The following is a 57,671-nucleotide window of genomic DNA, read 5'->3' as shown; positions in this document are numbered from 1 at the left end:
CACCAATATCGCCGATAAGAACAGGAAATTCCAGATTTTGATTTTGCATAAAGGCCATTCCTCGGTTTGGTGGTTGATTTGCAAAGATCCGCTTTATTCAAGCTATTCATATATCCGCTTTGCTCAAGCAGTTAAATATATTCGCTTTGCTCAAGCAATTAAATATATTCGTTCTCCCAAGCAGTTAAATATATTCGCTTCTCTCAAGCTGTTAATATTTGCACAGTCATTTCTATTTAGCCGGTTTTTCCGGTGCATTCAAAACCGCACGACATTCCTTCGGCAAATCCGAAACCATCATCACACGCGGTTTCGGGGGTGGTGTTGTAACGGGCTTTTTGGGTTTTTTGTCGGCCCATGGTTCATCGGTAAACCACCAGGCAAGCGATTTGTCGCAACCGTCACCGGCTGTCACTTTTGGTTGCGGTTTGCAATTGTCCGAACCCGGCTGGCATTTCAACCGCACATGGAAGTGCCAGAAATGCCCCCAATAGGGGCGCACTTTCTGGAGCCATGAACGGTCACCGGTGACTGTGTCGCACAACTGTTTCTTTATTCCCGGATGCACAAAAATGCGTTCGACTGCGGGGTTTTCTGCGGCATCGCGAATAAGGGCTGTGCGTTCGGGAGTCCATTTTTTCGGGTCGGCATAAAGCGAATCTTTTTTAAGCATAGACACGCCTTGCATATTTTCTCTTTCTTCCGCGCTTAAACGGTGGTCCGGCATAGGGGTGAGCCAGATATCCGCATCAAGCCCGATTTGATGGGAGGCGTGCCCGTTCAGCATCGGCCCGCCGCGCGGTTGCGAAATGTCACCGATGAGGAGGCCTGACCAGCCATCTTTGGCTGCCTGCCGCGACAATTGCTCGATAAAGCGTATAGTGGCCGGATGCCCCCAATTGCGGTTACGCGAAAGGCGCATGACTTGCCAGTTAGGCCCGTCGATCGGCAGGGCTTCCGCGCCATTGAGACAACCTTTGGAATAAAAACCGATGGATTGCGCTTGACCGGACGAGGGCAATCTGACAGCACCAAAAGCCTGTTTTGCCGGTGCGTCGGAAGTTTGTTCGGTCGGCTCTTCACCATGCGCCAGCGCCATTGGCAAAAAAACTGCGGCCAATGTTGTTGCCAAAATCCGGTTGAGTGACTTGAACCGTGAAGACATCCCTAACGCCTTTCAAATGCGCAAACTTTTTTTAAAAGCACAACAATGTTCAATATTTGCAACTTTTTTCAAGCCTCCGCCTGCTTTTCGGTTTTGCGTGCGATTGCTAGAACTTTTTACCCCGAAGATGATCTGCCCACATGGCTTCCAATGCGGTTCGATAATCGGGATATTCGAGATTATATCCTGTTTTTAAAAGTTTATGGTTCAATATTCTTTTATTATCACCATAAAAAGAACGTGCCATGGGTGACATATCGGCTTTTTCAAAGGGCACTTCTTCAAGATCGGCCACACCCATCAATTTTGCGGCATAATGCATGACATCTTCAGGCGCTGCCGGTTCATTATCGACAATATTGAAAATGCCTTCACGTTTTGCCGAAGAAAAAGCCTTGATGACACCGGCAATATCATCAACATGAATGCGGTTGAAAAATTGCCCCTTTTTGATAATGAGCGTTTTGTTACCCTGACTTAATTTTATAAAAGGATTGCGCGACGGGCCATAAATGCCGCCAAGGCGCAAAACGGCAACGGGAATATTGCGTTTTTCCCCGAAAGCCTGCCATTTTTTTTCCACTTCAAGGCGGGCAATGTTGCGTTTGAGCGAGGGGCGACAGGGGGCAGACTCGTCAATCCAACGGCCGTTATGATTGCCATAAACGCCAATGGTGGAAAGATAGCCTATCCATTTTAACGCCGGCATAGAGCCAAGAATGTCGTGCCGGTTCAAAACCGCGTCGGTCATTGTGTCATCGGGTGAAACCGAAATAACAAGATGTGTTGTTGTTTCAAGCCTTTCAAAAAAGGACGGGTTCGGCTTGTCGAAAAGAAAGGGTTCAATATTGGAATTTTCGAGAGAGGCGAATTTTTCTTTTGTGCGTGTTGTGCCGCAAATCCGGCTTTTTCGGGCGGCGGAAGTGGTGTCTGATGTGTCGGGTTCGAGGGACAAGTTTTCACCATAAAGCGAACCGAAGGCGCGAGCCGAATAACCGGCTCCGAGCATCATGAATTGTTCTGGCGCTTTTGCGTTTTCCGTTATCCGTTTCAATCTTCCCATTCCTTTAACACATCGGGGTCTGAAGAGAATGTTATAGAACGCTTTGCCAATTCATCAAATTCGGCTTTTGTGAGGAGTTGTTTCAAGGCCCAGACGGCCATACCGGCAACAAGCGGATCGGGATCCTTTAAATGCGGCTTGACCACATTGACAAGCGAGCGGTCGGCGCTGTTTCCCGCAGCAATCAGACAATTGCGGATAAAGCGGTTGCGCCCGATACGCTTGACCGGAGAGGCGGTAAAAAATGAACGGAAAGCCGCATCATCAAGTTTCAAAAGAAAATCGAGTTTCGGTGCAATCAGATTTTCTCGTGCTTTGAGTTTGATTTCACGTGTGTTTCTGGCAAATTTGTTCCACGGGCAGGCGGAAAGGCAATCATCACAGCCATAAATGCGGTTGCCGATGGCTTTACGGAATGAAAGCGGGATTTGCTCTTTGAGTTCGATGGTCAGATAGGAGATGCAGCGGCGTGCATCAAGCTGATAAGGGGCGGGAAAAGCATGGGTAGGGCAGGCGGAAAGACAGGCGTGGCAAGAACCGCAATGGTCGATTTCCGGTTGATCGAAAGGAAGTTCCACATCGGTAAAAATGGAACCGAGAAAAAGCCACGAACCGAATTCACGGCTTACAAGATTTGTGTGCTTTCCCTGCCAGCCAAGTCCGGCAAGTTGGGCAAGCGGTTTTTCCATAACGGGTGCGGTATCGACAAAGACTTTGACATCGCCGCCGAAACGCGAAACAAAGCGCGAGGCTATCTGCTTGAGACGCCCCTTTATCAATTCATGATAATCACGATGGCGGGCATAATAGGAAATATTGCCGGAACTTTTGTCGGGTTTAACGTGGAATTCATGCGCTTCCGGCCCGTAATTCATAGCAAGCATAATGACCGATTTGACTTCCGGCCATAAATTGGCAGGAGCCATGCGCCGTTTAGCGGTTTCAACCATCCATTCCATGGTACCGTGATAGCCGTGGTTCAATGCCTCGAAAAGGTGAATACCGGCTTTTTGATTGTTGGAACCGGTGATCGCAATGGCATCGAAACCGAGGGCTGCGGCTTCTTCGAGGAGAAAATCCTTGAGTTTTGCTTTGTCGCTAGAAGTCGAGATCGGCATAATGCGTGCTCGGTGCAATGCCCCTTATGCGGTCATTCAGAAGCGGCCGGAAGGACGGCCTCGATTTGATACGCATATACCAGTCGCGCGAGGCAGGAAAAGACTTCCAGTCCAATTCGCCCATGAAATCGAGAACCGAAAGTGAAGCGGCGGCTGCAAGATCGGCATAAGAGATAGAGTTTCCGGCGAGCCAGTCACGCGAGGCGCAAAGCCATTCGAGATATTTCATATGCGGGCGAATATTGGCACGGGCATTGCGCAAGGTTTGTGAATCGGGTGCACCACCTCCCTGCGCCAGCGGAATTTCGCGTTTATAAATACGTTCGCGCACAATGTGACGGGTTACTTCGCTTTCAAACTTCGTTAAAAACCATTCGGTCAGGCGGCGCACTTCTGCGCGTTCAAGCGGGTTTTCGGGAAAGAAGCGCTGGTCGCGGCGCAAGCCGCCGCGCGTTTCATCAAGATATTCGTAAATGACATAGGCGCCGCAAAGCGGCACTTCGCGTTCTGCCAGAAGTACCGGTACACTGCCGGCCGGATTGAGCACAAGAAACTCGCGCCGACGTGCCCATTCATACTCTTCGATCAGGTTGGTGGCCACATCATATTCATTGAGGATGAGCCGCACAAAACGGGAAGAAGAGGACATCGGATGATGAAAAAGCGTTAGCATGACTACTCTGGTTTTTTAAAAACTTCAAAAGACCTTATAGAACCCATTCGCCCGAAGAACAAGAAAGGGAACCACAATGCTCCCCCTGTTGCAACACTCATGCTTAACCAATTGTAAAACACGGCAAAAAATTGTTTCTCAACGTTAATAATTTGAAAACGGAATGAACAAACCGGTCAAGTTGAAAAGACATAGTCATGAAGTGACGTAATCATGATTTGTCTTGACGTGCCGGATGTTTTGTCTTGCCCTCTCAAAATTTCTGCAAGAGTTCAAGTGTAAGCAGGTGGCTTTTCCATGAGAACTGTTTTTCGGACAAGGATCAGAGCCGGTTTTTTATAAAAGGGGTTTGGCTGGTGAGGCTTTGCGCGCAAATAGTTTCAGAAAAAGGGGGAATTTTTTAAAATGAAGGCAGGATTTTTTAAAAAGCAGGAAGTGATTTCCAATAGCCGGCCTTTACCAACCGGGTTTCAATGATGAGGCAATGACTGCAAATAATTTCACGCTTGCCAAAAAGGTTTTGTTTATTGTGGCGCGCATTTTCAAGCCGCCACTTTTGAAAACGAAATCGGTCAAAACTTGGAAGGGGCGTAACTTGGAAGGGTCGAAACTTGAAAGGGACAAAACTTGAAAGGGGCGAAACTTGAAAGGGGCGAAACTTGAAAGGGGCGAAACTTGGAAGGGGCGAAACTTGAACGGGTCAAAACTTGGAAGGGTCAAAACTTGGAAGGGTCAAAACGTGAAAGGGTCAAAACTTGATAGGGGCGAAACTTGGACGGGGCGAAACTTGAAAGGGACAAAACTTGAACGGGGCAAAACTTGGAAGGGGCGAAACTTCAACCGCGTAAAATTTGAACCACGTAAAATTTAACGGGGCAAAAATTGAACCACGTAAAATTTGAACCACGTAAAATTTGAACCGCGCGAAATTTGACGGGGCAAAATTCAATGAACAAAAACTTGATCGGGCAAAAACTTATCGGGCAAGCGGATTGGCAGCCTCTAAAATCGTTTCCCGCAAATCGTCAAGGCCTATTCCTTTTTCCGAAGAGGTGGCAATGATGTGCGGAAAAGCGGCAGGGCGTTTGGCAATGGTCAGATGGGTTTTTTCGATCAATTTTTGAAGTTCGGCCGGTTTGATCTTGTCGATCTTGGTCAACACAATCTGATAGGAAACGGCTGCTTTATCAAGAAGGCTGAGCACATCCCCGTCATTCTTTTTGATACCGTGGCGGGAATCAATCAGCACATAAACGCGTTTTAAAGTTGTGCGACCACGCAGATAATCGAAAATCAGCTTTGTCCATTGGTCGACCTGCGCTTTCGGGGCTTCGGCAAAGCCATAGCCCGGCATATCGACAAGTGCAAGCGGCGGCAAATCATCAACAGTGCCGGCAAAGCCGTCAGGCACAAAATAGTTGAGCTCCTGTGTGCGGCCGGGTGTGTTGGACGTGCGGGCGAGACCTTTATGGCCAACCAGCGCATTGATGAGCGAGGATTTGCCGACATTGGAGCGACCGGCAAAGGCAATTTCGGCTGGCCCTTCGGGCGGCAGAAACTTCATTGCCGGTACACCGCGGATAAAAATCCAGTTACGGGCAAAAAGTCCCGCCAATGCAGGACTGTCTGTCACTTATTTGGTCTCTTTCTTCGGTTTCTTTTTGAAGATGGCTTTGAGATTGTCCCAAAGTTCGATCTTTGCACCCTGACTTTTCATGATGATTGCCTGCTGGCAGATCGACAGCGTGTTGTTCCATGCCCAGTAAATAACGAGACCGGCAGGAAACGAGGCAAGCATGAATGTAAAGACAATCGGCATCCATGTGAAAATCATGGCCTGTGTCGGGTCGGGGGGTGTCGGGTTCATGCGCATTTGCAAGAACATGGTGATACCCATAATGACAGGCCATGCACCGATCATCAAAAATGCCGGAACATTATAGGGAAGCCAACCGAACAGATTAAAGAGCGATGTCGGGTCGGGGGCGGCAAGGTCCTGAATCCAGCCAAAGAACGGCGCATGGCGCATTTCAATGGTGATATAGAGCACTTTATAAAGGGCAAAGAAAATCGGGAATTGCACCAGAAGCGGCCAGCAACCGGCAAGCGGGTTGATTTTCTCGGTTCTATAAAGCTCCATAATGGCTTGTTGTTGCTTGACCTTGTCATCGGCATATTTGGAGCGGATTTCCATCATTGCCGGTTGCACAACTTTCATGCGTGCCATGGATTTATAAGACTTGTTGGCAAGCGGGAACAGAACCGCTTTCAAAATGACAGTAACAAGCAGAATGGCTACACCGAAATTGTTGGTGAGCTTATAGAGAATGTCGATCAGAGCAAACATCGGCTTGGTGATGATCGAGAACCAGCCCCAGTCGATCAACAATTCAAATTTTAAAATCTTCAGATTGTCCTGATAGGCATTGATGGCTTCAACGCGTTTGGCTCCGGCAAACAAATGATTGGTAATGGTTTCGGTTGCACCCGAAGCGACGGTGATGGCCTTGCCGGTCAAATCCGACTGGTAATGGGTGGAAAGACGATCGAAATAGACAAAACGGCTGGTATATTCCTCGTCCTGCGGAGGAATAGCGGCAACTGCCCAATATTTGTCGGTAATGCCGATAAAGCCGCCTTTGACCTTATCGAAAACCATTTTCTTTTCGTTTGACGCATCCGGCTTCAAATCCTTGAGCGCGGCATATTTCTCTTCCTTGAGGCCGTCATCACCGGCAACGCCGATCATGCCTTCATGGAGAAGATAGGTGGCACTTGCGTGTTCGGGAGGAGCAGCGCGTGCAACGCGCGCATAAGGCAGAAGGCTTACAACCGAAGAAGCATTATTGGTGACACTGTCCGAAATGGTGAACATATAATTTTCGTCAACCGAGATCACACGGTGGAAGACTTGTCCCTGACCGTTATCATAGACAAGATGAACGGGTGTCTTGGGTGTCAAGGTTGCGTTTTCACCATCAACCTTCCATTCGGTGTTGAATTGCGGCAGGCTTCCGGCGGGCAAACCCTTGCCGGTAAAACCGAATTCGGCGATATAGGTTGTGTTGAAACCATTGGGATTGAGAAGGGCAATTTCCGGCGAGTTCTTGTCAACCGTCAAGCGGTAATTTTTCAAAAACAGATCATCGAACTGGGCGCCGACAAGGTTGATCGACCCTTGCAGTTCAGGTGTGTCGATCAAAACGCGTTTGGACTTGTTCAACGCCGCATTGCGGGCGTCCGGTGTCATTTCAAGACCGGCGGGGTTTGTTTCGTCTTTGTTTTGCGGCGGTGTTACAGTGCCATTTTCGGCAGTCGGAACGGCCTGATTTTGTGCCTGTTGATCTTGCTCGATCTGGCGGGCAATTTCTTGTGCCTTTTGCTGGTCGGCATTTTTCGGTGCAACGTAAAAAAACTGCCAGACAAGAATGATAAGCAGAGACAATCCAATAGCAATGAAAAAATTACGATTATATTCCATGAGCGATTGTCCTGTTATCGTTTCGAGTTTTGCATTTTTGTCCGAACCGGCGCTTCATTTCTCCGGTCAGACTGGCGAATGATGCGTCAAGTGCATCGGGACGCGCAATGATGACATAATCTGTCCCGTTGACAAGGTCACAATTTGCGCCGGCGGTGATGTCACGAACGGTGATGTCACAATTTGTGCCGGCGGTGATGTCACAATTTGTGGCGGCGGCCTTGTCATGAGCGGTGATGTCACGAGCGGCGATGTTACGAGCGGCTTTGTCACGCGTCAATGAAAGCCGGAATGCCTCGCGTAGTCGCCGCTTGATGCGGTTGCGCCTGACCGCATTACCATTTTTACGTGTTACGGTAAAGCCGACGCGCGGCAAGGTTTTTTCCTTGATTTCTTCCGGTAAATCGCGACTTTTCGATTCCAGAAGAAAAAACGGGCCACGTCGTTTTTCACCGTTTCTTAATGCCAAAAAATCCGCCCTTTTGCGAAGGCGGAGGTAGGATTTCTCACGCATCGGAAAAACCTTTAACAAAACTCTGCCATAAGGAAGCGGGTTCCAACGGGTGTTTCAATGCCGGACCATTTGCAGCGAAGAAGGGAAAAAGCTGTAGCCGAAACAAACTTTCCCCCATATCGTTGTAAAATCCTTGAACCAGTCAGCAATAAAGTCGAAATCAGGCTGAAAGGCGTTTGCGACCACGTGTGCGGCGGGCTGCAATCACTTTGCGGCCACCAAGGGTTGCCATGCGCGCACGGAAACCGTGGCGGCGTTTACGAACGAGTTTGGACGGTTGATATGTACGTTTCATTTATTTAACATACCGCGGCGTGCGGCCCTTCTTGGTTCTATGTGCGGTTTCCCGCCGGTTGAACAGTTTTTGTGCCCTTTCGCCTGCTTCAAGTTCAAGTTGCAGTTCAGGGGCAATTTTTGCGCTTATACGGTTTAGTTTTCGCCGAGTCAATTGCCGTTCGTGTTTCGCGCCCGTCTTATATCAACAGAATATTGGTCGCGACGGCCATTTATCTGGGGCACGATACGGGCTTCGTCAACAAGTGTGGCCAATGATTTTTTCGTATCCACCACCTTGAGATCATAAAGATAGGAGGGAAGTTGTCCTGAAAAGAGAATGCGCCAGTCAAGCGGTATGCCGGGGTCGAGAATGCGCGCCATGTCAAACACCACCGTTGTGCAATTGGCCGTCACAGTATTATAGAAGCGTGCTTTACGGGCAAGCTTGTTGGCTGTTTCAAGATAATTCAGAAAGAGCTCTTCGATCTTTTCCCGGTCTACATTGATCGGGTAGCGGTAAACATGTTCACCCCTTATATCCGTGCGCAATTTTATAATGTCTTCTTCAGGTGCGGCAATCATTATCAATTCAAATTCTTTGAAAAAACCGCCTATGGCCGAAAAACTCTGGTCTTTTGTGCGCCGGATTTCTGCCGAAAAAACCAGATGACGCCCGTCTTTGAAGGTAAAGCCTACAAGCGTGTGGGCAATATAGGGCCCCATCCAATAGGATAGATACACGTCAAGTCCGACAATGTCTTTGATATTATAAGTGCCATTTTCCCATCGTTCTTTTCCCTCGTAAGCCGAAATCCAGTCAAAATCGCGGATATTTTCAAGATGGACAATGTCGGGATTGATCGGGTCGAATTCCGCCTCGACACTTTTTGATAATTCCGGCGCCCAATCGCGGTGCAATGTCGGCTTTATCGTTGCCCACCAGCTTGTAACGGCAATAAACATAATCGCCAATATAATCCGCGATTTCCACGGCGTTCTGAATTCAAGCGCCAATGCATAAATGCCGATGACAAGCCACAAAACCGCAATGGTAACAAAAACCGGCATGTTGAACGGCAATTGATAGAAAAACGCAAACAGGCTCCACAGCAGCATGAAACAGGCAAAAACAAACCAGATCGCACGTGCAACTTGTGTCACTATACGGGCGATGATACGGGTGAATTTTGTCCGGTTTACGGAAAGACTTTGCTGCATAAAACGACTCGGATGCCAATAAACTTCCAGTCTGCAATATTACGTTACAAAGTGGCGATATTATTGCCGAAGAATAAAGTTGTATTCAAACAAAAAACAACTTATGATTGCTATTTGTTATATAGAGTATATCGGGTATCGGGATGAATGAACAGTGCACAGATATGCAACGGCTGATCTCTACGATTCGTCAATATCTTTCATCGGAAAATAAATCATTTGAATTTCCGGTCAATGGCGTTTTCGAGGTCGAAAGGTCGGTCGAGAATTTTCATTCATACAATGACAGCTTCGATTTGGATGATGGAATCTTGCGCGATTTATTGTGTATTGAAGCGTTGCGAATTGGTCTGGTTCTGCATTTCGGCAAAGAAAAATAAACCCGCCCGTATAGAATTTTTATCGCAATGATGAACCGAAAAAGTGCTGTGGCGTAAGGGCAAAGTGCCCGCTGGTTACTTTTATTAAAGCGCCACTATTTTTTCTTATTTTAAAACCGGCAATCGTCATCAAAGATAATGAAAGACAATTGAAGGCGGGCAAAGACAGGCAAAGACAGGCAAAAGCGGACAAAGGCAGGCAAAGACAGGCATAGCATTGTCAGGAATGGTATTGTCGGGGCCGGAATTGGCGGAAATGGAATTGTCGGAAATGGTATTGTCGGAAACGGCCTTGTGAAGGGGATAAAACCCTCAAATAACCGGAACAGTGAAGCCCGATAGAACAAGCATAATAGAACAGGCATAATAGAACAGGCGGGCGGCGCTTTAAAAAACAGGCGGCGGCGTTTTTTGCCGGAGGCGGGTAGGCAAGCCCGTGTTCAGCAAAACCGGTGAAGTTGAACAGGTGAATAGGGTGGCTATGGGGCGGGTAGGCAGGCACATTTTCATCAAAACCGGTGAAGACGAGCAGGCGAATAGGGTGGCTATGGCAAAGCAGCTTGATATGAGCCGGTTTTGCCCCCGTTGCAAACTTGCAAAGCTTGGCCTGAAAGGTGCGGGAAAACGACCTTATCACCCCTAATTGTTTTGCCGGAAGGCCTTCCATTCCTTATATTGATAAATTGTTAAAGGGTTTTTTTCATAATCGTGTTCATGACAAAAGGGTTCGGTTTTATTGTTGCTTTTTTTCTTCTGGCATTGGCAAATTTCATTTGCGATGCAATGGCGTCCTCATGGGGGGAGGGGGCGGAAAAATTGGCGCTTCCGGTCAATAATGATCCGGTCAATAATGAAACGAAAACCGGAAATGATACGAAAAATGAAAATGCAATAATCTCGGCAATCGGGCGTGAGCGGATAAAATCCGAGCAAATAAAGACAGAGACAGCCCGCATGATAAAGTCTGCTCGAAGAGTTGTGCCTGTTGAAGGCGGGAAAGCTCGTCAAGTGGCAAAATCGGGCGAAATTAAACAATCTTCGGACGTTATAAAAGTCAATGCGCTTATGCAAAAAGCGGAAAACGGGAAGGTCGCCTTGTCGCTCCAAAACGGGCGCGACACAGAGACGGAAGCCGGAAAACCGCTTCAAAGAGCGACATTGAACGGGAATGACCGGACGTTTACCGGAAATATAAAAGCGTTTAACGGAAATAACGCCAACAACGCCAATAACGCCAATAACGCCAATAATGCCAATAATGCGCGAAATAGAGGAATTTTTATGCAGCAGAATAATGCGACCGAAACCGGATTGAAGCGTTTAGAGAATTTTCATATGCGCATTGACCGTGCCGATCATCCATCCGGCGAGGTGGTTATATTGCTTCACGGGTCGGGCGGCGATGAAAATTCGTTATTGTCCTTTGCCCGCCCGATATGGCCACGGGCAACACTTGTCGGCATTCGCGGGCGCATTGTGCAAAATGGTGAAACGCGCTGGTTCAGAAAAATTACACCGACAAAGTTCGACCAGCAGGATGCTGTTCACGAAGCCGATGCTTTGGTAAAATTTCTCGTCGGGCTTGCCGATGATGAAAATTATGATTTGTCGCGGGTGACTTTTGTCGGCTATTCCAATGGCGCGAATTTGCTGGCCGTTATTATGATGCGCCATCCCGATCTTGTGCGCCGTGCCATTCTTATGCGTTCAATGCCTATTCTCGATAATACGGCGCGCGAGGATTTGTCGAAAACACAAGTCCTGATTATTTCGGGCAAAAAGGACGCGCTTTATTCACCGTTTGAACCGGCTTTATCGGCCCTGTTCCATAAAAATTCTGCCAAGGTTGATAATGTGATGGTCGATAGTGACCATATGATAGGCGAGCGTGACCGCGACATTATTGTCAAATGGTTGGCCGACAAGAATTCGAGCCATATTTCGGCCAATACAAAAACCGTCAAAACTGCCCATTAGCCGGTTGACCGAAGGCTTGTCACCGCGATAGGAAAGAGAAAAATCCAGCAATTTTGCAGGAAGGAAAAGTTCGTGTCCAATATCACAAGCGATGATGTTGTTGATGAGTTGCGAAAGGTCAAAGGGCCTGATTTTGAAAGCGATATTGTTTCGCTCGGCCTTGTTTCGGAAATTTTCATCTCCGATGGCAAAGTGTTTTTTTCGATAACTGTGCCGGATGAACGTGCGCAGGAACTGGAGCCGATGCGACAGGCTGCGCAGAAAGTGGTCGAGGCGCTTGATGGTGTCAAAGCGGCTATTGTTACTTTGACAGCCGAGAAAAAAGGCGGAACCGGTCAGGAGACAAGCCGGAATGGCAGCGAAAGCCACGCCGGAAGTGCTAAAAAAGTTGTTGCGCAGTCGGGGCATGCGCATGTTGGTCGCGGTGTTGGTGAAAAACAGCCGATTGAAGGTGTCAAACATATTATTGCTGTCGCATCCGGCAAGGGTGGCGTTGGCAAATCGACAACTGCTATCAATCTGGCTTTGGCACTGGCCGATAAAGGCTTTAAAACGGGGCTTTTGGATGCCGATATTTATGGGCCGTCACTGCCGAGACTGACCGGCCTTATCAACCAGCGCCCGCGTGCTGTTGAAGGCAACAAGCTGGAAACGCTTGAAAAATTCGGCTTGAAATTGATGTCGATGGGTTTTCTTGTTGACGAAGACCGCCCGATGGTATGGCGCGGGCCGATGGTGATGTCGGCGGTCACACAATTTTTGCGGGATGTTTTATGGGGGCCACTCGATGTTTTGGTGGTCGACATGCCACCCGGCACCGGCGACGCGCAATTGACACTCGCCCAGCAAGTGCCGTTAACCGGTGCGGTTATCGTTTCCACCCCGCAAGATCTCGCATTGGTTGACGCGCGCAAGGGAATCGAAATGTTTACCAAGGTCGGTGTGCCGATTCTGGGTGTCATAGAAAATATGAGTTATTTTATCGCCCCCGATACCGGCAAACGCTATGACATTTTCGGTCACGGCGGGGCGCGCAATGAAGCCCACCACCGGCAAGTGCCGTTTCTGGGTGAAATCCCGCTTGATCCGGATGTTCGAGCTTTGTCGGATGCGGGCACACCTGTCTATATTGCAAAACCACAAAGCACTTTTTCCAAACTCTATCGGGAAATTGCCGAAAAGCTCGCAAGTAACCTATCGTAAACCATGTTTTGCCAAGTCGAACAAGTTGTGCTAGGTTGACTTTGCAACTGATGTGCCTAGATGTCATTTTGAAACGCATTTTACGTTTCAAAGTGTCGTTCATATCGGAATTATTCCTTGTAAAACCACAGGTTTTCAAGGACTTTCGGTATGATTGACCAGAAAATGACAATTTGGTCACAGGATTGCCATGAAATTGGCTAATACACGCCGGAACGCATTTTGTGTACAGAGTATGTGCGTTTTTGACAGCCGTGATTTTGTGGCTTTCTTGAAAAAAGTTTGCATAAGTTTGAATAAAAACGGGTGGTGCATGACTAAACGACGTTTGATTGTCAGCGGCAGTATTATTGTACTAACAGGGTTTTTGGGCGCCTGTACCAATGAGAACAAGCCAAAAGCCGAACTTACCGATGCGACCAAGTCGATAGCACGGGTCGGAACAATGACAACGCCGTTATCTTACGGCTATCTGATTGACAAGAAAATTCCCGTTCCCGTGTTCAAGGAACTCTCTTTTAACGGCAAACAAGCAAATCCCGCAGCTCCTGCCAAAGAGGCGGCAGCCAATCCTGCGGCACTTTCCGCGCCTTCCGGTCCTGTCGAACTTGCCCATGCAAGTCCGCAAGTGGAAGAGCTGATTTCCAAATATTCGTTGGCCTATAATGTGCCTGAAAGGCTTGTGAGGCAGGTTGTCAAACGTGAAAGCAACGGCAATCCCAATATTCGTAACGGCCCCTATCTCGGTCTGATGCAAATCAGCCATCCGACAGCGAAGGGCATGGGCTATCAGGGCGACCCGAAGGGGCTTCTCGATGCCGAGACGAATTTGCGCTTTGCCGTGAAATATCTGGCCGGTGCCTACAAGGTTGCCGAAGGGGATGAAGCGCAGGCTGTGCGCCTTTACGCCCGCGGCTATTATTATGATGCCAAGGCAAAAGGGCTTCTGGGCGCAACCGGACTTGGCGACAATTCGGGTATTTCCGATGATGCCAAAGCTGCTGTCGAATCTGTCACAAGGCAGAAAACCGATGTCAGCACGGGAAACGGCACTGTCAATATTCCGATACCGCAACTGAAGAACAGCGGAACGTGATTTCCAAAACGGGAGGAAATAATTTATCTATATGCCTGCTATGCCGGTATATAAACGCGTAATTGCGTTAGATAATAGAAAGTCGGAAGTTGTACTTTCAGCTTATGCCTGATAAGGAGCTTCCGGATGGAACCTATCCGGAATAAAACTGTTGTTGCAGTTGGTTGCGGATGTTCCGGACTTTCTGAATGTAATGGGAATGGAGTTTAATTGATGGCAAGTGTTATGCGAGATCGGTTGATCGTCGGATTGGACGTGGCCGATATTCGGCAGGCAGAAAAGCTGGTTAATCAATTGGGTGATACCATCAGCTTTTATAAAATAGGCTATCAATTATTGTTTGCAGGCGGGCTTGAATTTGCCCGTGAACTCAAAGCGGCAAACAAAAAAGTCTTCCTTGATATGAAACTTCTGGATATCGACAATACGATTGCGAGTGCGGTTGAAAATATCGTCAAACTCGGTGTCGATATGTTGACAATCCACGCTTATCCGAAGGCGATGCGCGCGGCAGTCGCCGCAGCAGGACAAAGCAATCTTTGTCTTCTCGGTGTGACCGTGCTCACCTCCATGGATGACGCTGATCTGAAAGCTGCCGGTTACTCCGACAATGCCGAAACATTGGTGCTGAAGCGGGCAAAAGACGCGCGTTTGGCAGGAATGGGCGGTATTGTTGCTTCGGCTGCCGAAGCCCGCAAGTTACGCGCTATTATCGGTCCTGATATGGCTCTGGTCACCCCCGGTATCCGCCCGAAAGGGGCAGATAAAGGCGATCAGAAACGTGTTATGAGCCCGATGGAAGCTATTCGAGCCGGTGCAAGTCATCTCGTGGTTGCCCGTCCGATTATCAAAGCTGATAATCCTCTGGAAGCGGCAAGGAATATTTTGAAAGAAATGGAAGAGGCTTGATAGCATAAAGTTTGGAAAATTTTACTTGAGCCACAAAAAGTCGAGCGGAGCGGGGCTCGTTTTGTTGTTGTGGAGAAATGGGAGAATAGAATGTTTGAAGACCGGATCCAAAGTGCGGAATTGAGACAAAAAATCGTCTCGGCAGAAGAGGCGGCAAGCCTTGTCAAAGATGGTATGGTCGTTGGCATGAGCGGTTTTACCCGCGCCGGAGATGCCAAGCTTGTTCCACACGCAATGGCCAAACGGGCAAAAAAACACCCCTTTAAAATTACCCTGCTGACAGGGGCTTCACTGGGCTATGACACCGACAAGCTGTTATGCGAGGCAGGTGTACTTTCCCGTCGTATGCCATTTCAGGTCGACACAACTTTGAGAGCGGCGATCAATCGCGGCGAGGTCATGTTTATTGATGAACATTTGTCCGAAACGGTTGAACAATTGCGCGCCCACCAGTTACCACCGGTCAATATCGCCATTATCGAAGCGGCGATCATACATGAAGATGGCTCGATTGTGCCAACCACCTCGGTGGGCAATTCGGCAAGTTTTGCTTTGGGTGCCGATCAGGTTATCATCGAGCTTAATACCAGCGTTAATCCGGCAATAGAAGGTATTCACGATATTTATATTCCATCCCCGCGCCCCAATCGCAAACCGGTGGAAGTTCTGGAGCCGGATACACGTATCGGTACGACGTCGATCAAAGTTGACAAAAACAAGATCGCGGCGATTGTTATTTCCGATGTGCAGGATAGCCCGTCATTGATCCTGCCGGCCGATGATGCGACCAATGCCATTGCCCGCCATTTGACCGAATTCTTCCTGAAAGAAGTCGATCAGGGGCGCATGGATATGACATTAAGCCCCATTCAGGCGGGCATTGGCACGATTGCCAATGCGGTTCTGACCGGTTTTGTGGATAGTCCGTTCCATAATCTACGGATGTATAGCGAAGTCTTGCAGGATTCGACATTCGAGCTTTTCGATGCCGGTAAACTCGATTTTGCATCCGCTTCGTCGATTACATTGAGCGATAAATGTGCAGCGCGTGTTTTCCCCAATATCGAACACTATAAGGACCGGCTGATCTTGCGGCCGCAAGAAATATCCAATTTGCCGGAAATTATTCGCAGACTCGGTATTATCGCTATCAATACCGCTCTTGAATTCGACATTTACGGCAATGTCAATTCGACCCATGTCGGCGGCACCCATATGATGAACGGTATTGGCGGGTCGGGCGATTTTGCGAGAAATGCCTATATTTCGGTTTTTGTGACAAAATCGGTTGCCAAAGGTGGCAAGATTTCTTCGGTTGTGCCAATGGTTGCCCATGTCGATCATACAGAACATGATGTCGATGTTCTGGTGACAGAATTGGGTTATGCCGATTTGCGCGGTCTTGCACCACGTGAACGTGCGCCGCTTATTATCGAAAAATGTGCCCATCCCGACTATCGCGATGTATTGCGCGATTATTTTGATCGTGCTTGCAAAACGGTTGGCGGCCAGACTCCGCATATTCTTGATGAAGCCTTTGGACTTCACCGCAAACTCAAGACAACAGGTTCAATGTTGTAGGACAATTTTTTGACAGACAGGAAATATATCATCGGGGCGAATGCTTATGAAGCACCCGCCCTTGAACCGGCGCTCTACCTTGTGGCAACACCGATAGGAAATCTCGGTGATATAACATTGCGGGCAATAGAAACAATTGCCGCTGCCGATGTGCTTGCCTGCGAAGACACCAGAGTGACACGCATCTTGCTTGACCGTTATGGTATCCACCAGAAGCCGATCGTTTATCAGGAACATAATGTCGAGGAAGCAGGTAAAAAACTTCTCGGCGCTCTCGAAGATAACCAATCGGTCGCACTGGTGAGCGATGCCGGTATGCCGCTTATTTCCGACCCCGGTTTCCGGCTGGTTGCCGAGGCGCGCGAAAAAAATATCAAAATTGTGCCCGTTCCGGGTGCTTCTGCCGCTTTGACAGCATTGATTGCAACAGGTCTCCCAACCGACAGTTTTTTCTTTTCCGGCTTTCTTCCAACAAAGTCCATGCAAAGAAAAGCCCGTCTTGAAGAACTCGCGTCCATTCCCGCTTCATTGATTTTTTACGAATCCCCGCACCGTGTTTCAACAACTCTCGCTGATATGGTTGATGTTTTCGGGAAAGATCGCCGCGGCGCAATTTGTCGCGAAATGACCAAAAAATTCGAGACAGTCGATGTCGCTCCACTTTCCGAGCTTCATGAACGCTATAATGATAGCGAAAAAATACGTGGCGAAATTGTTATAATTGTCGAACCGCCATCAAAACAGCAGGAAAAATTCGACACGGAAGAAATCGACAAGCTTCTGGTCGAACTTGCGAAAGATTTTTCCGCAGCAAAAGCCGCCGCTGAAGCAGCCAAAATGACCGGACACAAAAAAACGGAACTTTACAAACGCCTGTTATCGCTAAAAGCCGGTTAATATTAAAAGCAGGCTCTTTATATTCTGATAGTCGGAAGCTCTACTCGTTTGTTTGTTGAACAAAGGGGAGGAACTTTATATGGCACGATTTATTATCAAAGATCCCTTTATTAAATCCTCATTTTAAATCTGTATAAATCGTCATTTTAAAGAAGATAACATGGAAAAAAGCATGTATCTTTCTTCTGTGATGATGCTCGGAACAAGAAGACGCAAGAAAAACATATATTGGTATGGCATTTATGCTGAAAGAGTTGCAGCCTTATGGTTGCAACTGAAAGGCTATCACATTGCCGAACGCCGGTTTGAAACCTATTTCGGTGAAATTGATATTATAGCACGGCGTGGCAATGTTATTGCCATTGTCGAAGTAAAAGCGCGTCCCACCATTGAAGAGGCGATGGAAGCAGTCAAACAACCAAGTAGAAAGCGCATTGACAAGGCGGCAAATGTTTTTCTCGCACGCCAGTCCGACGCTAAAAAATTGCGGCTGCGCTATGATTTGATTGCAGTCAGCCCGTGGAAATTGCCCCGCCATATAGAGTCGTTTTTTCAACCGGAAAATTGAAAAGCATGAGAAGGGGAGAGCTAACGAGCAATTCCGGTTTGGCAATTCCGGCTTGGCAATTCCGGTTTGGCAATTCCGGTTTGTTCAAGATAAGCGGTGTTGCTCATAATAGCTTCTGCGATAAATAGGGTATAATAGCTTTAACGACGAAGAGCTTGGGAGAGGAAAAACGGTTCCATGAAAAAAACTTCGTCGTTAGGCGCATCGCTGAAGCGGCATGAACGAAAAAAACATTTTGTTTTTGTCTTTCATGCGTTAGAAGGAAAAGTAACATTGAGTAGCCGGACTTCGATTTCTGGATAATTGCAAGCCCGCTTGAAGAGGATTGATTATGGACGATTATGAGAAGTTCGCAACCGGTCTTATAATAGTTTTTGGTGCGTTGATTATTGGCGGTCTGATGGCTGCCCATCTTGTTACCATGAACCGCGCCGGTTTTATGTTTGCTTTAAGTGCCGGTGTCATGGGCTGGTTTTCTGCTTTTGCAATTCTGTTCGACAAGAAAAAAGCCTATCTTATTTTGATAATTCTGTCAGTTTTGTGTGTCGCTTGCTCTATCGGTATTTTTGTCCGGTGACGATCACAAAAAGTTTTATTAAAAAGGCGCCGGTTTATACCGGCGTTTTTTATTTCTATTCTTGGAATTCATTGACATAAAGATTTCTTTATGTCACTCATGACCGGCTGATATGAAAGGTTCCCCCGCTATGTCTCATATTGTCGAAAAGTCATCTTCCGGTGAAGAGAAAGCCTCTGGCAAAACATCAAATCCTGTAGAACAATTGTTCGGTCAAACAGAAAAGCCGAAAAACCGTTCGGAAGAATTGCGCCGATTGGCGCGCGAGCGCATTCTTATTCTTGACGGCGCGATGGGAACGCAAATCCAGTCTTTCCATTTTGATGAAGAACATTTTCGTGGTGAACGGTTTGTGGCTTGTAGCTGTGCTCTTCAAGGCAATAACGACCTTTTGACATTGACCCAGCCGAAAGCCATTGAAGACATCCATTTGCGCTATGCTCTGGCGGGTGCAGACATTCTGGAAACCAACACATTTTCTTCAACCACCATTGCGCAGGCCGATTATGGCATGGAAAATATGGTCTACGAGCTTAATCGTGACGGCGCCCGTCTTGCGCGCCGCGCAGCCTTGCAGGCCGAAGAAAAAGACGGCAAGCCGCGCTTTGTTGCCGGTTCCATTGGCCCCACCAATAAGACCGCGTCGATTTCGCCCGATGTCAACAATCCCGGTTTTCGTGCCATTACCTTTGATGAATTGCGTATTGCCTATGGCGAGCAGATCAATGCATTGATTGATGGCGGTGTTGACCTGCTTCTCATTGAAACCATCTTTGATACGCTCAATGCCAAAGCGGCTATTTTCGCCGCAAAAGAAGTTTTTGCCAAAAAAAATATCGAATTGCCGATTATGATTTCCGGCACAATTACCGATATGTCGGGGCGCACACTTTCAGGGCAGACGCCAACAGCCTTTCTTTATTCGGTTGCCCATGCCAAGCCGTTTTCTGTCGGGCTTAATTGTGCGTTAGGCGCAAAGGCCATGCTTCCGCTTGTGAAGGAAATTGCTGCCAATACCGAAGAACTGGTTTGTGTTTATCCGAATGCCGGTTTGCCCAATGCCTTTGGCGGTTATGATGAAACGCCCGAAATTATGGCAAAAGAGCTTGAGGAATATGCGCGTGAAGGTGTCATCAATATCGTCGGCGGTTGCTGCGGGACCACGCCCGACCATATTCGCGCTATTGCCGAGGCGGTCAAACCGTTCAAACCGAGGAAGCCCAAGCCGCAGGAAAAGCTTTTGCATTTGTCGGGTCTTGAACCGTTTACACTCACCCACGACATTCCTTTCGTCAATATTGGCGAACGCACCAATGTCACGGGTTCGGCAAGGTTTCGCAAACTCATAACCAATAATGATTATACCGCCGCTCTCGATGTTGCGCGCAATCAGGTGGAAAACGGTGCACAGGTTATCGACATCAATATGGATGAAGGCTTGATTGATTCCGTTGCGGCCATGCGCAAATTTTTAAATCTCCTTGCCGCCGAGCCTGATATTTCCCGTGTTCCCATCATGATTGATTCATCGAAATGGGAAGTTATTGAAGCCGGTCTTCAATGTGTGCAGGGAAAATCCATCGTCAACTCGATTTCCTTGAAAGAGGGTGAGGAAAAGTTTATCGAACACGCAAAACTTGCTTCCCGTTACGGGGCGGCGGTTGTGGTGATGGCTTTTGACGAAAAAGGTCAGGCCGACACCGAGCAACGCAAGGTTTCAATCTGCGAACGGGCTTATAGAATTCTGGTCGACAAGGTCGGTTTCCCGCCTGAAGATATTATTTTCGACCCCAATATTTTCGCCATTGCAACCGGTATCGACGAACATAATAATTACGCCGTCGATTTTATCGAAGCGACCAAAGAAATTCGCAAAAAATTGCCTTATTGCCATATTTCCGGCGGGGTCTCCAATCTCTCATTCTCGTTCCGTGGCAATGAACCGGTTCGCGAGGCGATGCATTCGGTCTTCCTTTATCGGGCAATTGCCGCCGGTATGGATATGGGCATTGTCAATGCCGGACAATTGGCCGTTTACGATACAATCGAACCCAAGCTTAAAAAAGCCTGTGAAGATGTGATCCTCAATAAAGACGCTGGCGCAACCGAGCGCCTGCTTGCTCTTGCGGAAGAATATCGCGGTAAGGCCGGTGGCGGTGTCAAAAAGGAAAAAGACTTGAGCTGGCGACAATTGCCGGTGGAAAAGCGCCTTGAACATGCTCTTGTGAACGGCATTACCGAATTTATCGACGCTGATACGGAAGAAGCACGCCAAAAAGCCGAACGCCCGCTTGATGTCATTGAAGGGCCGCTCATGGCCGGTATGAATGTAGTGGGCGACCTTTTCGGTTCGGGCAAAATGTTTTTGCCGCAGGTGGTGAAATCCGCCCGCGTGATGAAACAGGCTGTGGCCATTCTTCTTCCCTATATGGAAGAGGAAAAGCGTAAAAACGGTGGTGAAGGCCACCAGAGTGCGGGCAAAATTATTCTCGCAACTGTCAAAGGTGATGTTCACGACATCGGCAAAAACATTGTCGGCGTTGTGCTTGCCTGCAATAATTACGAGATTATCGACCTTGGGGTAATGGTTCCGGCACAAACCATTCTCGACGCGGCACGGCGTGAAAAGGCCGATGCAATCGGTCTTTCCGGCCTCATTACACCTTCGCTTGATGAAATGGTCAATGTTGCCCATGAAATGGAAAGTCAGGGCTTCGATATTCCCTTGTTGATCGGCGGAGCAACAACAAGCCGCGTTCACACGGCCGTCAAGATCAATCCGCAATATCACCGCGGGCAGAGTGTCTATGTGCTTGATGCAAGTCGGGCCGTGGGGGTTGTTTCATCGCTTCTTTCCCCGCAAACAAAAACGGCGACAATCGAAAAAATCCGTGAGGAATATGCCAAGCTTGCCGCCGCCCATGAAAAGGGCGAACAACAAAAGACCCGCGTTTCATTAGATGAGGCGCGCGCCAATGCACTGAAACTCGATTTCAAGAATTATAAACCGGTCAAGCCGACATTTCTCGGTGTCAAAAAATTCGACGATTGGGATCTTGCCGAACTTTCGACCTATTTCGACTGGACACCGTTTTTCCAGAGCTGGGAATTGCGCGGGCGTTTTCCGGCAATTCTTGATGATGAAAAGCAAGGGCCAATTGCCCGCCAGCTTTATGATGACGCGCAAAAAATGCTTGAAAAAATCATTGCCGGAAAATGGTTCCATCCGAAGGCGGTGATCGGCTTCTGGCCGGCAAACCGCGTTGGTGACGACATCCGCATTTATACAGACGAGACAAGAAAACACGAGCGGGCAACCTTCTTCACTTTGCGCCAGCAATTGCAGCGGCGCGAGGGAAAGCCCAATCTTGCTCTGGCCGATTTTGTGGCTCCTGTCGGCACACCGGATTATCTTGGCGGTTTCGTGGTAACGAGCGGCTTTGGCGAGGAAGAAATTGCCGAACGTTTCAAACGCGAAAACGACGATTATTCTTCCATTCTTGTCAAAGCTCTGGCCGACCGTTTTGCCGAAGCTTTTGCCGAATGTCTGCATGAACGCGTTCGCAAGGTTTATTGGGGTTATGCGGCCGATGAAAATTCGACCAAGGAAGACCTTATTGCCGAAAATTATCGCGGTATACGTCCGGCTCCGGGCTACCCCGCACAGCCCGATCATACCGAAAAGGGCACATTGTTCGAGCTTCTTGACGCGACAAAAAATACCGGTGTGAAACTTACCGAAAGTTATGCCATGTGGCCTGGTTCGTCGGTTGCCGGACTTTATTTTTCCCATCCCGACAGCTATTATTTCGGCGTTGCCAAGGTCGAACGCGATCAGGTTGAAGATTATGCCGAAAGAAAAGCAATGCCGGTGAGCGAAGTCGAACGCTGGCTCGGCCCGATCCTGAATTACGAGGTTAAAAGAGACAAATGAAACTAGGTTTTATCGGTACAGGAACCATTGCCTCGGCCATGGTGGAAGGCTTGATGAAGAGCAATCTTCCGGTTGAACAAATCACGATTTCACCCAGAAATGCCGACCGCGCGGCAGAGCTTTCAAAGCGCTTTGAAAAGGTGAAAATCGGCAAAGACAATCAGGATGTGATTGACCGGAGCGATGATGTTTTCATTTGTTTAAGAAGCCAGATTGCCGAAGAAGAATTGAAAAAGCTCGATTTTTCTAAAGCAAAAACAGTTATTTCGGTTATAGCCATGGCAACGGCAACCGAGACCGAAAAATGGATCGGCAAAAAGGTTTTTCGCGCCGTGCCGCTTCCCTTTGTTGCCGAAGCCAAAGGCGTTACAGCAATTTATCCGGATAATCGGGAATTGAAGAAAATCTTCAATGCGATGGGTGGGGCAATTGCTGTCAAGGATGAAAGCCAGTTTGCTTTGATGATGACTGCCGGCTCTCTGATGGGCGTCTATTTCAACTTCATCGAAACGGCAAACCGTTGGCTTGAAAAAAACGGGCTTGATGAAAGCCAGTCAGCACCGTTTCTTGCCTCTATGTTTGGCAATCTTGCCGACGAGGCGCGTAAAGTAGAGAAGCCCGATTTTACTAAATTGGAAGCCGAATATTCGACCAAAAAAGGCACGAACGAGCTGGTCTCCCAATATTTTACCGATCATGGTGGCAGAGAAGCGCTCACCGGCGGCCTTGATGAAGCGTTCAAACGTATCAAAGGCGAGTGAGCACCTAACGCCAATCACCCGCCATTTGTGTGCGAAAACTGGTTCAAAACAATGTGCGCTTGAAAAAAACCGCCGGCATAGTGAAGGCAAGTGAGGTGCTTGCAAGCAATCACCTGCCATTTGCGAACGGTCATAAATCTAATAAACAATGTCGGTGAGCAAAGTCGAACGCGATCAGGTTGAAGATTATGCCGAAAGAAAAGCAATGCCGGTGAGTGAAGTCGAACGCTGGCTTGGCCCGATCCTGAATTGCGAGGTTAAAAGAGACAAATGAAACTAGGTTTTATCGGTACAGGAACCATTGCCTCGGCCATGGTGGAAGGCTTGATGAAGAGCAATCTTCCGGTTGAACAAATCACGATTTCACCCAGAAATGCCGACCGCGCGGCAGAGCTTTCAAAGCGCTTTGACAAGGTGAAAATCGGCAAAGACAATCAGGATGTGATTGACCGGAGCGATGATGTTTTCATTTGTTTAAGAAGCCAGATTGCCGAAGAAGAATTGAAAAAACTCGATTTTTCTAAAGCAAAAACAGTTATTTCGGTTATTGCCATGGCAACGGCAACCGAGACCGAAAAATGGATTGGCAAAAAGGTTTTTCGCGCCGTGCCGCATCCCTTTGTTGCCGAAGCGAAAAGCGTTACAGCAATTTATCCCGACAATCCGGAATTGAAGAAAATCTTCAATGCGATGGGTGGGGCAATTGCCGTCAAGGATGAAAGCCAGTTTGCTTTGATGATGACTGCCGGCTCTCTGATGGGTGTCTATTTCAATTTCATCGAAACGGCAAACCGTTGGTTCGTAAAAAACGGGCTTGATGAAAGCCAGTCGGCACCGTTTCTTGCCTCTATGTTTGGCAATCTTGCCGACGAGGCACGTAAAGTAGAGAAGCCCGATTTTACTAAATTGGAAGCCGAATATTCGACCAAAAAAGGCACGAACGAGCTGGTCTCCCAATATTTTACCGATCATGGTGGCAGAGAAGCGCTCACCGGCGGCCTGGATGAAGCGTTCAAACGTATCAAGGGCGAGTGAGCACCTAACGCCAATCACCCGCCATTTGTGTGCGAAAACTGGTTCAAAACAATGTGCGCTTGAAAAAGCCCTGCGGGCATAGTGAAGGCAAGTGAGGTGCTTGCAAGCACCGCCATTTGCGAACGGTTATAAATCAACAATGCCCGTGCGTTAAAGCCCCACGGGCATAAAAAAGGCGGTCACGCATTCGACAGAAATTTTTTGCGGTTCGGAAAGGTTGCGAAGTTTCAAAGACGATCGTAGCGCGGGAAAAACCTAGAATATATCGGATGCGGCCGATGAATACTCTAAAACAATCGGCTTGGGCGCCGAACGGCCTTTTTAAAAAGTGTTTGGTTCACGGCTTTTCGCAATTTTTGCGACCGGTTTTCGGGATTTTTCATATTTGCAAAATTGCTTTCAATGGGGAAGGTAGCTTTTCTGCCCGCTATCGGAATAGCAATAATGTCCACCTCTGGGGCCAACGCAATAGGTTCCCGAACGGCAAGAACAATTTCCCGTTGATGGTTCCATGAGAGACGGGCTGCTTTCGAGAGATTGGCGGTTTGTTGCACCGCCCCCCATATAGGCCGAACAATCTTTGGTCGATGCGCTGGTTGAACCGTCATTACAGATAAAGGTTCTGCCAACACAATGGGAAATGCCGCCTTTCCGGCCTGAACACGGTGTATTTGCCGCAGCAAGTTCCGGAAATAAGGCTGTGAAAAAAATGAAGAGCAGTAAAATATATTTCATAGTCCGTTCCCCCGTGCGATCATCGTAATACTCGAATTGATTTTTTTGCAATCAATTTTTACTTTGACGGGAGAAAAGCGGGACTATCGACAGAAGTTTTTCAATAGTTTAGTTGTTATTTCCGGCAATTTTCCACTATCAACCGCTCGAAACGGTCTTCAAAGTAGCGCGCCAGCAAACGGTTTTTCTTGTCTCTGCCGGTTGTAAAGCGAACCAGTCATTGAAACATTTTTGTTAAAAAAAACTCCTTATTCCACGATGATGCATCACCAAAAACCGCGATTTTTTTGTTCACGCGGCTCTTTGCCGAAAACCGTGCTTCTTTCTCACATGCTTCTTCACCAAAAACCGTTTCACACTTTTTGGGAAGCATGTGGGACTTTTCAGGAACCGCTTGAGCCACTTTTTGGGAAGCATGTGGGACTTTTCAGGAACCGCTTGAGCCACTTTTTGGGAAACATGTGGGACTTTTCAGGAGCCGCTTGAGCCACTTTTCGGGAAGCATGTGTGCCTTTTCGGGAAGTGGTTTATCGGTTTTTTCTCGTCAAGGCGAAGATGAACGGGAGATTAACAAAAGGTTCAGGATAAGTTCAGCTAACAAAGCGTAAGGTGTGTTCCAAGAATCGTTAAAAGGGTATCTCACATGAGAAAACTGATTGTTGTTCTTTTAAGCCTTGCAATGACAGTGCCGCTTTGTGGTGCACTTTCTGCCAAGGCCGATGTTTATCCTGTCATCATCATCGACGAGGGTCATCATCATTATGACCGCTATCATCACCGCTATCCGCCGCATCGGCGCCATTTCGAGCACCGGCACTTCTATCCTGTACCACCTCCGCCCCCGCCGCCCTATTATGGCCCGCATTTCGGACCACATGGTCCCCATGGCGGTCCAAGACCTTGGCATCCGCGCCCCGATTGGCGCTGATAGGTCTTTTAAAAATATTCAAACTCCAGAACCCCGATAAAAGCCCGCCCGTTACACAAACCGGACGGGTTTTTTATTGTTTGATTGATTGCCGGTTTTGCGCGTTTCTGTTTTAAACCGGATTGTGCGGGTTTTAAACGCGGCAATTCTTGCCCCTGTTTTCGATGGGCGAACACAAAAATTATGAACGGCGTAGAACGGGGCAGGGCAGATTTTAAGGAACTGACCGGCGAGCTTTCAAGCCAGTTTCCAATGTTGGGCAAATTTCCGATATTGCGTCAAAGCCGTTATCATATGATAAAAAATGGAAGCCGGAACATCTTCGGCAATGGCGCGGCCGTTTTCCGATATGAGGTCAATCCACAAACCTTTGGGGGCGGCGTCGATATGCCACCGGAAAAGCCTTCCTACACGCGCTTCTATTTCAGGTTTCAGATCCGGCCCGTCATTGCCATCAAGCGCAAGCGCTGCTTTGATCGCTTCGGTTTGCGGCCAGCTTCTCGAATTGGTGTCGATTGGCATTCCGTGGCGCGAAATTGTGTTATAGGCAAGTCCCGTTTTGCGGTTCAAACCATTGGCAATGGCCGAGGCATAAAGCTTTTTGGCAAGTTTTATAACACTGCGGTCATTGGTTTTTTTGGAAAAATCGACAAGCAGCGACGACCATTCAAAATGGTGGCCGGGTTCGCAAATGTCACCTTCAGGTGAAGCCGCTCTTTGCCAGTTCCCGTCATAATATTCGGCAAGTGTCCAGCTATCCTCATCAAAGAAATGTTCCTTGAAAAGATCGACAATGCGTTCTGCCCGTTCAAGATAATCTCTATCACCTGTCACATCATACCAGGCCATGAAACTTTCAAACAAATGCATATGCGGGTTGGAACGGCGAAATGTTTTCTCTCCGTCGCCTTTGGCATTTTCAAAAAAGCCTTTGCCATTTTTATCGGCAAGATGAAGGTCGATAAAAGAGAAGGTTTCCATAGCAAGCGGCAAGGCTTTTTTATTGCCGACACGATGGGCGTGGGCAAGTGCCAGTAACACACAAGCCTGATCGTAACTGTCTTCGGTTGCGTCAAGAACCTTGCCATCTTGTGAAATCTGCAAAACCCAACCGCCACGGTCTGTTCTGCCATTTTTGCCGATAAATTCGAGGCCGTGGTCGATCAGCTCTTTATAAGGACCGTCCCAGCCCATTTCACCGGCCATGGCAAAAGCATAAATCTGGCGCGCCATCGTGCGCATGCGTTTGGCGCGCAATACCGGCATGGAATCAAAGCCCAAGGCTTCATAAAAACCGCCTTTTTCATCAACCCCGCGGGTTGACCAAAGCGGCAGCGCTTCATCAAAAAGCCAATGCTCGACACGGGTGAGATAAGCGCCACTTTGCGGTATTTTATCGGCAGCGGGGGTGAATTTGGTTTCAAGCCTTCCGGCTTTCTCAAGTGTTGCCACCACGTCGCGCACATTCTGGCTTTCTTTGACGGGGGCTACAAAAGTTGCGTCTGTTGTCGCAACAACCGCCATATTATGAAGCCCGACAGCCGATAGTAACCCCGCTTCCGAGCGCAAATAGCTGCCATGGCAATTGATTGCCACAACATCGCCAATAATCACATTACCGTTTTCATCAGGCGGTGTGGGGCTTGATTGCTGGTTCAAAAGCGATTGCCACGAGCCGAGATCATTCCAGTGAAAGCGGGCAGGCACGAGCGCAATGTCTTTGACATGCTCCATAATGGCATAATCGACTGAGTCAGAAGGTATGGCCGCATAATGCTCGTAATTTAGCCATGTGCCCGATATGTCTGTATGGGCGCTTTTCAGCGCCTCGACCGTCTTGTTCCAGATTTCCGGCTGGAATTCAAGAAAGGCTTTTTTCATAGTTGCTGCGGAAAAAAGGAATATTCCCGAATTCCATAAAAAATTGCCCGACTGCAAATATTTTTTGGCCGTTTCAACATCCGGCTTTTCAACAAAGCGGATAACGTCATAAACGCCGTTTTTTTCCTGTCCTGTTTCGACATAGCCATAGCCGGTTTCCGGCTTGTCCGGATGGATTCCGAAAACGACAATGCGGCCGCTTCTTGCGGCTTCTTCGCCTTCATGAATGGTTTTCCAAAAATCGTCATTGGTTGAAATTTCATGGTCAGACGGGGCAACCAGAATGAGCTTGTCGCCATATTCGGCAAGTGTGATTGCTGTTGCCAAAGCAACCGCCGCCGCCGTATTTCGCCCCAAAGGTTCAAAAATCGGGCGTCCGCCATTTAATGGCAAACCGGCAATATCATGGCGCAAACGATATTCATGGGCTTCCGAGGCAATCAGAAAAATCGGCCCGTGGCCGCTTGGCCGTGCATTCATGCGCTTGACAGTGCCGGACACCATCGAGCCTTTGCCGGAAAGGTCGTGAAACTGTTTTGGAAAATCTTCACGCGATAATGGCCAAAGGCGGGTGCCAACGCCGCCACTCATAATGAAACTGATGATTTTTTCGGCCATTTTTTCTTTTCCGGCTTGAACTTAAAAAGCATATTCTTGCTATCGCTTTTCAAGGGTTTAGGTCAAGTCAATGCCGCCCGTCGTATAAAAAATAATAAAACCATTAAAATGAAGACCGATAATAGTCGAGCGCTTCTCCAAGCGACAAGTTTATAGCTATGAGAACCGGAAAATATTTTTTAAACCGGCCTTCGGCGGCGCTCGTCGGCGTGATCTTTGCCCGACCAGATAAACGGAAAAAGCCCCGAAATGTTCACAAAACGGTGGGGGGGAAAAACTGGTCAAGAAAGAAAAAACCGGTCAAACTTGCAACAGAAGTTTCGAGAGGTGGGAAGACAACTTTTTAAAGCGGCACCACCCGTCGCGCCACCGGAAAAATCTCTTGCTTTGACGAAAAATATTTCAAATCAGCATAATAAAAACGCTGGCGGGCGAGGGGAAGGGAGCCAATATGGGTGAAACAGATCAGGAAAAGGTGATTGAGAGCCAAGGAGGAGGGGGGAACAAACACGAAATGAATAATTGTTGAGCGGGTTTTTTTAAAAAACACTTGCGAGAAGTCTGTCATAACGGTATAAGCCCGCCAACACCAGTTAGTCGGAGTGTAGCGCAGACTGGTAGCGCACCTCGTTCGGGACGAGGGGGTCGGAGGTTCAAATCCTCTCACTCCGACCATTTTTCATCAAAAATTATTTAAAACGACAAAATGTCGAGTTTTCAGACTTTAAAACATCAAAAAACAATCATGCTTTGCGTGTGATTTTATCATCTATAATTGTTTTAAAAGTCGGGGTTCATAAGTCTCAGCCGCGCTCGAATAAAATGCCCGTGCACGAATAAAACGCTCACCAGAACGACCGGATATTTTTATTAAAATTCTAATGGAAAAGCATAAGTTGAAGGTGACATGCCGAGCTTATAATAACATGTTTCTAGTTAGTTGTAGTTGCAGCCGGAATGACTGGTGATTCGGTAATAAATAGGGGTCTCACTCTATAACACTACGTGTAAGATGGCGGTTGATAGACATCACCAAGGTAAGGGGCTGCGCTTTTCCAGAATACCCTTCTTTTGGTCATTTCCTCTTCCCTGCTTGTTGCTTTCCGCGCCATTGTCGTTGATGGAGTGGGCGAAAAAGCCAAGAGGTTTTATGAACATTTCGGATTTTTCCAAATAAAAGGAATGGACATGAAACTTATTCTTTCTACCGCCGATATTCTAAAATCATCCTTGGAAGCTTGTGATGGAAGAGATTGCTGATGGGCGATTGCTTCATGTTTTTCAAGACGGACGATAGTTTCAATTATTTTTCTTTTTCCCCCGCGAGGTTATCCGGAAATTCAGGAAAACAGCGCAAATCCAAGCAAACCGGAACCGGGTATGAGCCACTGCAAAACTCGTTGCCGGTATTGGTTTTATTGCGGCAGGCTCATAAAAAATGTCACAGAAATTTGCGATAGCCGGAAAACAGATTTATTAAAAAAGCGGATTTCTGATTTAGCGTAAAATAAAAATACCGGTTGAACCTGCAACTCGCTGACCGCATATAAACGACATGAAAGCTTCGTTCGGACTATAGGTCTCAACGATTTTTTCATTGACTCTTTTTAGAAAAATAAGAACAATACGAGAACAAAAATGGAGTCGCGTAAAGTGAGCAAAGCTGTTTCAAAAGATAGTTGTGAAGACGATATTGATGGCCTCATTGCAGCCTATGACGGGGATGCAAAAGCCCTCATTAGAGCTTTGCTTGATGAGCGGAAAATGCTTATTCACCAAATTGAAGTTGCGGCTTCCGCTATGTCTGTCGGCTATGGTCGGGGGTGGAAACCGAAATTGCCGATTGAATAGATCGACTGTTCTTTATTTGTTTGCCGTTTATTTTTTTAACGTTTCTGTGTTTATTTTTTACGGTTTATTTTTGCGTTATGATTATATTTTCGATTTCGTGATGCGCGCGGGAACCCTCAAATCCGGTAATGTGTGATAAAACTTTCATCTCATGCTGATAAGTGCATGTTTCTGTAACGCGCTATTTGTTCAAGCTGCAATTTTCCCTTATGAAAGACGAAAAACAACGGTCAACAAGCCGACAGGATTTTGCATTTGGCCGGTTCAACGGTATCGGCGGAAAAGTTGATTGAAAAATTGCAATCGCGTTGCTTTTTCGGCAATGTTTTAGCAAGCAAAATATTCGGAAGAGGAAACCCGTCGCGCTGGAATACGCTTATCCACCTTCCTTTGTATTGATAGGCAGCAAAGCCGATATGTTCGTGAAAAGTACCGATTTCAAACGGTGAATGGAACAGAATGGACAAGACTGTTTCAGGAGCCGAATTTTCTTTTCAAAAATCCTATTCCAATATCAATAGCTGCGACACCCAAAGCACCGCATAAAAAACCGGCAAGGCCAAGGAATTTTTCCGGAACGGCATAGGAACCGTCAATAAGGTCGGATTTATCGAGCAGATGATAGAGTGCGTTGGCGGCAAGCTCGGCGCCATAAATAGCGCACAGAGCACCGCCAACCCATTCCATTACACGTTGCGGCCATTTTTTTGGCGCGCCATTAAGCTGGCTTAAAAAACTGCCACATGCACCGGCAAGAGCAAGAAGTCCGAACCTGACAAGATAGGCAAGCCAGTCGGGAGGGGGATTATTTTCTGACATTTGATTATTCCATGAAAGGCGCGAGCCGTTATTCAAATATTATTTGCGCTAATAAGTTAGTCGGCGAATATTATGATAGGCGGGCGCAAGTTGTGTCGACAGAGAGGGGCAAGTAGAACTTTAATAAGTCGAACTGGTTTGTAATTCTCCGAGAGATAGAATGCCGGCGGAATTTTTCATCTATGATATTTATTGGAAACTGCGAAATACCGCATTTCATATTTTATTATAAAACTGGTGATCGGGCTTTAGCCGGAAAATTGCTTTAGTTGTCCGTAAGATGTTTTCTTCCGGATTGTTCGACAAATCGTGTAAAAACATCGATATCAACTTGCCGCCAATTTATCGACTTTTAATGAATGCCTATTGGCATAAGGTTAAGAAGTTTTTCATTTCCAGCATTTCTGTTTTTGCCCGAAACGGTCGGTCGAGATGATCCATTTGGTGATTGCAGGTTCGGTTTCGACAAGACGCGGCGCGTCATTCACCTTTGGCGGTTTTGTCCAACCCGCGCAGGAAAATTTTGCATTGGTCTGGCACCCCGCCAACAGCAAGGCAGCGCTGATAAGGAGTAAGAGCTTCAACTTCATTTTCAACCTCGTGAGAATTTTCAAAGGCAGTGATTGCAGCCTTTAACGACTTTTGTTTTTCCAATCGTTGCCCGATAAAAATACCGCCGGAAGCGGCGGCAAGAATAACAACAATGATGACGGCAATGGTGATTGACAGGCGTTCGAGTGTGGTCATAATTCCGCCTCTCTCAATCGTTTGATGAAATAGAAACTGCCGATTGCAACGCCGATCACCATGACGGCTGCTAACGCCCATTGGAACGGTCCTGAACCGGTGGCAAAACCAGTCAAGCCGGAAGCGACGCTGATAACCGGCCCGATCACTTCCGGTTTCAACACCGGATGAACAGTTTTTTGTTCCGGCACGACATCTTTGGAAGCGACATAAGCCCCCTCCATCCACAGATACCCTTCTGCCCGACGCCGGTTGACAAGGCCTTGAAGCTTTTTGCCCCCCGCTTTGATCCATTTCATTAATTCGGTCGGAACCGCATCAAAATCGCCTTTATTGAGTTTTTTAAGGAGCGTCGAACTTTTGAAAGCATTGATGCCGACGTTGAAAGCAAACGATACCAGAGCTGCAAACTGGTTGTCATTGAGCTTCACATTGACGTTGTTCTCGACAGCCGCTTCATATTGCGTGAGGTCTTTCAGGAGAATGCTTTCAGCTTCGGAAGCGGTGATAACCATTCCTTGATGTGGTGCGGGCGTTCCAGCCGCTGCCGTGTGCCCATATCCGATTGTCCAGACGCCGCCAGCGTCTTTATAGGCTTTGGTTTTGAGGCCTTCCCATTGTTTCAGTTTTTCAAGGCCGTGGGGGCTTATTTGTCGTGTCATGGTGTTTCCTATCAATGATAAATGAAGGCAATAAAAAACCCCGCTAAAAGCGGGGCTGTGGTTCAATATTCAATGAAGTAAATTTTTGCTTTTTTTAAAAACCGGATGCTGTTTCATCAGACAAGGGAAAACGGTGCTCCTAAACTCCGGTTTATCAAACCGGATTTGTAGCAGTTGGAATTTTCCTCATCCCTGAAAAAGCGGAAAGGGCGACCGTGAGATAAAACGATTGGCGCAACAAACGGATCTATAATTATGATTGCTATTTTACCGCAAGGTAAGCAAGTTTCTTCATATCGCCCCGTGTTTTCTTGACGAGATCCAGAATAAGCGCAACCATAAAGCTCATAGCGCCTAACAGTCCAAGAAAACCGGCAAGAACTGCTGTTGGCAGCCGTGGAACCAGTCCGCTTCTTGCATATTCGGTAATAACCGGAATGCCAAAGGCTAGAGAGATAATCCAGAACAACAGTGCAACGATGGAATAAAACAAAAAGGGGCGTTCCAACTGGATAAGGCGGATGATGGTCAGACCAACCAGAAAACCGTCTTTAATCGTTGAAAGCTTGCTTTCGGAACCTTCCGGACGTTCTCCATAGGGGGCTTCGATTTCATCCAGTGCAACATTCATTTCCAGGGCATGAACAGTAACTTCTGTTTCGATTTCAAAACCGTTGGAAGAAATCGGAAATGATTTGACGAATTTATGCGAGAAAATCTTATATCCGGATAACATATCGGTAATTTGCCGTCCGAAGATAAATTGTATTGCGCCGGTGAGTGCTTTGTTTCCGAAACGGTGGCCAAAAGGATAGGATTCTTTTGCCTCGGAAACCCGACGAATATTCATGTAATCAAGTTTTTCATCAACAAATTTGTCAATCGCAGATTGGGCGATGGATAAATCATACGTTGAATCACCGTCGACGATCATTATAACATCTTCATCAAGGTCTCTGAATGCACGTTTGATAACATTGCCTTTGCCTTGTCGTTTTTCACTACGCACAATTGCGCCGGCTTCTTTTGCTATTTTGACGGTGTTATCAGAAGAATTATTGTCATAGACATAAATTGTCGCGCCTTTAATGTAACGCTTCGCATCCGTGATTACAGATTTGACGGTGATTTCCTCGTTATAACAAGGAATAACAACTGCGATCGAACACTTTTCCATATTTTTATTCCAGTTTATATCAAATATCAAAAGTTCCAAAGTCACTGATTTATAAGATTATACCGATTAAAAATAAAGGAACAGTGACCGACGCTGCAATCATTCTCATTTTCTTTGTTCCGAACACTTGCCGCTTTTGACTGTAATAGCCGAACGCAGCCAAGATGCACAAAATGCTTAATAGCAAGCTTGGATAGGAATATCGGAAGTCGGAAGAAACACCGACGAATAAGAAGCCGATAAGGTAGATCATGCCGGAAAAAGCGACAACATTCAATGTCCTGTTAAACCGGTCGTTTGTTGCAAGGGTTGAAAGATAGAAAAACAGCAGGATAAGTAAAAAGACATAAGGGTGGAACCATAATTGATATCCTAAAGATAAATTTCTATTATCAACAAAATCAGACCAAAACTTCGGGGGTGGAACTTTATAGGTCAAAGGATCGGTAGGGTCGGCAAGACAAATATAGCCAATTCCGATTGTGAAAACGGGATTCAAAACAGGCCGATGTCCCTGATAATCTATGAATCGGTTAAAATGTGAAATTCGGTGTTTAAGATAGGCCCGGGGGTGTTGGATAATTGCAGAAATCCAAGCATGGCGAAGTTCGCTTCTCGTTTGCTTTAGGACTTTTTGTCCGTCATACCGTCTATCGAAGTAATGAATTGCGATTTTGCTGCAGATATTTTGTCTGTCCCAGTGAGCAATTTTATCCCATTGAAGTGGAGTATAGCATTTATTTATGATTGCCATTTGGTCGGGAACTTCCGGAATGTCAGGAAGCGTCGGATGTCCTATGTTTTTCGCGATTCCCACCAGATCAAAAAACAACAAAGAAAAATCGGGCGCTTCATCCCGTGCTTTCAATAGTTTGATATTAACTAATGATGTCGTTGCTACGATACATAGCACAAGGATGAAACACGTAATATAACGATAAATGATGGGAGATTTCCAGCCCATCCAGATTGCCACCAGTAAAGGCATTGCAATAAAACAACCATTTGGACGTACATAAAGGCAGAAAATCAGGATCACGGTTGTGATATAAAATCCGAATGTTTTCTTTTTTTCCGAAATTGCTGCATCTAGCATTATTGCAGAAACAAAAAAAATAAAACACGCAAGTAAAGTGTCTTTTAGTACGACATAAATAAAAGCAAATACAGGAGTTATAAATAATATTAATAAACAAATGAAACCTGTCAAAATACCTTTTGATATATTTTTTGCTATAATATATAAGCCGACGAATATCGAAAGTAATTGTATTATCCAAATAACGCCTCGAATATCGGTAAAAAATAAAATAAGTTGCCACAATCTAGAAAATAAAGGAGAATGCCAATTACCAACCGTATTATGATATACATCGGAAAATATATAAAAAGTATCTCCAGTAAATGCTCCCGGATAAAAGTTATATATCAACCATAGAAAAATTATTCCTAAACAGAAGAACAAATAGTTATCTTTCAGAAAAGATGAAGTGTCTTTTATAAGATAATGTACATTATTATTAAATTTCTTTTCAAGATTCTTATAAAATCCGGTTTCCACTGCTTAGTCCTTTGCACATTATCCAATTGCTGGTCATTTAGTGCCAAATAAAAACGCTGCTGTTAATTTTTACAGATGATTGGAATTGAAGCTCTATATGGTACCCCCCTATATCATGTCAATCGTGAGAGGATAAAATTGCGAATTTTTAAAACAATAAAAGTGTAGCTTATATGAACGACAACGTATCAATGGTATCATGAAAGATTTTTTGGAATACGATATCTAAGGTTATTTAATTTTACCTTATTATTTTCAAATTACTATACATAGAATATAATTGTTTTTAAAACAAAAACAGAAAATAAAAGATATTATTCATTGAACTAAATTGTAATAAATTTTAATTAACAATGGTAGAGTAATTTGTTAAAGAATTTTATGTTGTTAAATGCTAAATCAAAAATATAAAAGGATTATGTTGCTTGGATTAGAGAAATTCATCAATATTGCTCACGTCTCAGTAAAACGATGCGGCTATGCGGGCTTATCTCGTTCAAGATGGATCAGTTGGAGAACCTAGGAATTTTATCTGTGCTCGAATGATTTTGGCTTTGTGCAAAAAGGGGGGGGGGAGAAGCTTTATCCTGTTGCAACTGTCTATATTGCATCTGTTCATGTGTGTTTAGTGTTTTCGACGTTAAGTCAATTGGTAAATAAAAGTTTCCACTCCGGATTCTTTGGTGAAATTTTACGACGTTGGTAATTGTAAAATGAATTGCGGCCGTAAAACTCTGCCAGCCTTCACTCATAGCCATTATCCGGCAGCAACCAGCCGCCGGATCAATTTAATTTTCAGCTTTTCCCATTATTGTAGTTTTTTAAATCTTCTTTGATTTTAAAGAGGCTACAGAATGATGCCGATTAACAATAATGGAACTGTGACAACGGTTGCAATCTTTCGCATTCTTCTGTTTCCGAACACTTGCCGCTTTTGGCTATAATAGCCGAATGCAGCCAAGATGCACAAAATACTCAACAGCAAGCTCGGATAAGAATATCGGAAGTCGGAAGAAACACCGACAAATAAGAAGCCGATAAGGTAGATCAAGCCGGAAAAAGCAACAACATTCAATGTTCGGTTAAACCGGTCGCTGGTGCCAAGCGTTGAAAGATAGAAAAACAACAGAATAAGCAAATAGACATAAGGATGGAACCATAATTGTTTTCCCAAATCCATATTAATAACAGAATTCCACAGTCGAGGAGGCTCGACGATGTAGGTGAACTCCGGATCCGGGGCACGATAATCAACATTAAATCCTACCGTTTTGATATAAATCGGTCGGAAAACGGGACGATGTCCCTGATAGTCTATAAAACGGTTAAAGTGAGACAGTCGATGTTTTAAATAAGCTACCGGATGCTGTGTGATGGCTGCAATCCAGGCTTTACGAACCTCTTGTTTGAATTTTGCGAGGTGTTGGGGGCCTTGGTCAAACTGACTATATACATAGAGTGCAATATTGTGCGGGTCCCACCGTTTTAGAAGTGGATCCCATTGTATAGGTGAATAGTCACGTTTGAATTGACTTACTTGATCGGGAACGCCCGGAATATCAGAGAGGGTGGAAACTCCGGTATGTGTTGCCACACCTGCAATATCAAAAATCATCAATGAAAATTCCGGAGCATCATCTCTACCTCCCATTAATTTGAGATCGACAAGCGGGGTCGTCACTATAACGCAGATGACAAGAACAAGACATGAGATGTAACGATATATAATCGGAGCTTTCCAGCCCATAAAAATTGCGACCAGTAGAGGCACTGCAATAAAGCATCCGTTGGGGCGCAGATAAAAACAACATACCAGAACGAACAGTGAAAATACGTAAAAGAATACGGTCTTCTTTTTGTCTGACATCGCACCATCAATCATCAGCGCTGCTATCAAAAAGGCAAATGAAGCGAGATAAGTATCTTTCAAAACAACAGTTAGGAAAACAAAAACGGGAGGCATAAACAATATGAACAAGCATATAAGACCTGTAAAAATGCCTTTCGAAATATTTCTTGCAATTATGTACAATCCCAAACAAATCGGGATCAAAGATATTAGTACATATATACCTTTTATAGTTGTAAAAGATAAAATAATCTGCCAAAATCGTGTTAAAAGTACAGAATGCCAATTTCCAACGTTGTTTTTAACTGCTTCTGCATATATGCTGAATGAATCATTGGCAACTGTTCCTGGATAGAAAGCGTAGAATAGCCATAAAAATGCACAAAATATACACAAAAATAAATAGTTATCTTTTAGAAAAAGTGGAATTTCTTTTATAAGATAATGTACATTATCATTAAACTTCTTTTCAATATTCTTATAAAATCCGGTTTCCACTGCTTAGCTCTCTTCACATTATCAATATGCCGGCCATCTAGTGCCAAATTAAAAACTGTGCTGTCGATTTGTATGCACCTGCTTGGAGCAGAAGCTCTATATTGTGCAGGTCATCGAGTCAATAGAATGCTTGAATGTAAAGAGAATGCGTTCTTCAGAGCGTTTATTACTCATGAATGTGAAATTAATTTATATGTAAAAGTTATTTTTTATATTTTTTAATTTAATAATTGTATATATGAAAATATTTATAATAAAATATGAATTATTAATATAAAAATTATATAAATAATTATAATATTAATTGTAAAAAATTTTAAAATATAGAAAATTATATTTTAAATTTTATATAAAACACATGAATGGTATTTATATGTTTAAAACTGAAGAACCAGTCGACGCATATAAAACAAAAACGGCCTTATGACGGCAGTTGATCGGCAATGCACCAAGTAAGGCCTCTGACTTGTTTCAAGAGAGGTTATTGAAGAAAATTTTTTCTGACAAAGCCTCAGCAAAATTGATTTTTAACGTTCTTTTCCGGAAGGTTGCGAACTTTGCGATGTACCAATTGATACGTGAAAAGCAAAGATCGGCAACAGAGGTTGTTTTTACCCTAACGGATTTGACATTTAACGCAAACTTTGTGGCACTTTGTTTTTAGACTGTTCATTGATGGAAAATTTGAAAGTTTCATATTTTGCCTTTTGAAAAAAGGTGGCAGCGTATGATATTATGAACGCCAGTCCGGTTTCATTCGGGAGGAGTATAAAATGACAAGCTTGGCAGATGAATTTCATAAAGAAATGTTAGCTATTTATGATAAAGCTCGCGATGAAGTGGGGATAAAACTGCCCAGATTTAAACAAATGGTTGAGCATAATGGAGGCGTTTTAGCCGCGAAAAAGTTGATACACTCCAATTCTGTTTCTACCGGTTTTTCCAAACTGTTCGAAAAGGGCCGGCTTGATTTGACAGTTGAATCTCTTGTTGCAAACAATGAAAAATGGCACCCGCTTTTTGACGAGGAAGAAATAAAAAAAGCCAGAGCGATGCTTCGACGGTAAAAACAACCTCATTCATTTACCAAAGGCAATAAAACCCCGCAAAAAAAAGCGGGGTTTTCAGGTGGGGAGCGGCGTTGGTTATTGGATATTGGCAGCCCAATTCCATAAAGTATCGAGCTGCGCGTCTGGTATTTTGTTGACTTCGGCCATTTTTTTCAGCAGTGGAAAGTCCCGATTGAAGGTGGTTGCCTTGGAAATATCAATGAATACGCTTTCACGTTCTTCTTCATCGGGAATGTAAAAGGGGCTATTTTTGTCGGCAATACCGCTTGAAAGATCCTCTTCTCTAACGCCGATGACAAGCGCCGCCTGCCAGAATTGCCGCGCTGATAAGGGTGGAAATAATGCAGGAGGTGCGACGATCTTTCCACTATCCCATAGCTTGCCATAGACACTACCGCCCTGACCGAAAGTTTCACCACAATTTTCATCAATGCCGATAATATCAAATCCGGCGATTTGCGACTGTTCGGGGTCGTCCGTCATGGAAATAATATGTTTGTTATCGTCAACAGCGATATAGAATTTATGCGGATATTGCTTGAAGAGGTCGTGCCATTCAATGCCATCTTTATCTTTCAAGACGTTAATTTTTACGGATTTTGCTTGGTGTATAATGTTGCCTTTATCGTCTTTAATGTCTTCAGCAAGACTGATTTCTTCTTGCGTTATTGTAAGTTTGCCAAAATTTCTCATTTTACCACCCTCCGAGAGCAAACCATCCACGGTTTGCAATGTAAACTTGCGGTTGGCTATAGCTGATAACTTCCCATTGGGAATTTATTTTCCATAAGCCTGTCATAACGTAACCGGATGGGACAGGATTATTGAAAGCTGACTTTCCGCCTTCACCAGGGGTAAAGGCAAATTCTCCATAACCGGCAAAACGGGCATCAGTGACGCACTTGTTTTGAGCAGCAAGAGAGAGATCCGATGCATACTTACATGCACGATCTTCAATATGATTGTAAAGGCTTCCGCGAGTCCAACATTCACCACGAATATTTCCGTCAGGCTGCCAATAGGTTTTATCTTGAATGTTTATGCTGTCGGCAAAACGCGTTGTTCCATTATCATAAAATTCGGCCACATCCCCGAATTTGTTGAGATATATATTCAACGACTTACCAGTAAAGACGAAATCGGAATAGCACTCTCCGTCTCCCGAAAAATCAAAATGAATCCCTATGTCGTAACTTCCGGTCCCTTTGGTATTAAACCAACCGTTCGTTTGAATGCTTTTTGTACAATTTAAAGAACCGTTAATGGTCAGGTTGCCATTTAAGCTTCCGCCAGATCGCGAAAGAAAGGCATTATCCAGATTTGCTATTTTTTTGCGTTCGTCGGCAGACATGATTTTAGCATTGGCAGCTTCTTTCATATTGCCCATATCGAACGTATCCGCCTTCTTATGCGACGGGTCATAGATTGCGATTGTCATGTCGCCACCGCCGGAAAGGGTCTGCCAGCCGTTACCGGATAGAAACGTCGTGCTTGAAGGTATTCCATTGGTTTCGATTTCGGCTAAATTGACTTTATTTTTTCTGGCCAAAGTGCCGAGATTTTCGGCTTGAATTGCACTATCGGCTTTTTTGCCCTGTTCGGCGGTTGCAAATTCGCTTGTATCGGCTGTTGCCGCAGTTCCCAGAACCGAAGGTGTTACAACTTTTTCGTTGGAAGCGCGTGCGACCATATCCTGTTTTGTTGCAGTGGGAATTTCAAAATTATGTGTATGATAAGGTACTGCCATTTAAACCCCCATTTTGTCCAGACGTTTTTCAATTTCCTCCAATCTCGTTTCGAGAGGCTTTGTGAGCGAGGAAAGTGGTACATGAGCTGTGTGATTATTGGCGTAAATTAAAATCCGGATTTTTTCCGGTTCTTTCACGCCGGATATTGCAAAAGGTTGTTCATCCATTGTTCAGGCCTTGATGATGTATTGGATAGCGACATTGACAGGTCGTGCTTCATTGCCGCCGTCAGCATTGATGGTGAGACTGTGGCTGTGTCTGCCCGACATTGCGGTGTAATCGGTTGTTTCTGCAAACCAGCTCCAGCCATTTTTGCCGTCCGGCCCTTCACCTTTGTGCACCCAACGGGTATAACTATGGTTGTGTTCGCCAGCCTCGCCAATCGAGCCTGAATGGCTGTGCCATTTGTTCTGGCTGTCCTGAAAAGAGGCAAAGGCACGGTTGGGGTCGATATTCTTACCGGCATCTGTTCCGCGTAGAAAAACACCGCGCAAATCCGGAACGGCAAAGGTTGTTTGCCCGTCGCCTTTTCCCCACCATTCGCCAATCGCTGAAAAGAGTGCGCCATATTGAGTTCTTGATAATAAGCGCCCGTCACAGGGTATCCAACCGGAAGGTGCGGTCGGCGCACCGAACATTGAAATAATACCTGCCGGCGTTGATTGTTGAGGTGTCGGTGAAGACAAAAACCAGCCGCCGCTTCCATTGTTCAGTAAACTGCAAAAGACAATTTCATAGAGAGCGCCGGTCTGAATATCCCCACTTTCCAAGGGTTTTACCCCCTGATAGGTTGCCTTGAAAACCGGCTTATAATCAATATTGTTGAGGCTTATCATCGGTTGCTCGATATTCACACCGAGCGCGCGAAACCGCAATGTTATGCCGTTGATATAAGCAGTTACCGGTGTTTTCGACTGTATGGCAATGCGTGAAGAGGACCCTTCGACGGTAACATCGCCGCCAATATCGCACATATATTCGCGCACACGCTGCATCATCGAACGGGCGGAATTGTTGACCGTGCTTGGCGGCTGCCCCTCTGTCCAGTTGATAATATTGTCGGCATTGGCATTGCTTGCCGCCGAAAGTGACCAATCATAAATCGAACTCATAACATTCCTCCATTATTGGTTTTCGACTGCATGTTTGATAAAAGGCGCAAAAGTGCCTGCGATTGTTCGGTTGACGGGCCACGCACCGGTTTTAGTTGCATCGAGCTTGTCTGCGGTGCGTCAACATTGCCGAGGGCAATCAATGCATTGGCAAGTGAACCGGCGCCTTTTTCAAGGCCTTTTTGCGTTTGCCCGTCTTCCAGTAATCCGTAAGCGGTGGTGGGGCTGGAAGGATTATCTCTATTGTTATCGCCCGCTTCACGGGAAGGGGCGGATAGGCCGGTTTTAAAGTTTTGACCGCTATATCCCAAGGGGCCAATCGAGCCGAGCACAGGCGCATTGTTATTGGACGGGCGGTTAGCCCAAAAATTAAAAAAAGAACTTGAATTCATGAGGTAGCCTCCATTCGGGTGGAATTTTTCATTCGCGCTTCCGGTCGTTTCCGGAGCGTTCTGGCAACGTCTATTGACCGGTTTTGAATGATAAATTTAAAGGTCGAGAAGGCCAGGCTGGCGGGGTGTCAAGCCATTTGCCGCCTTTTCACTAAAACGCATTCTAAAACGCGAAAAATTGTTAAAAATAGAAGCGCATTCAACGCTATTTTAAATTCCGTTATTTGTCTGATAGAGCTTGCGAGATTTACATAAGGTTTGGCACGGCTCCAGAATGCCACCGGTTGTTTTTCCAAGAAAATTTGTAAATCGGCGTTTACGAAATCCTATTCTATCTTCAAAAAAGACAAGCCCAAAAACACTATGAAACTGTTTTAAAAACGAGCAGCGGTAATCTTCATTTTTTGGGGGCAGCAGAACAAGAACAATCCGCTCTCATTCGTGGGGGACTTTCCAAAAAAACCATAAAGCATGTTTTACTGGCTATTGAAAGCGAGGAAAAGCAGTTATAAGAAATCAAATATTCCAAAATTAAAGAGCCGAACCAGTGGAATTTATATTTGACCTTATCTTTGACTTTATAGTTTTTCTTATATTATTGGTTATAATAATATTTTGTGCATATCTTCTGTCTTTGCCATTCAAACCGGCATTTGAAAAAAATAATTTAAAGCCTTCCAATTATTCAATAGTTGTTTTCTGGTTTTGTCTGGCGACATCTTTGTTTGTAGCTTACGATGTATTTGATGACCCTTTAATCGCGAACATTCTTGACTTTAGCCAAAACCCGAATCCTGACTTCACACCTTTTTATAAATCGGACAAACTCGTAGATCACGAACACACTTTGTCTGGCTCATCCGGTTATCAAATTTATTTATATCTTGTTCCCCCTGAAAAACCGATGGATGCCAAGGATTACGTTGAAAAAACATTGGCAGAAAGGATGGATTTTCTTGATTATAAAGGTCGCTCTCTTGCCTGCAATTTATCCGGCAATTTTAAAGAGCTGGGCTATATTTTGATTATTTATTCTTATAATGACGATAAAGCCACATTTTTATACGATCGAAAAGCATGTGAAAAACAAAGCATTCATTGATCTTCATCCATTGCATAGCAGGGTTCCATTTCACGTAAACATTGTTCTTGAAACGTCTCCTTTTATGTTTTGAACAAAACACACATTAAAAAAGCGAACTTAGGGTTGTTCTAAACGAGCCGTTTTCTCTCTTCTTATAAGACGATAAAAATAAGGTACGCGTTGGACACAATGGCGAAAGCGTTGCACCTTCTATTGAAAGCCGTCGAAGGGCCGTGTAAGTAACGACATATTTTAAACTTGTCGGACTTGATCCCGTGGAATTCATCGACGAACTCTTTGAATATTTGGCTGTTATATTGGGTATTCTCGTTATCGAGAAAATTCTTTTCTTCATTTTCAGCAGAATTTTAAAGAAAACGGAATTGATGTCCAATCATCTATTTCTAATGGTCATTTGTATTATATGTATTTCGATACCGGCATATCTATATATGTGTATTGCTGACGGACGCACAAATAGATATAAGAAAAACAGATCTCAATATTTTTCTATAAACTTCAAGCCTTTTTACCAATCCGACAGGCTGGTTAAATATGCCGATGTCGAGGCAAATGAGCGGGGTTACGATGTCTACTTGATACTTGTAGATCCGCGTGAACCAATATCGGCAAAGGATTATGTCGTACAAACTTGGGAAACGAGGCTTGATTTTCTCAATAGTCAAGTTCGTTCGGTCGGCTGTGATATTATTTCGGCAAATGACACGGTCGATCAATTGAACATTATCTATACTTATAAGGGTGAAAAGGCGAATTTTATTTATGATAGTAAAATGTGTCTAAAATGAATCCGGAGACAACGGCTTGTTCCTGTTGTTTTTGATATTTACTTCAATTTTATTTTTAACGTTATATTGAAGGTTATTTCAATTATCTTCCTTATATTTGAAATGCTTTTAAATATCGCCAAATCGGTTTTACTGATGGGGATGAAACAGGACGATAGCGAAGATCCGGCGGATAACACAACGCCAATTCTTCATTGAAGCCTTTCCATAGGAAATCCGAGCTTGTTGTAATTGACCATTAACAATCCGCTTTCGGGGTGGGTCACAACTTTATCGGGGTCGGTTTTAAGGATTTCTTGCGCGATGACACCGCGATAGCGCTCAGCCCTTCCGATATAGTTGAAATCATAGACATTGTAGCCGTTGCGTTTGCCCGCATAGCGGATATTTTCTTTTGTGCGTTGGTCCGAGAGACCAAAAAGCGATGACAGCGCACCCAAACCGTTTCCTATTGTGGTGAGCGCACCATTCTGTTGTTTTGTTGTTTGCGTTCCGCTTGACGTTCCGTAATTTCCGGCCGCTCCTTGAGCCGCACTTAAAAGCATGGCAAGCCGGTTCCAGCCACGATTATCTTCTTCATTCCATTGGTCACGCGCTGCATCAAGTTTTTGCTGGTTGTTCTGGTCAAGGATTGTGCCGCCTTTCAAAGCATTGAGAAGATTATTGCCTTGCCCTTGAAAATAATTGCTTGCGGCCGAAAGCTGGTTATTGTTTGCCCTGTCGATAAGTTCATTGGCATTGAGCATATTTCCAACATCCTGATTATACTGGTTGGAAAGTGCCGTTGTTGCAGCCTGTCCCAATTGTCGAGACAGAACACCGCTATGGGCGCCCGAACCATAACGACCAGCACCGCTCATTTGACTGTTGATGGTGGTGGCGGTGTTATCAAGTGTGTTTTGTAAAGCCTGATTATAGGCTGTGTTTCCCCCCACCATTTTTCCTGAAGCCATATCGGCAAGGTTCTGGCCACTCGCATTTTTGCCGCCTGCAAGACCTTGCAAATAGCTGTTGCCATAATTGGCGGTGGCGTTTCCAAGCCCGCTAATGGCATTTTTTGTTGTGTCACTTAAATCGGCCACCCGCGAGCCTTGATAAACATTGCCACCCTGACCGGAATTATAAAGGTCCATGGCATCCTTGGCCGAGCGCTTGAAGAGCGGTGCCGCCCATTCCGGCGGGGCTGATGTCTCGGTCTTCGTTTGTGTGGTTTTTGCACCTTTTCCGCTACTTCCGCCCATTGTTCAATTCCTTTCGATATTTGACCACGCTTGGCCTATAGCCATGTGCGCGCATGATTTTTGACCAGCCGATGCGACCGATCGGGCAAATTTCGGATGCGCCGATGGTTTTTGCCCATTCTTCTATCGGTTCGATCATATCGGCTATTTTCTCGCCGCCGTGACCGGCAAGTTCGAGGAGTTCGACACGTTTTTTCCCGCTCGCCAGAATTTCGATATGCGAGGTGACGAAGGCGACAAAGTTTTCTTTCTCGTCAACAATGATCCATAATTGCCGCTCGCCACTTGCAATTTCTTCTGCCATTGTTTGAAACGATATGTCATCGGGAAAACGACGGGCGATTTTCTTCATCGCCTCTGTGAGATCGCCGCTATAGCGTTTCATCCGCTCATAAGGCCAGTTTTCGGTGAGATAGATTTTATAGCTCATCTTTTTCCGGCTCTTGTAAAATCGACATTGAAGCCTGCAATATGCGACCATTTTTCCCCCGCCGGAACACGCAGGCGAAATTTGTGAAAACGCGCCCGCGAGCGGCCATGGTAACGGCCGGTATTATAAGAGGCGGTTTTCTCTGCCGACCATTTTACCGGTTCTTGCGGGTTTCTCCGCATTCTTGCACCAATTGCAAGCAAGGCTTCATTCGTGTCTATTTGTGCAATAACATTTTCCAGCCGGTTTATATCACCATTGGGGGCTGCAATTTCCTGCGAGGAAACTATTGCCTCCATAGCTTCTCCCGAAAAGGAGCCCAAACGGTAATCAACTGAAAAAGCGCCGAGAATGGGCGCACCGCCTTGCCAGATTTTGCTATCCAGCGAAAACGGCAAATTTTCCAGAATAGTTGAAATATTATCAAGCCCGTCCAGCGTGTAACCGCTTGTATAAATCGGCATGATGCTGCTTGCCGCAATATTGATAACCGTCCATTTTTGCAGGCCCCAGTCATAAACCATCAATTCGTTCATCACGCCCGAACCGTTATAATCCATCGCCCAATAAACGCGGTTATAGAAAGGGTCGATTGCGCAGAACATTTCGGCAAGATTATTGGCATTCATGCGGGTAAAGACCGAGCGATCGATTTTTTCAAAACCGATAGGTATCACCGCGCCATCGCTTGTAATCTGGAAAAATCCGCCTTCATCGGCATAAAAGGAAAATTCACCGCGACTGCTGATCGAATTGGATGATTTTGCACCGCGTTTGTCATGAATTTTCTGGAATGAAAATATGATGTCGGAACCGGGAATGAATGTGCCGCGATAAATCGCCGATTGCAAAAAAATAATCGGGTTGGTTGCTTCACTCGATCCTTGAACACTGCCGCCATCCGGAAAATCCTGATAGTCGCAAGACTTCTCGCCCACTGTCCAGAATTCCGCATCATTAAGGCCCGACCAGTAAACGCGGTTGGGATTATCCGGCAATTGCATGAGGCAAACAAAATCGCCCCACACTTTGACAGCTCCCGCCCGTGGCGGATTTCCGCCAAGATTGCGGAATTTTGCCGAACGGTTCAACTCGAAAACCTGTGGCGGGTCGTTTTTGTTGACGGCGATAATATAATTGCCGAAAGAAGCAAAAGACCAGCGTGCCTCATCGGAAGCGGAATAGATTTTTCCCGTTTGAGTGATGTCGCGCCAGGAAAGATCGGTATTGTCTAGGACAAACAGTTTTTTTGCAGTTCCGGCAAAAACCGAGGTTGTTCCGTCAAGTGACCGTGCAGCATAGGCTCCATAAGGCTTTTCCGGAAACGGCTTGGAAAACGCTTTGAAGCCGGGCATTGGAATATAACTGCCGTCGGCTGGCAAAACATTCAATATATCATCGCTATAGTCGCTATTGATGTCGGCAATGTCGGGGCGATATTCAGCTATGGTTAAAAATGTCATTTAAAACACCGTTGCTTTGATTTTGCCGCTACCATTGCGCCGCGAAGTTTCCGCTTTAAGCGCAGAAAGCTGCTCGTTAAAATCGGCAAACGCTGTTCGAGCGCTATCGGCATCTTTCAAAATATCTTTATAAAGCTCGTATTTTGCCCGCGCTTTGACAAGGTCGAACGCATCGAGAAACCAGGGGCTTTCCTCGTCGGCTTTCAAAACTTCTTCAAGCCGGTAAGGCTCAATCATCAGGCGTATTTTGTAAACCTTGTCAGGGCAGGGAAAGAGCCGCAGTTTTTTTGAAAAATAACAATAGGCATAAGGTTCGCCATGGGCGGAACCCGCGCTTTCAAGTTCTTGCGGGGAATTGAGACTAAGCCTTTTTGCGTTTCCATCCGATTTTTCAATAAAAACAAAGCGGATACCGGCCGCACTTGCAATCGCCTTTTCGGTTGTTGCGCCATACCATTCCTGATTTTTAGTCGTCAAAAAGGTAATATCGCGCGTTTCATTGAAATAAAGCGGTTCCCGTGCTGAAAAGCGGATGGCCGAATAGATTGCTTCCTGAATTTGGCTGATATATTCATTTGTCGTGTCGTCAATTTCATCCTGAATAATGGCAATCATATCCGAAAAGTTTTTGTTTTTCGGCTGGAGAGAAGTGGGAAGACTTGTAATCGGCCCTGTCGTGGTAATGATAATGGCCATAATATTAAACCTTTGTTTTCCGGTTTTTCTTCGAGTTCAGGTCAGGTGTTCTCAGCCGCTTCTTTCCGCTTGCGGTCTTCAAATCGGCGGCTGTTGATTGCGTTGTTGTTGCTTGCGCCGGTATGGAAGGCGCGGCTTTCAGTTTTCCGGCTTTTTCCGCAGTGTTTCGAGATGTGCTTCCATTTTCCGCTTGAGGTTTTTTCACTCTCGCTTTTTTTGCCGGTTTTCGGGACAAGGGCGCGGCCCTTATATCTCGCACATTTATATCTTGCACATTTGTATCTCGCACCTTCCCGCTGTCTGCGACAGGTTCATTGAAATCCATCAATATCCAGTCGGTATCATCGCTTGAAGGCATGTCTATAGAATAAGCATGGGTCATTTTTTGTTTCTGACAAAATCACCGGTTTTTTTAAAAAACACGGAAAGGGGAAAATCGCGCTTTAAACAGCTCGTCGAACAAAAAGAAAAAGGAGCACTTGCCCCTTTTTCTGTTGTTTCAAATGGCGTTCTTAAAGCGGCTCGGCATAGGTTGAAATGACGATGGTTGCGAAATCCTGTTCGCCGATCGTGCTGTCTTTCAGTTTGAAGTTTGTTTTCTTCATACCGATCAGGGTTTTTGCCGCAACACCGAGTTCGCGTTCATAGTCGAAAAATTCTTCAACCAGTTTATAGCGCGTTGGTCCGCGGTCCTTGCCGAAAGCAACGATGGAAGCCTGTGCACCCAAAAGCACCGCACGACGGGTGTTTGAAACAGGCGTGGTCGGGTCGGCAGAATTGACACCTTCGGTAATATGTTCGGCTTCACGCAGAACCACCCCGTTATACATGCCGAGCGAGCCGTCAAAAATCGGGTTTTTGGCGCGCGAACCCTGATAGGCCGCTTTTTGAATATCAAGCCATTGGCCGGTTGCCGTGTTGGTGCGCAATGCCGTCACCTGTGTCGGGTGCAGGTAAAGCACATAAACACTATCACCCTCGACACGCACAGGGCGCAAACGCGGATTGGCCAATTTCGCCCGCTCCACCGCTTTATCAACCAGAGAAAGATTGAACACATCTTTTTCATCAAGGCTTTCGTCAGTGGTTTTGCCATTCGGGCGAATAATGCGCTTGTCGGTCGGGGCTGTCGGTTGGTTAAAACCGTAATGCACCGGCGACAATGAAATGGTGCGCCCTTCAAAGTTCATTTGTGTGGCGGTATAGCCGCAAACATGGGTAAAAAACATAAGCGACAAACGGTCGGCATACCAGTCGGTCAAACCGTCCTTGGCTTCGCTGCGCAAATCGAAAAGTACGCGCTGCTGGTCGATTGTGCCCTCGTTTTTCACCCTCACAGCATGGGCAAGTTCATTGATGATAACAGCATCATTCAAGGTTGAAAGGGCTTCTTCATTGCCCTCCAGTTTAACCCCTTCCGAAACGCCTTCGCCCGTCAACTGGGTGCGCAAGCCGAAACGGACAGTATCACCCGCGCCTTTCTGGGTTTCGTCTTTAAGCTGGATAATGCTGTTGGTGTCGGTTCCGATCAAAGGCGCAATCTCGGTAGCTTTCGATACTTCGACGGCAAGTTTCTTCGACCAGGCACGAACAGCCAGAGGGTCGTTCACCCCGATGGATGTAATAGCCATTATGGCCTCCTAAAATTCAATTGATTTTCAAGCTTTTTGTCGCTTTAACGCGAGCGAACCAACGAAACCGGAAAACCTCCGGTGGGTGAAAATGATAACGTCCATTTCAAACGAAAATCCGCAAAAGAAAAAGTTGCAAGTTTTAAAACAAACCCGCACAAACTTGCTTCAAGGTTTTGAAAGCCTGAAGTTTTGCAAGCCCCATCTTTTTGCAGGCGGTGGTTTTTAAAGCACAAGCTTTGGAAGCTTCGTGTCTCAAATCGGGCTTTAAAAAAGCTTGTGCTAAAAGCCTTATTCGCCCTTCATCAGAATGTTGAAGGCTCTTTCATTTCTCGGATTGGAAATCCACTCGGCAAATTGCCGGTCGCTCATGGCATCTATGGCTTCAAGGCTCACCGGGTCGGCAATAGCGCGCCCGTTCGATGCGGTGAGCGTTCGTGCAGCGTTTTTTTTGGCACGCATTGCGGCAATGTCACCCCCCGCCATAGGTTCTGCCATAGATCCTGTTGCGGATTTCGCCTTGAAGCCGATATTTTTTGCATAATTATAAATTGTTTGCGCCGGATTTGTGCCGCTTTCCAAAGCACCTTTGACAATGGCTGCAAGCTCGTTTCCAATCTGTGCATTGATCGCATCGGCATTTTTAAAAGCAGGGTAGGCATCGGCGAGCGCTTTCAACTGGTTCACCCGTGCTTCATAAAGAAAATCGGCCGCCTCGTCGAAATCCGGCAGTTCGGCTTTGAGTGCGGTTACAGAAGTGGCAAAATAATCCTTCACCACTTCCTGTTCTTTCGCAGTTTCAATAAATTGCCGCTCTTCGGCTTCTCTTTTTTGTCTTTCGGCTTCCTCGTTTTGCAATTTCGTGCCAATCCATTTGACATAGCCGACAAAATCTTTTTCCGGGTCGGGCGCTTCTGGTTGCGGCTGTTTTAACGGTGAGAAGCTCTCGCTTCCGGCATGATTTTCTGTAAACTCGCGTGCAATTTTGAAACGTTCTTCAATGCGGGCAAGTTTGGCTTTTGCTTCTGCCGCCTCGGCTTGCGCTTTTTTGCGTTCTTCCCTTTCGGCGTGAAGTGCACCATGGGGAACCATATGGTTTCGCGCTTTTGCGGTTCTTTCATCTTCTTCTTCCGCTACCGGTTTTTCTTGTTTTCCTTCCTGACTTTCGGAAGGTTCGGTCATAGTATTACTGTCGGAAAAATTTTCCGGTAAAGCGGTCTCATCATCAAATCCGTTATTGTCGGTATTTTGGTGGCCAAGAACATCCTGTTCTTCCGGTGAAAATTCGGGTGCAATATCCATAAATTTATCCTTTAAACATGCCCTTTAAAAAACGGGCAGCAGAGCATCAAAACGCCGACGCTTGAGGCGAAGCCGGTTCATCCGGCAGGAAAGACAAAAGTTGCGATTGCGGGAGTTGAAAAGCGGCGACAAGCTGAATTGCCGCTTTGCCAAATTTAAAAAACCATCTTATCCAAGCTTTGTGAGTAGCCTGTTTCAGGAATTGGCTCGCCCCGTTTGCGATTGTTCAATTTTCAATTGTTCAATGAGAGCGCGGTTTTTGGCTGTTTCGGTCTCAAGCCGTGTTTTCTGATTTTTTAAAAAAAGATCGGCCGCTTTGGCATTAAGGTCGAGTTCACGGGCTTTTGCTTTCATATCAAGCTCGTTTGCCAGAGCTTGCAACTTCAATTGCTCGGCCTGTTGCCCTATAGACTGTTCCGGCACGGCATTTCTTTCCATTGCTGCTTCTTGGCTCGTCATCTGTTCTCTGGCCATCTGTTCTGCTTTTTGTTGAGCCGCTTCTTGTGCCTTGGCTGTCCATTTTTCAACAAGCGAGGCGGGAAGCGGCGAATAGCGCAGAATTTCCAGCCCGATTTCCGGCGTGAGATAATCTTTCAACATCGGCAACATCTGTTGAATAATTGCAAATGTCCGTTCTTTTTCATTGGGGCTTGTCGGTGCATCATCAACAATAATGTCATATTGGCGATTGGCGACCGCTTCATGTGTCAAAGGCACATATTTCTTGTTGTCATCACCCACAATGCGGATAAGCCTTCCATCGGAAAGATAGTTCTGTATGAGATAAAGCATAATTTGCCCCTGTCTTTTCCGATAACGGCGCAGCGCATCAAAAAGCGAGGCAAGCAAATTCAAAGAAGATTGCCGGCGCTGACTTTCCAGAACACCGGGCTGGTTTACTTCTCGCGTGCCGATAAATTCTGAAGACAAGCCCGTTACATCGGAAATTGCTTCTTTGGCTTCATTGAAAAGCTGGAAAAAACCCACAGGAAATTGTGCCACGGGTTTGGGTTGAATGCGGGCATTTTGTCCGGCTAGCGCATTCTGTTTTGTCCAGGTAATGGCATCGGCGCGCGCCCAGCTTTCTTCTGCCTGCCTGTCATCATCAAAAGCACCGCGTTCGGCAAGAATGCCGCCCTTCGATTGGCTGTTTAAAAGATACATCACCTGGCTGAAAAATTTGTTCGCCCAACGCTGCGGGTCTTTTGTGGGGCGCACAATGCCATAATAATGCTTTTTCATCTTGTCGAAATAGCCGGTAATGCATTCCCAACCAAGTTGCCCGTTCGGCACCATCGGCTGATCGGGTTCGGCAAGCAAAACCTCGCCCAGAAAAGCCCTTTTCACAATCTTTCTTGTAAGCCTTACCGATTGTATTTCAGGCGAAATTTTCTTTTTCTCTTCATAGTCGCGAAGCGAATAATCCTGTGTTTCACCCGTCAGCGGGTCAAAAACCTTGTAAAAAGCCTCGCGCTCGAACCAACGGCATTCGACAAGCGTCACCAAAGAGCTGGAAGCGGAAGAAAGCCCCAAGCCTTGCCTCTCCGAAACACCTGTCCGGTCTTCACCATAGAAAGTGTCGGAATTCACATGGGAAAGAGGTGTGTCACTGTCAAAAACACCATTTTTTGCCCAACGCGCATCAAGCAATGACGGGTCAATATCGGGAAACATGCGGCGCGCTTCGGCAAGCGGCTTTTCGTCGATATACCAGAGGCGCTCCGCATCCACCAGATTGGCTTTCACCGCCGAGGCATCCCACACCATTTTTAACGGGTCAAGGCGGCAAACAACCGGCTTACCGGTTTCATCATCGTCAAAGTCAAGGCGTGTATCTGTCCACCCCATGCCGCAAATGACGGTATCGGTAAAAGCTTCCGAATCCTCATATTCCGCTTCCGCCTGATCGCGAAACCATTCCGCCGCACCCGTCAATATTTCATTGGCTCTCGCATCTCCGATTTCACGCGGTATGAATTGCACTTCGCGTTTATTGTTGCGCTCCGAGCCGATAACGGCATTGACAAGCGGCGCAATGCGGTTGAACGTCATGACAGGGCGTTTTTGCTCGAAAAGCGCCGCCTTGTCTTGGGCTTCCCACTGTTCACCATTATAAAAGGCATAGTCTTCGCGGGCATTTTTGCGCCATTCGGCAACATGCGCCATATCCTGCCGGAAAAGCTTCAGCAATGACTGGAAAAGAATATCTCTTTTTGCACTGTCAAACTGCGTGGAAGAACCATGTTCTAAAGTCTCGTTTTCTAGTATCATCATCAGCCCGTAAAATTATTGGTTAAAATTGGTTAGAGCCGCCCGCACAACTCGAAAGTTCAATTCTGAAAAAGCCAAGAAGCCCGAAAAAAACAAAAGCAAAACGCGGAAAGCGGGCAGGCGGGCAAGCACAAGGCAACCGTCATAAAGAAACAAGAAGGTCAGGTCCCATAAAGCAAAGGCCATTGCCGGAAAAACAAAAGCCGACACATTGCGCATCCGGTTCTATTGTCCTGAATAGTGCACCTCGTGGAAAGCCTGTAAACACAGCGAATATCACTCATGCCGCGAACGCTGCCAATATTACGCGTCCCGCAAACATCGAAAATATTCCGAACATTTCCCGTGCCGCAAACAATGCAAACATCGCGCACATTACGAATGCCGCCAAATTCAAGCCTGCCGCGCATAAAGCTTGTTGCAGCTTCGCCACCGGTTGTTCTTGCTCTTTTGCCCATTTTGGAAGCTCTTGTCCAAGAAAGTCTCCGGTTTCGCATATTGTGCCGCACCCTTGGCAGCTTCTTTTATTTTTGAAACATCGCTTTCAAGCTTTGAAAGAAAAGCAAAACGCAATTGCTATCCGCTATCATTTGGACACGCGCGGTTCTTTCACTTGAATATTGGTTCAACAGTCGACAATTTTGCTTTTTGTTATCCTGCCATCCATGACGTATTGAAATCATGTCTAAGAGAATTGCGCTGCCGGTTTTTAGAAATTTTTGGTGCTTCATAGGCTATACACATCAGGCCGAAAGCATCAGCCCCGTGGCTTGCCCAGTCATGTTCCGGTCCCAGTCCTATATCGCGTTTGTCGTCACGCTTTTCGTGATACCAACCTAAAGCATCGCGTCCTGCTTCTGTGGTTTTTTCATTAAACCAGATAGAGGGGAAAAGCCGTCTTGCCGCTTCAATGCGGGCGCGTGCTGCCCCTTTTCCCTGATTGGGAATAATGTCCACCGCGAAACCGGCTTGTTGAAGCGCACTTTCAAAACTCACATCCCGCACGCGATCTTTGGTTGCGCCATCATGCGGCAATGTAATTCTTGCCTGTTCGTAACCTTTTTCGCGCAACCAGTTGATATGGGCGCTCAAAGGCTGCCCTTGCGCTTCATAATAATCAAGAACGCGGATTTCTTTTCCGATAAATTGCGCAATCCAGATAGCGGTTGCATCGGCTCTGGCACCTGTTCCCCCAATGTCGAAAAAAGCCTGAAATGTCATTAAAGGGTCGGCCGGAACGTTGGAAATGCGCCCTTCTTCTTTGGCAATTGCAAGACCGGTTGCAAAATAGGCTCCCTCCATCTGGGCAAGAAATCCACCCTCCCATATATGGTCATAACTTTCCGGCCGGTTCTTCAAATCATCAAGGCGGGCGCGGTTTAACAGATCGGGAAATCTCGGATTATCACGCCAATTCAGTTGAACAGATTTGATACGCACATTTTTACTGTCGCGAAAACGCTTTTCAACGGCTGCCTCTTTTCTGAGCGGGTTCCATGTTACCCAGAGTTCGGTGTTCCAACCATCACCTTCTTCGCGCAAAGTCGGTATCAAGGTGTTCCATGCGTGAGAGGTCACAGGTTCGGCTTCATCCACCCAACAGAGAAGCAGCCGCCCCTTCGATTTGATACTGGCAATATTCCGGTCAAGACCGGAAAAGGCATAAGTAATGCGCCCGTCTTTCGAGCGTATATAGGTTTCACCAATGGTATAATAATTTTGTAAAAACGGATAATCGGCAATAGCCCTTTTGATTTCCTCCAGTGAACTGTCGGCCAGTGAATTCTGGAACTGGCGGGCACAAAGAATAATGCCGCGAATCCCTCTTTTTCCCAAACAATAGCCCACCACTGCGCTCATTGTGGCAAAGGAACGGGTTTTTCCGGAACCGCGCCCGCCATAGGCCGCCCTGACATCGGCAGGCCCGTCGAAAAGGGTAATGAGCTTTTCCGGCAATTCTATTTTTTCTGTTGTCATGAAACACCACAAAATCACCGAAACAAAAAGACCAAACAAAAAAATTGCCACGTTCCAAACCAAATCCGGAAGCCTAAAAAAGCTTAAAAAGCTGTTCTGAAAGCCGTCTTCACCACCTTGACGGATATGCAAAGAAAACGCTTGTTTTAAACAAGCATCGCCACTTTTCAAAACCATGGTTTCCGGGAAAAAAGATCCCATCACGATAAGGCCAATATAAGAGAAACAGCACGTCAAGCTTTTCAAAAAGCCACCATTTCAAAAAGCCACCATTTCAAAACGGGCACGACGTTTTTTTGAAAAAACGTTTACGACACGAAAAACAGTAAAACTCTCTCTTCATTTCGCATCGAAAACAAATTCACTGAACAATTGCAAAATCGGTTCACTTTTTTAAAAACCTTTTTCACCAGAGGTTCTTCAATCGTCTTTTTTAAGGATTTCCGAAAGTTCCTGATTTATCCAAAGTTCCTGGTGTCCAGCAGGGCGCTTTTTAGAAGTCGTGCACTTTTTTCCGGTCGGTGCTTTTGCAACTGTCAAATCTTTCGGTGACGGAGATAAAGCAACCAGTTCGATTTTTGTCACGGTTTTTAATTCTTGTCCTTCTGAATTAAGCTCGGCAGGCAGCACTTTGCCGAGTAGCGTCAAAAAGGAAGAAGCATTTTTTAAAGCCTGTGCTTCAAGATAGGAAACAAGCCCGTCTTCTCCCAATTGGTTACCGGCTTTTATTGCAGCTTTTAAAATAGCCTCTTTCAAAATTCCGGAAGCTTTGTTGTCTCCCACGGCTTCCCGTTTTTTTTGCGCGGCCTTCTTTGTCAAACTTTTTTCGGTCGGCTTTGTTTTCAAAGCTGCATTACTCTCTAGCGACGATTTTCCCTTGGCATCATCCTCATCCTGCACAATTTTTCTTTCAATTGCTCCGCTTGAATGGCGAGCCATCTTTTCGTTGCCAAGCACTTGCTGCTTAATTTCCTTTTCACGCTTCACTCTCGAACGTGCTGCCTTTTCCTTGAGATCAGTCACTTTTTGTAACGCCTGCTTTCCAAACCCTGCGGATAGGGTTACAGCTTTTTCCTTGGATTCAAGCACATTTTCCAGCGTTTCTTTTTTGAACTCTACGCTTGAACGAGCGGCCATCCCCTCATTGCCAAGCACTTGCCGCCCAATTTCCTTTTCACGCTTCACTCTCGAACGTGCTGCCTTTTCCTCGAAACCATCACTATCCTGCACAGTTTCTTTTTCAATTTTTTCTGTTAAAGGCGCGGCTCTTTTTTGTTGCCGCACTCTTTTAACGACGGTTTTTTTAACGGATTTTTCTGTTTCAGGGGGTGTTAGCTTTTTGGTTCCGACCACGTCCCTTTTCCTTTTCAAGGATAAAAATTTTTACTGTTAAATGCGCTATGAGCTTGAAAGCATCTGCCACACATTTTTGCGGCTCAAACTATTCCATCCGGATTTTTTAAAAACATTCAAAAACCGCTATGAACAGTTAATTGCAATATTCATGAATAAAATTCTGTAATTTCAAATAATATTTTTTTAACAACGAATAAAATAAACAAACAATTTCATTATTAAACTATCATAAAAATCACAAACCGTTTTTTAAATGTATAAACGTCAACTAAAAAATAGTTACAATTCTTGTTGTGCCGTATTTGTCAGTTAATATTTAGTGACACATTTTTGCAAGAAAAAAATAATCGGAAATTTTAAAAATTATTTTTGTAAAACTGGCGTGGCTGTTTCCCACTGCATTCTAAGCTTTTCGCCTGCAACTACATACTTATTCAAATTGAAATCGAGACAGGAAATAATAAGGCCATGAAACTCAAAAAACGCTCGAAAAAAAGGCTCGTTTCATTTCCACTTTGTCTTTTTTAGCGCCTCGACATCATTTTTTTACTAAACCGCAGTTTTGTCTTTCCTTTCCTCATTTTTGCAGCAGCTTGGAAAAATGAATAAAAAACACATAAAACAAATAGGGGTTGCAAAATGGGGAAAACCACATCCTATCATTGCTTTTGTCTGAACTTTTGGCGTAAATTCGCAGTGGGAATAATATCGGATAAGAGCCAATGTCTTCAAATAACCAATATATATTAACAAGCCATAAAAGGAAAAAAGTCAGGCTAAAAATAATCCGAATTTTGTTTGTTATGGCTCTTCTTTATGTTTTATCTCCTTTGGTTTCTGATTATTTTTGTATAAATATAAAAATTTTTATATATTTAATAGTGTTATTATTAATATATTGTACAGTTTTAATTATATTATATTTTTCGGAAAAAAAATAGCATAAGATTATACGGTATATTTCTTATAACATTTTTTATTTGTTTGATATTCTCATTATCAGTAAATATAATTTTTAGCTTTATGGAAATTTATGGAAAAAATGGAGAAATATCGATAAATAATGAGATAAAAAAATGTTTTATTATGGTAGGTTTCTTTTTATTTATTCATTTTTAATTGGTGTGTTATTATTATTTTTACACACGATTATAAAATTATTTTTATTTCCTGAACGGGCGAATAGTCGAAAATTGGATATTGATAATGAGTGCAGTCGGTTTGCGTTGGATGTTTTAATATACACAATATACATCGGAGTACTTTTTGGAATAATTGTATATAGCTTTGTCTTGTCTGAAGAAAGCAAGGGATCGTTTTTCGTCGCGGTTAACATT

General features: G+C 45.6%; 55 protein-coding genes, 1 tRNA gene and 1 pseudogene (2 of these 57 cut by a window edge). 22 read left to right on the top strand and 35 right to left on the bottom strand.

Going from position 1 to position 57,671, the window contains the following annotated elements:
* The 5 genes from H3S94_RS10435 to H3S94_RS10415 form a co-directional block, all read right to left on the bottom strand.
* Nucleotides 1–49: the 5' end (the start) of a glucokinase gene (locus H3S94_RS10435; protein WP_198240980.1), read on the bottom strand. It extends 1,016 nt beyond the left edge of the window; only the first 49 of its 1,065 coding nucleotides appear in the window; the start codon lies at nucleotides 47–49; its stop codon lies beyond the left edge, outside the window.
* A gap of 183 nt (nucleotides 50–232) precedes the next feature.
* Nucleotides 233–1,165: a penicillin-insensitive murein endopeptidase gene (gene mepA, locus H3S94_RS10430; RefSeq protein WP_198231569.1), complete on the bottom strand. Its 933-nt coding sequence runs from the start codon at nucleotides 1,163–1,165 to the stop codon at nucleotides 233–235.
* 106 nt (nucleotides 1,166–1,271) lie between these two features.
* Nucleotides 1,272–2,228, bottom strand: coding sequence for an SDR family oxidoreductase (locus H3S94_RS10425; RefSeq protein WP_198240979.1), 957 nt, complete (start codon nucleotides 2,226–2,228; stop codon nucleotides 1,272–1,274).
* Nucleotides 2,216–3,346 (bottom strand): tRNA epoxyqueuosine(34) reductase QueG, encoded by a 1,131-nt coding sequence (gene queG / locus H3S94_RS10420; RefSeq protein WP_198231567.1) that lies wholly within the window; start codon nucleotides 3,344–3,346, stop codon nucleotides 2,216–2,218. Before queG ends, H3S94_RS10425 begins: the two co-directional genes overlap by 13 nt.
* Nucleotides 3,327–4,019 (bottom strand): glutathione S-transferase family protein, encoded by a 693-nt coding sequence (locus H3S94_RS10415; RefSeq protein ID WP_077993320.1) that lies wholly within the window; start codon nucleotides 4,017–4,019, stop codon nucleotides 3,327–3,329. The genes queG and H3S94_RS10415 overlap by 20 nt, the downstream gene beginning before the upstream one ends.
* A 484-nt stretch (nucleotides 4,020–4,503) precedes the next feature.
* Between H3S94_RS10415 and H3S94_RS10410 the strand changes: the two genes are divergently transcribed.
* Nucleotides 4,504–4,650, top strand: coding sequence for a hypothetical protein (locus tag H3S94_RS10410; RefSeq protein WP_198231566.1), 147 nt, complete (start codon nucleotides 4,504–4,506; stop codon nucleotides 4,648–4,650).
* Nucleotides 4,651–4,995: 345 nt separating this feature from the next.
* Here the strand turns inward: H3S94_RS10410 and yihA are convergent, their stop codons facing one another.
* From yihA to H3S94_RS10385, 5 genes and pseudogenes are all read right to left on the bottom strand, one after another.
* Nucleotides 4,996–5,652 carry a ribosome biogenesis GTP-binding protein YihA/YsxC gene (gene yihA, locus H3S94_RS10405; protein ID WP_198231565.1) on the bottom strand — a complete coding sequence of 219 codons (657 nt, stop codon included), beginning with the start codon at nucleotides 5,650–5,652 and terminating at the stop codon, nucleotides 4,996–4,998.
* Nucleotides 5,653–7,500, bottom strand: a complete 1,848-nt coding sequence (yidC, locus tag H3S94_RS10400; RefSeq protein ID WP_198231564.1) for a membrane protein insertase YidC — start codon at nucleotides 7,498–7,500, stop codon at nucleotides 5,653–5,655.
* Nucleotides 7,501–7,759: 259 nt separating this feature from the next.
* Nucleotides 7,760–8,014, bottom strand: a pseudogene (gene rnpA / locus H3S94_RS10395) (ribonuclease P protein component); the annotation flags it as partial.
* Nucleotides 8,015–8,174: 160 nt separating this feature from the next.
* Nucleotides 8,175–8,309 carry a 50S ribosomal protein L34 gene (rpmH, locus tag H3S94_RS10390; RefSeq protein WP_077993314.1) on the bottom strand — a complete coding sequence of 45 codons (135 nt, stop codon included), beginning with the start codon at nucleotides 8,307–8,309 and terminating at the stop codon, nucleotides 8,175–8,177.
* Between the two features lie 149 nt (nucleotides 8,310–8,458).
* Nucleotides 8,459–9,508: a DUF4105 domain-containing protein gene (locus tag H3S94_RS10385; protein WP_198231563.1), complete on the bottom strand. Its 1,050-nt coding sequence runs from the start codon at nucleotides 9,506–9,508 to the stop codon at nucleotides 8,459–8,461.
* Nucleotides 9,509–9,651: 143 nt separating this feature from the next.
* Between H3S94_RS10385 and H3S94_RS10380 the strand changes: the two genes are divergently transcribed.
* The 14 genes from H3S94_RS10380 (at nucleotide 9,652) to H3S94_RS10320 (ending at nucleotide 24,426) form a co-directional block, all read left to right on the top strand.
* On the top strand, nucleotides 9,652–9,888 hold the full coding sequence (locus tag H3S94_RS10380) for a hypothetical protein (RefSeq protein ID WP_198231562.1): 237 nt from the start codon (nucleotides 9,652–9,654) through the stop codon (nucleotides 9,886–9,888).
* A gap of 436 nt (nucleotides 9,889–10,324) precedes the next feature.
* Nucleotides 10,325–10,531 (top strand): hypothetical protein, encoded by a 207-nt coding sequence (locus H3S94_RS10375; protein WP_198231561.1) that lies wholly within the window; start codon nucleotides 10,325–10,327, stop codon nucleotides 10,529–10,531.
* Nucleotides 10,532–10,602: 71 nt separating this feature from the next.
* Nucleotides 10,603–11,865: an alpha/beta hydrolase gene (locus H3S94_RS11945; RefSeq protein WP_246786489.1), complete on the top strand. Its 1,263-nt coding sequence runs from the start codon at nucleotides 10,603–10,605 to the stop codon at nucleotides 11,863–11,865.
* Nucleotides 11,866–11,937: 72 nt separating this feature from the next.
* The gene (locus H3S94_RS10365) at nucleotides 11,938–13,068 is read left to right on the top strand and encodes an Mrp/NBP35 family ATP-binding protein (protein WP_198240978.1); all 1,131 of its coding nucleotides are present in this window, start codon (nucleotides 11,938–11,940) and stop codon (nucleotides 13,066–13,068) included.
* A 313-nt stretch (nucleotides 13,069–13,381) separates the two neighbouring features.
* Nucleotides 13,382–14,164 (top strand): lytic transglycosylase domain-containing protein, encoded by a 783-nt coding sequence (locus tag H3S94_RS10360; RefSeq protein ID WP_198240977.1) that lies wholly within the window; start codon nucleotides 13,382–13,384, stop codon nucleotides 14,162–14,164.
* A 213-nt stretch (nucleotides 14,165–14,377) separates the two neighbouring features.
* Nucleotides 14,378–15,073, top strand: a complete 696-nt coding sequence (gene pyrF, locus H3S94_RS10355; protein WP_198231558.1) for an orotidine-5'-phosphate decarboxylase — start codon at nucleotides 14,378–14,380, stop codon at nucleotides 15,071–15,073.
* 90 nt (nucleotides 15,074–15,163) lie between these two features.
* Entirely contained in the window at nucleotides 15,164–16,654 is a 1,491-nt protein-coding gene (locus H3S94_RS10350) for a succinate CoA transferase (protein WP_077993302.1), read from the top strand.
* 9 nt (nucleotides 16,655–16,663) lie between these two features.
* Complete coding sequence (gene rsmI, locus H3S94_RS10345) at nucleotides 16,664–17,551, top strand: 16S rRNA (cytidine(1402)-2'-O)-methyltransferase (RefSeq protein WP_198240976.1); 888 nt, start codon at nucleotides 16,664–16,666, stop codon at nucleotides 17,549–17,551.
* Between the two features lie 160 nt (nucleotides 17,552–17,711).
* A complete protein-coding gene (locus tag H3S94_RS10340) occupies nucleotides 17,712–18,119 on the top strand; it encodes a YraN family protein (RefSeq protein ID WP_246786472.1) in 408 nt (135 codons plus the stop codon).
* Between the two features lie 331 nt (nucleotides 18,120–18,450).
* Nucleotides 18,451–18,696 carry a hypothetical protein gene (locus tag H3S94_RS10335; protein ID WP_077993300.1) on the top strand — a complete coding sequence of 82 codons (246 nt, stop codon included), beginning with the start codon at nucleotides 18,451–18,453 and terminating at the stop codon, nucleotides 18,694–18,696.
* 130 nt (nucleotides 18,697–18,826) lie between these two features.
* Nucleotides 18,827–22,630: a methionine synthase gene (gene metH, locus H3S94_RS10330; protein ID WP_198231555.1), complete on the top strand. Its 3,804-nt coding sequence runs from the start codon at nucleotides 18,827–18,829 to the stop codon at nucleotides 22,628–22,630.
* Nucleotides 22,627–23,391, top strand: a complete 765-nt coding sequence (locus H3S94_RS10325) for a pyrroline-5-carboxylate reductase (protein WP_198231554.1) — start codon at nucleotides 22,627–22,629, stop codon at nucleotides 23,389–23,391. The genes metH and H3S94_RS10325 overlap by 4 nt, the downstream gene beginning before the upstream one ends.
* Nucleotides 23,392–23,539: 148 nt before the next feature.
* The gene (locus tag H3S94_RS12020; RefSeq protein ID WP_255520168.1) at nucleotides 23,540–23,665 is read left to right on the top strand and encodes a hypothetical protein; all 126 of its coding nucleotides are present in this window, start codon (nucleotides 23,540–23,542) and stop codon (nucleotides 23,663–23,665) included.
* Complete coding sequence (locus tag H3S94_RS10320) at nucleotides 23,662–24,426, top strand: pyrroline-5-carboxylate reductase (RefSeq protein ID WP_198231553.1); 765 nt, start codon at nucleotides 23,662–23,664, stop codon at nucleotides 24,424–24,426. Before H3S94_RS12020 ends, H3S94_RS10320 begins: the two co-directional genes overlap by 4 nt.
* A gap of 399 nt (nucleotides 24,427–24,825) precedes the next feature.
* Here the strand turns inward: H3S94_RS10320 and H3S94_RS10315 are convergent, their stop codons facing one another.
* Nucleotides 24,826–25,161 carry a hypothetical protein gene (locus tag H3S94_RS10315; protein ID WP_198231552.1) on the bottom strand — a complete coding sequence of 112 codons (336 nt, stop codon included), beginning with the start codon at nucleotides 25,159–25,161 and terminating at the stop codon, nucleotides 24,826–24,828.
* A 643-nt stretch (nucleotides 25,162–25,804) separates the two neighbouring features.
* Between H3S94_RS10315 and H3S94_RS10310 the strand changes: the two genes are divergently transcribed.
* Complete coding sequence (locus tag H3S94_RS10310; protein ID WP_198231551.1) at nucleotides 25,805–26,089, top strand: hypothetical protein; 285 nt, start codon at nucleotides 25,805–25,807, stop codon at nucleotides 26,087–26,089.
* Between the two features lie 237 nt (nucleotides 26,090–26,326).
* Here the strand turns inward: H3S94_RS10310 and H3S94_RS10305 are convergent, their stop codons facing one another.
* Nucleotides 26,327–28,588: an AGE family epimerase/isomerase gene (locus H3S94_RS10305; protein WP_198231550.1), complete on the bottom strand. Its 2,262-nt coding sequence runs from the start codon at nucleotides 28,586–28,588 to the stop codon at nucleotides 26,327–26,329.
* A gap of 598 nt (nucleotides 28,589–29,186) precedes the next feature.
* Between H3S94_RS10305 and H3S94_RS10300 the strand changes: the two genes are divergently transcribed.
* Together H3S94_RS10300 and H3S94_RS10295 are read left to right on the top strand one after the other, a co-directional pair.
* Nucleotides 29,187–29,263 (top strand) — tRNA-Pro (locus tag H3S94_RS10300).
* A gap of 963 nt (nucleotides 29,264–30,226) precedes the next feature.
* Complete coding sequence (locus H3S94_RS10295) at nucleotides 30,227–30,439, top strand: hypothetical protein (RefSeq protein WP_075914034.1); 213 nt, start codon at nucleotides 30,227–30,229, stop codon at nucleotides 30,437–30,439.
* Nucleotides 30,440–30,669: 230 nt separating this feature from the next.
* On the opposite strand, the gene H3S94_RS10290 is transcribed toward H3S94_RS10295, so the two are convergent.
* The 7 genes from H3S94_RS10290 to H3S94_RS10260 form a co-directional block, all read right to left on the bottom strand.
* Nucleotides 30,670–30,906 (bottom strand): hypothetical protein, encoded by a 237-nt coding sequence (locus tag H3S94_RS10290; RefSeq protein WP_077993282.1) that lies wholly within the window; start codon nucleotides 30,904–30,906, stop codon nucleotides 30,670–30,672.
* 7 nt (nucleotides 30,907–30,913) lie between these two features.
* Nucleotides 30,914–31,258 (bottom strand): hypothetical protein, encoded by a 345-nt coding sequence (locus H3S94_RS10285; protein ID WP_077993281.1) that lies wholly within the window; start codon nucleotides 31,256–31,258, stop codon nucleotides 30,914–30,916.
* A gap of 480 nt (nucleotides 31,259–31,738) precedes the next feature.
* On the bottom strand, nucleotides 31,739–32,005 hold the full coding sequence (locus H3S94_RS10280; RefSeq protein ID WP_198240975.1) for a hypothetical protein: 267 nt from the start codon (nucleotides 32,003–32,005) through the stop codon (nucleotides 31,739–31,741).
* Nucleotides 32,002–32,667 carry a lysozyme gene (locus H3S94_RS10275; protein WP_198240974.1) on the bottom strand — a complete coding sequence of 222 codons (666 nt, stop codon included), beginning with the start codon at nucleotides 32,665–32,667 and terminating at the stop codon, nucleotides 32,002–32,004. Before H3S94_RS10275 ends, H3S94_RS10280 begins: the two co-directional genes overlap by 4 nt.
* Before the next feature lie 262 nt (nucleotides 32,668–32,929).
* Complete coding sequence (locus tag H3S94_RS10270) at nucleotides 32,930–33,844, bottom strand: glycosyltransferase family 2 protein (RefSeq protein WP_198240973.1); 915 nt, start codon at nucleotides 33,842–33,844, stop codon at nucleotides 32,930–32,932.
* A gap of 49 nt (nucleotides 33,845–33,893) precedes the next feature.
* Nucleotides 33,894–35,405 carry a hypothetical protein gene (locus H3S94_RS10265; RefSeq protein WP_198240972.1) on the bottom strand — a complete coding sequence of 504 codons (1,512 nt, stop codon included), beginning with the start codon at nucleotides 35,403–35,405 and terminating at the stop codon, nucleotides 33,894–33,896.
* Between the two features lie 847 nt (nucleotides 35,406–36,252).
* A complete protein-coding gene (locus H3S94_RS10260; protein WP_198240971.1) occupies nucleotides 36,253–37,752 on the bottom strand; it encodes a hypothetical protein in 1,500 nt (499 codons plus the stop codon).
* Nucleotides 37,753–38,534: 782 nt separating this feature from the next.
* Here H3S94_RS10260 and H3S94_RS10255 point away from each other — a divergent pair.
* Nucleotides 38,535–38,819, top strand: a complete 285-nt coding sequence (locus tag H3S94_RS10255; RefSeq protein WP_198231543.1) for a hypothetical protein — start codon at nucleotides 38,535–38,537, stop codon at nucleotides 38,817–38,819.
* 78 nt (nucleotides 38,820–38,897) lie between these two features.
* On the opposite strand, the gene H3S94_RS10250 is transcribed toward H3S94_RS10255, so the two are convergent.
* From H3S94_RS10250 to H3S94_RS10230, 5 genes are read right to left on the bottom strand one after another with little or no spacing between them, the layout of a single operon-like run.
* On the bottom strand, nucleotides 38,898–39,515 hold the full coding sequence (locus H3S94_RS10250; protein ID WP_198231542.1) for a hypothetical protein: 618 nt from the start codon (nucleotides 39,513–39,515) through the stop codon (nucleotides 38,898–38,900).
* Between the two features lies 1 nt (nucleotide 39,516).
* Nucleotides 39,517–40,569, bottom strand: a complete 1,053-nt coding sequence (locus tag H3S94_RS10245) for a hypothetical protein (RefSeq protein ID WP_198240970.1) — start codon at nucleotides 40,567–40,569, stop codon at nucleotides 39,517–39,519.
* Complete coding sequence (locus H3S94_RS10240) at nucleotides 40,570–40,737, bottom strand: hypothetical protein (RefSeq protein WP_188318021.1); 168 nt, start codon at nucleotides 40,735–40,737, stop codon at nucleotides 40,570–40,572. It lies immediately after the preceding gene.
* A gap of 3 nt (nucleotides 40,738–40,740) precedes the next feature.
* A complete protein-coding gene (locus tag H3S94_RS10235) occupies nucleotides 40,741–41,682 on the bottom strand; it encodes a tail fiber protein (protein WP_198240969.1) in 942 nt (313 codons plus the stop codon).
* Nucleotides 41,679–42,074: a hypothetical protein gene (locus H3S94_RS10230; protein ID WP_198240968.1), complete on the bottom strand. Its 396-nt coding sequence runs from the start codon at nucleotides 42,072–42,074 to the stop codon at nucleotides 41,679–41,681. The genes H3S94_RS10235 and H3S94_RS10230 overlap by 4 nt, the downstream gene beginning before the upstream one ends.
* Before the next feature lie 547 nt (nucleotides 42,075–42,621).
* Between H3S94_RS10230 and H3S94_RS10225 the strand changes: the two genes are divergently transcribed.
* Together H3S94_RS10225 and H3S94_RS10220 are read left to right on the top strand one after the other, a co-directional pair.
* Complete coding sequence (locus H3S94_RS10225; RefSeq protein ID WP_198240967.1) at nucleotides 42,622–43,176, top strand: hypothetical protein; 555 nt, start codon at nucleotides 42,622–42,624, stop codon at nucleotides 43,174–43,176.
* A gap of 434 nt (nucleotides 43,177–43,610) precedes the next feature.
* Nucleotides 43,611–43,967, top strand: a complete 357-nt coding sequence (locus tag H3S94_RS10220) for a hypothetical protein (RefSeq protein ID WP_149866676.1) — start codon at nucleotides 43,611–43,613, stop codon at nucleotides 43,965–43,967.
* Nucleotides 43,968–44,158: 191 nt separating this feature from the next.
* Here the strand turns inward: H3S94_RS10220 and H3S94_RS10215 are convergent, their stop codons facing one another.
* The 11 genes from H3S94_RS10215 to H3S94_RS10165 all read right to left on the bottom strand — a co-directional run bounded on the left by H3S94_RS10215 (nucleotide 44,159) and on the right by H3S94_RS10165 (nucleotide 56,331).
* Nucleotides 44,159–45,208 (bottom strand): tail fiber domain-containing protein, encoded by a 1,050-nt coding sequence (locus H3S94_RS10215; protein ID WP_198240966.1) that lies wholly within the window; start codon nucleotides 45,206–45,208, stop codon nucleotides 44,159–44,161.
* Nucleotides 45,195–45,638 (bottom strand): hypothetical protein, encoded by a 444-nt coding sequence (locus H3S94_RS10210; RefSeq protein ID WP_077993255.1) that lies wholly within the window; start codon nucleotides 45,636–45,638, stop codon nucleotides 45,195–45,197. Before H3S94_RS10210 ends, H3S94_RS10215 begins: the two co-directional genes overlap by 14 nt.
* Entirely contained in the window at nucleotides 45,635–47,101 is a 1,467-nt protein-coding gene (locus H3S94_RS10205; protein ID WP_077993254.1) for a hypothetical protein, read from the bottom strand. The genes H3S94_RS10210 and H3S94_RS10205 overlap by 4 nt, the downstream gene beginning before the upstream one ends.
* Complete coding sequence (locus tag H3S94_RS10200; protein WP_077993252.1) at nucleotides 47,102–47,797, bottom strand: hypothetical protein; 696 nt, start codon at nucleotides 47,795–47,797, stop codon at nucleotides 47,102–47,104.
* 4 nt (nucleotides 47,798–47,801) lie between these two features.
* Nucleotides 47,802–48,179: a hypothetical protein gene (locus tag H3S94_RS10195; RefSeq protein WP_198240965.1), complete on the bottom strand. Its 378-nt coding sequence runs from the start codon at nucleotides 48,177–48,179 to the stop codon at nucleotides 47,802–47,804.
* A gap of 130 nt (nucleotides 48,180–48,309) precedes the next feature.
* Nucleotides 48,310–49,428 carry a N4-gp56 family major capsid protein gene (locus tag H3S94_RS10190; RefSeq protein ID WP_075914047.1) on the bottom strand — a complete coding sequence of 373 codons (1,119 nt, stop codon included), beginning with the start codon at nucleotides 49,426–49,428 and terminating at the stop codon, nucleotides 48,310–48,312.
* 291 nt (nucleotides 49,429–49,719) lie between these two features.
* On the bottom strand, nucleotides 49,720–50,730 hold the full coding sequence (locus tag H3S94_RS10185) for a hypothetical protein (protein ID WP_198240964.1): 1,011 nt from the start codon (nucleotides 50,728–50,730) through the stop codon (nucleotides 49,720–49,722).
* A 195-nt stretch (nucleotides 50,731–50,925) separates the two neighbouring features.
* Entirely contained in the window at nucleotides 50,926–53,004 is a 2,079-nt protein-coding gene (locus H3S94_RS10180) for a portal protein (RefSeq protein ID WP_198240963.1), read from the bottom strand.
* Nucleotides 53,005–53,162: 158 nt separating this feature from the next.
* Complete coding sequence (locus tag H3S94_RS10175; RefSeq protein ID WP_198240962.1) at nucleotides 53,163–53,459, bottom strand: hypothetical protein; 297 nt, start codon at nucleotides 53,457–53,459, stop codon at nucleotides 53,163–53,165.
* A gap of 193 nt (nucleotides 53,460–53,652) precedes the next feature.
* Nucleotides 53,653–54,978 (bottom strand): phage terminase large subunit, encoded by a 1,326-nt coding sequence (locus tag H3S94_RS10170; RefSeq protein ID WP_198240961.1) that lies wholly within the window; start codon nucleotides 54,976–54,978, stop codon nucleotides 53,653–53,655.
* Between the two features lie 420 nt (nucleotides 54,979–55,398).
* Nucleotides 55,399–56,331 (bottom strand): hypothetical protein, encoded by a 933-nt coding sequence (locus H3S94_RS10165; RefSeq protein WP_198240960.1) that lies wholly within the window; start codon nucleotides 56,329–56,331, stop codon nucleotides 55,399–55,401.
* 1,079 nt (nucleotides 56,332–57,410) lie between these two features.
* Here H3S94_RS10165 and H3S94_RS10160 point away from each other — a divergent pair.
* Nucleotides 57,411–57,671: the beginning of a hypothetical protein gene (locus tag H3S94_RS10160; protein ID WP_198240959.1), read on the top strand. It continues 1,023 nt past the right edge of the window; only the first 261 of its 1,284 coding nucleotides appear in the window; its start codon is at nucleotides 57,411–57,413; its stop codon lies off the right edge, out of view.

Source organism: Bartonella sp. B10834G3 (assembly GCF_016102505.1).
In the GTDB taxonomy this organism is placed as follows: Bacteria; Pseudomonadota; Alphaproteobacteria; order Rhizobiales; family Rhizobiaceae; genus Bartonella; species Bartonella choladocola.
This window is presented reverse-complemented; position numbering and strand designations above follow the sequence as displayed.

What these genes read in the sequence shown, in the direction of transcription:
- H3S94_RS10180 (WP_198240963.1), bottom strand. Translation starts at nt 53,004, where the DNA reads ATGATGATACTAGAAAACGAGACTTTAGAACATGGTTCTTCCACGCAG.
- H3S94_RS10200 (WP_077993252.1), bottom strand. Translation starts at nt 47,797, where the DNA reads ATGGCCATTATCATTACCACGACAGGGCCGATTACAAGTCTTCCCACT.
- H3S94_RS10340 (WP_246786472.1), top strand. Translation starts at nt 17,712, where the DNA reads ATGGAAAAAAGCATGTATCTTTCTTCTGTGATGATGCTCGGAACAAGA.
- H3S94_RS10335 (WP_077993300.1), top strand. Translation starts at nt 18,451, where the DNA reads ATGGACGATTATGAGAAGTTCGCAACCGGTCTTATAATAGTTTTTGGT.
- H3S94_RS10320 (WP_198231553.1), top strand. Translation starts at nt 23,662, where the DNA reads ATGAAACTAGGTTTTATCGGTACAGGAACCATTGCCTCGGCCATGGTG.
- H3S94_RS10170 (WP_198240961.1), bottom strand. Translation starts at nt 54,978, where the DNA reads ATGACAACAGAAAAAATAGAATTGCCGGAAAAGCTCATTACCCTTTTC.
- H3S94_RS10350 (WP_077993302.1), top strand. Translation starts at nt 15,164, where the DNA reads ATGTTTGAAGACCGGATCCAAAGTGCGGAATTGAGACAAAAAATCGTC.
- H3S94_RS10220 (WP_149866676.1), top strand. Translation starts at nt 43,611, where the DNA reads ATGTGTATTGCTGACGGACGCACAAATAGATATAAGAAAAACAGATCT.
- pyrF (WP_198231558.1), top strand. Translation starts at nt 14,378, where the DNA reads ATGGCAAGTGTTATGCGAGATCGGTTGATCGTCGGATTGGACGTGGCC.
- H3S94_RS12020 (WP_255520168.1), top strand. Translation starts at nt 23,540, where the DNA reads ATGTCGGTGAGCAAAGTCGAACGCGATCAGGTTGAAGATTATGCCGAA.
- H3S94_RS10385 (WP_198231563.1), bottom strand. Translation starts at nt 9,508, where the DNA reads ATGCAGCAAAGTCTTTCCGTAAACCGGACAAAATTCACCCGTATCATC.
- H3S94_RS10295 (WP_075914034.1), top strand. Translation starts at nt 30,227, where the DNA reads ATGGAGTCGCGTAAAGTGAGCAAAGCTGTTTCAAAAGATAGTTGTGAA.
- H3S94_RS10305 (WP_198231550.1), bottom strand. Translation starts at nt 28,588, where the DNA reads ATGGCCGAAAAAATCATCAGTTTCATTATGAGTGGCGGCGTTGGCACC.
- H3S94_RS10190 (WP_075914047.1), bottom strand. Translation starts at nt 49,428, where the DNA reads ATGGCTATTACATCCATCGGGGTGAACGACCCTCTGGCTGTTCGTGCC.
- H3S94_RS10315 (WP_198231552.1), bottom strand. Translation starts at nt 25,161, where the DNA reads ATGAAATATATTTTACTGCTCTTCATTTTTTTCACAGCCTTATTTCCG.
- mepA (WP_198231569.1), bottom strand. Translation starts at nt 1,165, where the DNA reads ATGTCTTCACGGTTCAAGTCACTCAACCGGATTTTGGCAACAACATTG.
- H3S94_RS10240 (WP_188318021.1), bottom strand. Translation starts at nt 40,737, where the DNA reads ATGGATGAACAACCTTTTGCAATATCCGGCGTGAAAGAACCGGAAAAA.
- H3S94_RS10425 (WP_198240979.1), bottom strand. Translation starts at nt 2,228, where the DNA reads ATGGGAAGATTGAAACGGATAACGGAAAACGCAAAAGCGCCAGAACAA.
- H3S94_RS10410 (WP_198231566.1), top strand. Translation starts at nt 4,504, where the DNA reads ATGACTGCAAATAATTTCACGCTTGCCAAAAAGGTTTTGTTTATTGTG.
- H3S94_RS10235 (WP_198240969.1), bottom strand. Translation starts at nt 41,682, where the DNA reads ATGAGTTCGATTTATGATTGGTCACTTTCGGCGGCAAGCAATGCCAAT.
- H3S94_RS11945 (WP_246786489.1), top strand. Translation starts at nt 10,603, where the DNA reads ATGACAAAAGGGTTCGGTTTTATTGTTGCTTTTTTTCTTCTGGCATTG.
- H3S94_RS10210 (WP_077993255.1), bottom strand. Translation starts at nt 45,638, where the DNA reads ATGAGCTATAAAATCTATCTCACCGAAAACTGGCCTTATGAGCGGATG.
- H3S94_RS10310 (WP_198231551.1), top strand. Translation starts at nt 25,805, where the DNA reads ATGAGAAAACTGATTGTTGTTCTTTTAAGCCTTGCAATGACAGTGCCG.
- rpmH (WP_077993314.1), bottom strand. Translation starts at nt 8,309, where the DNA reads ATGAAACGTACATATCAACCGTCCAAACTCGTTCGTAAACGCCGCCAC.
- H3S94_RS10360 (WP_198240977.1), top strand. Translation starts at nt 13,382, where the DNA reads ATGACTAAACGACGTTTGATTGTCAGCGGCAGTATTATTGTACTAACA.
- yidC (WP_198231564.1), bottom strand. Translation starts at nt 7,500, where the DNA reads ATGGAATATAATCGTAATTTTTTCATTGCTATTGGATTGTCTCTGCTT.
- H3S94_RS10245 (WP_198240970.1), bottom strand. Translation starts at nt 40,569, where the DNA reads ATGGCAGTACCTTATCATACACATAATTTTGAAATTCCCACTGCAACA.
- H3S94_RS10175 (WP_198240962.1), bottom strand. Translation starts at nt 53,459, where the DNA reads ATGGGCAAAAGAGCAAGAACAACCGGTGGCGAAGCTGCAACAAGCTTT.
- H3S94_RS10415 (WP_077993320.1), bottom strand. Translation starts at nt 4,019, where the DNA reads ATGCTAACGCTTTTTCATCATCCGATGTCCTCTTCTTCCCGTTTTGTG.
- H3S94_RS10285 (WP_077993281.1), bottom strand. Translation starts at nt 31,258, where the DNA reads ATGTCAGAAAATAATCCCCCTCCCGACTGGCTTGCCTATCTTGTCAGG.
- H3S94_RS10230 (WP_198240968.1), bottom strand. Translation starts at nt 42,074, where the DNA reads ATGAATTCAAGTTCTTTTTTTAATTTTTGGGCTAACCGCCCGTCCAAT.
- queG (WP_198231567.1), bottom strand. Translation starts at nt 3,346, where the DNA reads ATGCCGATCTCGACTTCTAGCGACAAAGCAAAACTCAAGGATTTTCTC.
- H3S94_RS10280 (WP_198240975.1), bottom strand. Translation starts at nt 32,005, where the DNA reads ATGACCACACTCGAACGCCTGTCAATCACCATTGCCGTCATCATTGTT.
- H3S94_RS10195 (WP_198240965.1), bottom strand. Translation starts at nt 48,179, where the DNA reads ATGACCCATGCTTATTCTATAGACATGCCTTCAAGCGATGATACCGAC.
- H3S94_RS10380 (WP_198231562.1), top strand. Translation starts at nt 9,652, where the DNA reads ATGAATGAACAGTGCACAGATATGCAACGGCTGATCTCTACGATTCGT.
- H3S94_RS10215 (WP_198240966.1), bottom strand. Translation starts at nt 45,208, where the DNA reads ATGGGCGGAAGTAGCGGAAAAGGTGCAAAAACCACACAAACGAAGACC.
- H3S94_RS10325 (WP_198231554.1), top strand. Translation starts at nt 22,627, where the DNA reads ATGAAACTAGGTTTTATCGGTACAGGAACCATTGCCTCGGCCATGGTG.
- H3S94_RS10205 (WP_077993254.1), bottom strand. Translation starts at nt 47,101, where the DNA reads ATGACATTTTTAACCATAGCTGAATATCGCCCCGACATTGCCGACATC.
- H3S94_RS10270 (WP_198240973.1), bottom strand. Translation starts at nt 33,844, where the DNA reads ATGGAAAAGTGTTCGATCGCAGTTGTTATTCCTTGTTATAACGAGGAA.
- H3S94_RS10250 (WP_198231542.1), bottom strand. Translation starts at nt 39,515, where the DNA reads ATGAGAAATTTTGGCAAACTTACAATAACGCAAGAAGAAATCAGTCTT.
- H3S94_RS10275 (WP_198240974.1), bottom strand. Translation starts at nt 32,667, where the DNA reads ATGACACGACAAATAAGCCCCCACGGCCTTGAAAAACTGAAACAATGG.
- H3S94_RS10185 (WP_198240964.1), bottom strand. Translation starts at nt 50,730, where the DNA reads ATGGATATTGCACCCGAATTTTCACCGGAAGAACAGGATGTTCTTGGC.
- metH (WP_198231555.1), top strand. Translation starts at nt 18,827, where the DNA reads ATGTCTCATATTGTCGAAAAGTCATCTTCCGGTGAAGAGAAAGCCTCT.